Genomic DNA, 57251 nt, shown 5'->3' on the forward strand with positions numbered 1-57251 from the left:
GTGGATGAATCAACTTGGGCTCAACCATCGCTACAGTGCAATCCAGTGGCTGTCGTCGTGGATAGCGGTGATCGTGCGAAGCGTACGGTGAATTACGCCGCTTGACCTGTCACGGCGCTCGCTGACCCAAGGTGCGCACCGCCCGCAGCTTCGTCGAAACGGCCAGCAACTCACGGAACCACCGTTTTCTTCGTTTTGGCCGTCCTGGGGGAAAGGCCCAAGACTGGGGTTGGCTGCGGCGCAGCAGCTGAACATGGTCCTAAAGCTTCACGCCTTGCACCTTGTCCTTCATCCAGCAAGGTTGTAACCGAAACGCTAGAAATTTTATGCTGTTACATGGTAAATGCTTGCGACTATACTTGGCCAGATAAGCTCCCCCTAGCAGGCGTAGCAGTCTTAACTATAAATTCACTTCGTTCAAAAAGTTCGTCAAATGTAATGATATCTATATCGGATATGCCGTTTCGATATCATTCAAATGATCGAAACTTCTCTTGATTAACACCTTCGTCAGTTTTGAACTGCCCCAACGACCCTATCACAATAAAAGCTTTGGGGCGAAAATTGAACGCTTCTTCACCAGTGGGCGCGCCATCTTTGCCATTTGGCCTGAATAGGCCATATAGATTGCGCAAAGCTGCATCTACGGTACCCTGTACTTGAGCAACTGCACCCACCATTTCAGCTGATGGGGCCCAGCAACCCGAACGGTACGAACGTCCCAAAAGATCTGTCTCGTGGGTCTTAATCTCTACAAAGCAAATTGTATTTATAATTCCTCGAGTTTGCATAAATGCATCGGCACGCTTCCCATAATTGACTAGGTCGTAACCCTCTACAAGTTGCTCAAGTTTACGCCCGTCAAAACCTGTTACAAAAACATAGCTTAAGCCATAGCCAAATATCCACTGGTTTCGTTCGAAGAACGCCTGCCAAAGAGCTTCATTTCCATTCAATTTCTTTATTTTCAACAAAGCATCAAAATAATCTTTTTGGGATAGCAACCTTTCGAATATATCAAGTTGCTTCTTGCGATATCCTAGTGCAACGATGTCTTCTTTTGTTATCCCGGACTGCATTGCCTCGGAGAATACATCTTGGTTTTCTTTAACCAGGTGAGCCGCTTGCTCCCTCGATAAAATCAACTTACTAAGCTCAGAGTCCGCAATGTTGACCTTACCACTATCGGCAGGCTCGATGGCGGCGACATTCCCAAAGAATGTCAGCAACTTTGAGATTTCAGCACCCACAAATGAGAAGTGTGTTTTTTGCGGCACACCACTGTTTCCGTTGAACGCTTGCAAGGTAACCACGGTGAGCTGATGGCTGTCCTCAAGATACTTCGCTACGATTTCCGTGCGCCCAGTTGGAGTCCGTCGAAGCACTACCTCATCTTTAACTGTCGCAAAGTGTAGCCCCTCGGAATCAATGACCTTGGAAGCAATTCGTAAAGGCCCTTGCGGTGTATCTATTTGCGGACTTATGTAGGTTTTACCCGGGATTTTATTCCTGTGAATCTCAGCTTCATCTTGCATGACTTACTCCAAATCATTTGTGCGAGGCTTTAGAACAAGAAAACCGCCCAAGCGTCGATTGCCTATTTTCGCCGTAGAGGGCACAAGCCGACCTTTGACCAGGAGTCATCTTCACCAGAAGAGCTGCGGCTTAATAACACCCAGCACAGATTGCCACCACGGAGGGAGTTTATAATAACCTCCAACAGCTAGCTCGGCTTATCCACGATAGCAATTCGATTTAAGAATACATCAAAAATGCCTGCCTACATTTCTGCGTCGTATACTTCTCGACCCAGCGCAAGAGTTAGCTTCGCACAGAGCACGCTTACCCAACCAACCCAGAGTTCATCCTCAACGTCGCCGCTGAAAACGAGGCCACCAGGATCAGCCGATACGGCAATATGGCGAAAATCTCCTTCTTGCCCATACCACATGGGCCAATGCTCACAAGAGAGCCAACCGTCTAGCTCAGTATAAACCCTGGCGATCGTTCGCCAATCGTCATCAGAGGACTCCATTTTGATATTCAATGTTATAGATTTCCGCATCATCATATCGCCAGGCACTCACCACTCGCACTCAAACCTCATCCCTCACAAACGCTAGCGACAAGCCCAACTCTCCCGCCCTACGCCGCAAAGAATCCAGTTCAAAATCATAAAACACACCAAGATTCCAGATTGGCGCCTCACCTACATACTGACTTTCAAGCCGTGCGAGTTGAAAGTGTGGGCTTGAGGCCAACAACCTCTTAAGCAGGATGAATGCTTTTGCGGGAGTGGGCTCACGGGTTACGATGTAACAACCCACGAAAAGCGTGGCTCGTTGCATGTCAGGAAAATCGTGGGCGTAGTGCACAAGGGCATCAAAGGTATGCCCGCATGCCAGGCAACGGTAGCTTTCGATGGTGACGAGCACGTTAGGCTCACGCACTATCTGCTCAGCTCCACACTGTATGCAACGGTCAGTCACACATCCCCCAAACAAGCCGCAACGCTACATCCAGCAACCACCCAAAGCAACCCTTGCTCTTGCGCCTCAGACTGTATAGCTGGCTTTCCAACCACCGAGAAAATCACCAGGCAGGAAGCAAAGCGCCGAACAGGCTAGAACAACGCCAGCCCACCCCCCAATAACAGAAAACCCGCATCGCCAACGGCCATGCGGGTTTTCTGGACTACAGCAGGCCTGCGGGCAGGCCAGCCAGTTTACAGCGAGTAATACATATCGAATTCCACCGGGTGGGTGGTCATGCGGAACTTGGTGACTTCTTCCATCTTCAGTTCGATGTAGGAATCGATCCAATCATTGGAGAAGACACCGCCGCGGGTCAGGAACTCGCGGTCCTTGTCCAGGGCTTCCAGGGCTTGCTCGAGGCTGTGGCAAACCTTGGGTACCAGCTTGTCTTCTTCCGGCGGCAGGTCGTACAGGTTCTTGTCAGCCGGGTCGCCAGGGTGGATCTTGTTCTGCACGCCGTCCAGGCCGGCCATCATCAGGGCGGTGAAGGCCAGGTAGGGGTTGGCGAGTGGATCGGGGAAACGGGCTTCGATACGGCGTGCCTTGTCGCTGGCGACGTAAGGAATACGGATGGAAGCCGAGCGGTTCTTGGCGGAGTAGGCCAGCATCACCGGTGCTTCGTAGCCGGGCACCAGACGCTTGTAGGAGTTGGTACCGGGGTTGGTGATGGCGTTCAGTGCCTTGGCGTGCTTGATGATGCCGCCGATGTAGTACAAGGCGAATTCCGACAGGCCAGCGTAGCCGTTACCTGCAAACAGGTTCTTGCCGTCCTTCCAGATCGACTGGTGCACGTGCATGCCGCTGCCGTTGTCACCAACGATGGGCTTGGGCATGAAAGTGGCGGTCTTGCCGTACTGGTGGGCCACGTTGTGGACCACATACTTCAGGCGCTGGGTCCAGTCGGCACGTTGCACCAGGGTGCTGAACTTGGTGCCGATTTCGTTCTGGCCGGCGGTGGCCACTTCATGGTGATGCACTTCAACCGGGATGCCCAGTTCTTCCAGCGCCAGGCACATTGCCGAGCGAATGTCCTGGAAGCTGTCGACCGGTGCCACGGGGAAATAACCACCCTTGACGCCAGGACGATGGCCGGTGTTGCCGGCCTCATAGGCCTCGCTGGAGGACCAGGCTGCTTCTTCGGAGCGGATCTTGACGTGGGTGCCCGACATGTCGGTGCCCCAGGTAACGCTGTCGAAGATGAAGAATTCAGGTTCCGGGCCGAAGAAGGCGGTATCGCCCAGGCCGGATGCCTTCAGGTAAGCCTCGCCACGCTTGGCGATGGAACGCGGGTCGCGGTCATAGCCCTTGCCATCGGTCGGGTCGATCACGTCGCAGGTGATGAACAGGGTCGGTTCGTCATAGAACGGGTCGATGGCGGCAGAGGACGGATCCGGGATCAGCAGCATGTCCGAAGCCTGGATGCCCTTCCAGCCGGCAATCGAGGAGCCATCAAAAGCATGGCCGCGCTCGAACCACTCTTCATCGACCACATGCGACGGCACGGAAACATGCTGTTCCTTACCCTTGGTGTCGGTGAAGCGCAGATCGACGAAACGGATATCGTTTTCTTGGATTTGCTTGAGTACGTCGGCGACCGCCATTTGCATAACTCCTGATGAGAAACTGGGAAACCGGCGCGCAGGCCGGCAGGGAATCCGATTGTAGAGCCTTGTCGCTCGCCTTGCCTCATGGTGGCGCGCGTCCGGCGACTATTTAGCAGGAAGCATGCCACAGGCTGCAAACCCCTGCCATGCGCCATTCAGGGGCGTGCTGATACCACTTCACGCACCATATTAATGCAGCACAAACACAATCGCACTGAATTGGTGCGCTCACCTTGTGTACCCTGTCCGTGCTACTCTCCTGTGCGCCCCATACACGCGGCACCCCTGTCTGAACATGGCTACCAAGACTGGTAGCCAGGCCCACGCACAGACACCCCAACCGCAGCGGAGTTCACGGCGTGACAGCTGCCCCCTGCTGGCCACCGTGCAGCAGATAGGCAGAGGGTATGCCCGGCCATTCCACGCGGCCTGAATCGCCCCCATGAACGCAGCACAGCGCCTGCTGGCTCAAGCTGCACTGACAACCCGTACCCGGCGTTCGCTCAGGCGTCACCGACCATCAATGACTTGGGTCCATAGCTGGCGCTTAGCTGCCATAATTGAACTCTGAATCATTCACGCATAGCCATCGGCGGAGCACACCATGAGCCTGACCAATGAAATTCTGCAGCGTGCCCATAGCCGTGCAGAGGAAATGAAGCTGCCCTACTCCGGCGCACTGACACCGGAAGAGGCCCATACGCTGCTGAGCACCATGCCAGCCTGCAAGCTGGTGGATGTGCGCACCAGCGCAGAATGGCAGTTTGTCGGTACACCGCTGCATGCGGTAAAGATAGAGTGGAAGAGCTGGCCGGGCATGGCGGCCAATCCCAACTTCATGGAGCAGCTGAAAAACCAGGTGGATACCGAGGATGCCCTGCTGTTCCTGTGCCGTACCGGTGGCCGCTCGCACGAGGCCGCCGCCCTGGCCGCCGCCCATGGCTATAGCGAGTGCTACAACGTGCTGGAAGGCTTTGAGGGCGACCGCAACGATGCCGGCCAGCGTGGTCAGATAAACGGCTGGAAGGCACGCGGCCTGCCCTGGTCGCAGGGCTGATACCTGCGCCTGGTAGCACCTGACACCAATAAGTGCCCACACGCTTCCACCGATACAAGCACCTTCCCGACTATTCTCCGCTCCGCCAGGCCAGCCTCGCGGTGGCGGGGATCGTCCCGCTTACCCTCACGCCCGACTACTAACATGACTGACCGCTACGCCGTCATCGGCAACCCTGTTGCCCATAGCAAATCGCCCTTGATCCACGCTGCTTTCGCCCGCCAGACCGGCCAGAAGCTGGTGTACGAGCGGCTGGAGGCGCCGCTGGATGGTTTTGTTGATACAGCAGCGCAGTTTCTGGCCATGGGAGGCAGCGGCTGCAATGTCACGGTGCCGTTCAAGGAAGAAGCTTTCCGCTTTGCCAACCTGCTGAGCGACCGGGCCGAGCTGGCCGGCGCAGTCAATACCCTATGGCTGGATGATGAGGGCGTAGTAGGCGACAACACCGACGGTGCCGGGCTGGTGGCCGACCTGTTGTTGCACACACCATTGGCCGGCAAGCGCATTCTGCTGCTAGGGGCCGGCGGTGCGGCACGGGGGGTAATTGCGCCACTGCTGGACGAGGAACCGGCCAGCCTGTGTATCGCCAACCGCAGCGCCGACAAGGCCGTGGCGCTGGCAGGGCATTTTGCCGAGCTGGGCGAGGTCGCTGGCATGGGGCTGGCGGGTTTGGATGGTCAGTCATTCGACCTGGTCATCAACGCCACCTCCGCCAGCCTAGCCGGCGCCAGCCTGCCCTTGCCCGCCAGCCTGTGGCAAACCGGGCCGGTGGTTTACGACATGATGTACGGTGCGCAGGAAACCCCATTTCTGGCACAGGCCCGCGCCGCAGGGGTACAGCAACGACTGGATGGACTCGGCATGCTGGTGGCGCAGGCAGCCGAGGCGTTCTATCTATGGCGCGGCGTCAGGCCAGACACCGCCCCGGTGCTGGCAGAACTGCGTGGCCAACTCTAAGAGCCTGTTCAAAGTCTATGGCTTCTGCGCGTGACGGGCGCCATGTACCCGCCAAACAGAACGCCACCGGCTAAGGTGGCGTTCTGTTTGGCGGTGGCAGGCCAGGTTTACCAGTTGGGCAGTTCGCTGCCGAAGGCAGTACGGTAGTCTGCCGACAGGCTGCTACGGCTGAACGTGTGGTTCTGTGCACCGCGCGAGGCGATCTTGATGGCGCCCAGCAAGGACGCCAGGCGACCGGTGGTTTCCCAGTCCCAGCCCCGTTCGATACCAAACAGTAGGCCTGCGCGATAGGCGTCGCCACAGCCGGTCGGATCCTGCAACGATGCGGCAGGTGCCGCCGGGATGATGATTTCACGGCCATCGGCGTAGATGGTGGAGCCTTCGCCGCCACGGGTCACGATCAATGCCTTGACCATGCCGGCAAGCTCGGCAATGGATTTGCCGGTTTTTTCTTCCAGCATGGCGGCTTCGTAATCGTTCAGGGTGACGTAGTCGGCCGCCAGCGAGCAGGCCAGCAACTCCTCGCCCGACAGCAGGGGCAGACCCTGGCCCGGATCGAAGATAAAGGGAATGCCGGCAGCCTTGAGCTCACGCGCGTGGGCCAGCATGCCGTCGCGGCCATCGGGGCCGATGATGGCAAGGCGAATACCGTCCACATGATCGAAGCGGTTGTTATGCGATTCGCTCATGGCGCCTGGGTGGAAGGCGGTGATCTGGTTATCGTCCAGGTCGGTGGTGATAAAGCACTGGGGCGTGAACTGGTCGGGGATCACCCGCACGCAATCCTGCCGCAGGCCCAGCGATTTGAGGCGGTCAGCATAGGGCGCAAAGTCCTGCCCAACGGTGGCCATGATGATGGGTTCGCCGCCCAACAGGTGCAGGTTATAGGCGATATTGCCGGCACAGCCGCCAAACTCGCGGCGCATCTCGGGCACCAAAAAGGACACCGACAGCATGTGCACCTTGTCCGGCAGGATGTGGTGCTTGAAGCGGTCGGGGAAGACCATAATGGTGTCGTAAGCGACGGAGCCGCAGATCAACGTGGGCATGAATATATCTCGAGCGTGCAAAAAAAACGCGATTCTACGCCCACTGACCCTGTAACGCGCATGGCGGTACGAAGAATGCTGCACCGTTGATCGCCTCGATCCAGTGCACCCATGGATCGCCCGTGCCATCTCCACGCGTCAACATGTCGTCCAACCAGCGATTTCAGGTAGGGACGGTAGGCGAGTAAGGGATGGCTACCCACCCTCCACACTACCGTAGGGCATAGGCAGGCGCACGGTTTGCAGCGCGATATGGCTCTCCCCCATCATCCCCCAGGTGAAGGGATGTTGTCGGGTTTGCTGGCGTCGCCCATCTCGATATCGCCCCATTGGCAGCGGCTACTGATGCGCTCCTGGGCTGTTGCCGGGAGGTGTTGCCATTTCACCATTCTGTGCACAAAACGCCGCATATGCAGATAACGGCCCCCGGCATAAGGCTAGCCCTTGCAGGTAGCGCAGGGTTTATCAAACCCGCCATGCCGGATAATCTATGGGTTGCTACCCGACAGGCCGATAGACATGACCACACCCACCTTGCTCGCGACCGAAGTATTCCCCATGCGCTGGGGCGACATGGATGCCCTGGGCCACCTGAACAACACGCTGTATTTCCGGTTTTGCGAGGAAGCAAGGGTGCGCTGGCTCGATCAACGGGGCTGGGGCGTCAGGCTGGACGCAGGCGATGGCCCCATCCTGGCGGCCACCAGCTGCCAGTTCAAGGTGCCGCTGGTCTATCCATGCAATATCCGGCTGGAGATCTACCTGAAAAAACTGGGCAACAGCAGCTTTACCCTGGGTCACCGCATCATGCGCGATGACGCGCCTGAACAGATCGCGGCGGAAGCCGAGGCAGTGATCGTCTGGTGCGACTACGCCGCCGGCACAGCCAAACCCCTGCCCGATGCACTGCGCCAGCAACTGGAAGGAGCGGTGGCATGAAGCAGGTTTTCAGCGTACGCGATGCCCAGCCAGGCGATGCCCCGGCCCTGTACGAATTGGTACGGGAGCTGGCCGCTTATGAGAAGCTCACCCATCAATGCACCGGCACACCAGAACAGTTGCACCAGCACCTGTGGGGGCCGCGCCCTTATATAGAAGCCTTGATCGCCGAAGTACAGCGCAACGGCAAACAGCACCCGGTAGGGTTTGCCTTGTACTTCCACAACTATTCCACCTTCCTGGCCAAGCCTGGGCTGTACCTGGAAGACCTGTTCGTGTTGCCCGAGTATCGGCGCAACGGCATAGGCGAAGCCTTGTTCCGCGAAGTGGCCCAGCGTGCTGTGGCTCGTGACTGCGGCCGATTCGAGTGGGCCGTGCTGGACTGGAACACCCCGGCACTGGATTTCTATCGTGCCCTGGGGGCCACAGTCATGCCGGAGTGGCGCATCTGCCGCGCCACCGGCAGTACCTTGCGCGCCATGGCGGAGCCCGGCTGAACAAGGCTGCCCCGCCCTCGCAGGCACTCGCTATCCTGTTGAATGCCTTACAGCTTTTCAGCGACTTAGGTTCCAGACAGGCGCCGAGGCGGCGCGCTGCAGTTCATCCTCGATTTTTCGTATTTCGTCACCTAAAAGCATCCCACTGCGGCCGAACGCAGTAGGATCGCTCCCCGGCTACCAACTGCACCAAGAACCGGTTCTGGCCAAACCTACAAAGGAGCAAGCATGCGTTTCACCCCCTTGAGTCTCGCCCTCGCCCTGTCGCTGGGTTTTGCCCTGCCGACCGCGGCCGCAGATGCACCTGCTGCCGCCCCTGCGGGCGCCCCTGCAGGCGCCCCCGCAGGCACGCCCGCACCGCAGGCGCAGGTCGCCGCCCCCACCAAGCTCAGCTCGGTCGAGGGTATTACCGAATACCGCCTAGCCAATGGCCTGCGCGTGCTGCTGGCGCCCGATGCCTCCAAGCCCACCACCACGGTCAACATCACCTATCTGGTCGGTAGCCGGCACGAGAACTACGGTGAAACCGGCATGGCCCACCTGCTGGAGCATCTGGTGTTCAAGGGCACCCCCAGCCTGCCGGGCAAGAGCATCGTCGAGAACTTTGCCAAGCGCGGCATGCGCTACAACGGCACCACCTGGTATGACCGCACCAACTATTACGAAACCTTCGCTGCCAGCGAAGACAACCTGGACTGGGCGCTCAAGATGGAAGCCGACCGCATGGTCAACAGCTTCATCGCCCGCAGCGATCTGGAATCAGAGTTCTCGGTTGTACGCAACGAGATGGAAAGCGGCGAGAACAACCCCACCCGCATCCTGATGCAACAGATGGCTGCCAGTGCCTACCAATGGCACAACTACGGCAAGAGCACCATCGGTGCCCGCACCGACGTGGAAAACGTCAAGATCGAAAATCTGCAGGCCTTCTATCGCAACTACTATCAGCCGGATAACGCCACCCTGACGGTGACCGGCAAGTTCGACGAAGCCAAGACCCTGGCCAAGATCGCCCAGCACTTTGGCGGTATTGCCAAGCCTGCCCGCAAGCTGCAGGACACCTACACGCTGGACCCACAACAGGATGGCGCCCGCGAGCTGACCATCACCCGCGTGGGTGATACCCAGATCGTGGCTGCGCTCTACCACATGGCACCCGGCGCCCACCCCGATGCCGCCGCCATGGGCCTGCTGGCGCAGATCATGGGCGACACTCCGACCGGCCGCCTGCACAAGGCCCTGGTCGAGAAGAAAAAAGCCGCTGGCGTCTGGGCCTACCCCTTCTCGCTGAAGGAACCCGGCTACACCCTGTTCGTAGCCGATCTGAACAAGACCCAATCGCGCGACGAAGCCCGCAAGGCCATCCTGGCCGAGCTGGAGAACGTGGCCAAGCAGCCTATCACCGAGGCCGAGCTCAAGCGTGCCAAGACCGCCCTGCTCAATGGCTATGAAAAGGCGATGTCCGATCCGGTCGCCTTTGGCGTGGCGCTGTCCGAAGAAATAGCCAAGGGCGACTGGCGCCTGTTCTTCCTGCAACGCGATCAGATCGAAGCCGCCACCGTGGCCGATGTGCAGCGCGTGGCCGAGAACTATCTGCGTGAATCGAACCGCACCCTGGGCCAATTCGTGCCTACCGACAAGCCGCAGCGCGCCGCCATCCCCGGCGCCCCTGATGTGCAAAAGCTGGTGGAAGGCTACAAGGGCAAGGCCGCCATGGCCGAGGGCGAAAGCTTCGACCCCAGCCCGGCCAATATCGAGAGCCGCACCACCCGCCTCGCGCTGGCTAACGGCATGCAGGTAGCCCTGCTGCCCAAGAAGACCCGTGGCAATACGGTGAATGGCAGCATTACCCTGCGCATGGGTGACGAGAAGAGTCTGTTTGGCCAGAGCACCAATGCCGAACTGGCTGGCGCCATGCTGCAACGCGGTGCTGGCAAGCTGAGCCGCCAGGAACTGGCCGACAAGCTGGAAGAACTGAAAGCCAAGCTGAGCATCTCGGCCAGCGCCACCCAGGTGCGTGTGGGCTTTGAAACCCGCCGCGACAAGCTGCCCGAACTGCTGACCGTAATCCGTGACGTGCTACGCAGCCCCACCTTCCCGGCCGCCGAGTTCGAAAGCCTGCGTACCGAGTCCATCACCGGGCTGGAAGAGCAGATGCGCCAACCCGATGCAGTGGCACAGAAGGCCGTGGAAAAGCATGGCAACAACTACCCCAAGGGTGATGTGCGTGCCAGCATGAGCTTCGATGAAGCCATCGCCAGCTACAAGACCGCCAAGCTGGCTGATGCCAAGGCTTTCTATAGCCGCTTCTATGGTGCGCAGAACGGCCAGCTGGCCCTGGTTGGCGACTTTGACAAGGCCGAAGCAGAAGCCCAGTTGAAGCAGCTGTTTGGCGACTGGAAGGCGAAGGCCGCCTACCAGCGCGTGGAAATGCCGTTTGTAGTCACCAAGCCGGCCGCACTGACGCTGGAAACCCCGGACAAGGCCAATGCCGCCTATATCGCCAGCCTGCCGCTGAAGCTGGCCGATACCTCGCCTGATCTGCAACCCCTGCAACTGGCAACCCGCGTACTGGGTGGCGGTGCACTGAAGAACCGGCTGATGGACAGGCTGCGGCAGAAGGAAGGCATCAGCTACGGTGCCGGCAGCTGGCTGAGCGTACCTAGCCTGGATGACGATGCCTCGCTGGGCATGTATGCCATCTATGCACCGCAGAACCTCGACAAGCTGAAGAATGGCGTAGCCGAGGAGATCGCCAAGCTGGTGAAGGAAGGTGTGACCGAGCAGGAATTGAGCGACGCCAAGAGCGGTCTGCTGCAGGAAGCCACCATCGGCCGTACCCAGGATGCACGCCTGGCCGGCGCACTGGCAAGCCAGCTCTACCTGAAGCGCACCATGGCCTTTACCGCCGATGCCGAGGCCAAGCTCAAGGCCACCACGCTGGAACAGGTAAACGCCGCCATCAAGCGCTATGTTGACCCTGAAAAGCTGGTACAGGCCTGGGCTGGTGACTTTGCCAATGCTGCCAAGAAAGCCGCTGAAGCCAAGAAGGCCGAAGATCAGAAGAAGACCGCCTCAGCGCAGTAAGCTACCGACCCTCACCCAACGCCCGGTTCGCCGGGCGTTTTTTATGGCTGCGCTGCAGGCGGGTCTATGCCTGCATAGGCCAGCACCTCGGGCAGCATGGCCTGCCAGTGCTGGAAGCCATGGTCGCCGCCGTCGAACACGGTCTGGCGGGCACCGGCGTAGTAATCCACGGCCTGGCGGTAATCGAGGGTTTCGTCACCGGTCTCCACCAACAGCCAGTAGCGCGATGGGGTCAGACGGGCGGGCAGCAGCGTCACCAGCTCGGCCATATGGTCGGTAGTCAGCAGGTATTCCTCGCCGGTGTAGAGATTGCGCTGTGGCCCCAGCAATCCATCCAGCAAGGTATGCGGGCGCACTGCCGGGTTGATCAACACCGCTCTGCAACCATAGCGCTCAGCCACCCAGGTGGCGTAAAAACCACCGAGCGAGCTACCCACGCAAGTCACGTCCGCCGGGTTGCGGTCGGCCAGCCAGCTGGCAATCTGGCTGGCTGCTCTGGCTGGTGAATAGTGCAGTGCCGGGCAATGGAAATGCTGGCCCAGATTGCGCTCGCCCAGCCAGGCCGCCGTCTGTTGCGCCTTGATGGAGGCGGGGCTGCTGTTGAAACCGTGCAGATAGAGTAGGGTTTTCATGATGGGATAGGTGAAAACAGACATGGCCCGCGCACGCAAGCGCGGGCGACAGGCCAGGTGGGGCAGACAAGCTGGTGGCATGCCCCAGGGCTGGGCGTGCCCAGGTTGGTTCAGTCCAACTCGAACAGGCGTCCGAAATTGGCGACGTCCAGTACGGCGCGTACCGTGCCACGGGTATTGGTCAGGCGTATCGGGCTTTGTCCCAGCCGCTCCCGCAGCAGCAGTAGCATGCCCAGCGCCGCACTATCCATGTAGTCGACGCCATCGAAGTCGATTTCCAGCGAGGCAATATCCAGGTTGGCCATGACCTGCTGGCTGGCATCCTTGAAGGGCCGGTGCGCCTCGAAGGTAAAGTCGCCGGACAAGGCTATGCGGGCGTGGCCGCCGTTGAGGCTGACAATGGCTTCCATGGTGGGTGCTTTCTGACTTGGGTTGGTACTCAATCAGTCTAGTGCCTGCGGCGACTGATTGCTGGGCGAGTGCAAGGCGTCGATACGGGGCCGCAACCACCACAGCAACAGCAGGCCGGGTAGCGCTGCCAGCACGGTATAGACAAAGAAGGTGCTCCAGCCGAGCTGATCCACCAACACCCCCGATGCCGGGCCGACATAGACCCGGCCAAAGGCAGCCAGCGCCGACAGCAGGGCAAACTGGGTGGCCGTGTAGCGAGCGTTGCAAAGCGTCATCAGCAGGGCAACAAACGCCGCCGTACCCATGCCGCCACAGAGGTTCTCCACGCCTACGGCCGCCACCATGATCTGGAACACATAGGGATGCTGGCCCGAGATCGATAGCCACCAATACATCAGGTTGGAGACCGCCTGCAGGGCGCCGAACAGCATAAGGGCGCGCCATAGGCCCAGCTTGACCATCCACAAGCCGCCCAGCACGGCGCCAACCAGGGTGGCCAGCAGGCCAAAGACCTTGTTGACCTCGCCCACGGCAGTCTGGCTGAAACCCATGCCACGCAGCAGAAAGGCCGTAGTCAGGCTGCCAGCAAAGGCGTCGCCCAACTTGTAGAAAATGATCAGCGCCAGAATGGCCCAGGCGCCCTTGCGCGAGATGAACTCATCCAGCGGCCCCAGCAGTGCCGGAAAGCCCATCTGCCGTGCCAGCCACAAGGCCAGCACCCCACCGGCGGTGACCTCTGCCACCAGGTAGAGCAGCGCCCAGCCCTTGCTGTCGGTCGGCACGCCCAGCAGGGCCAGCCCGCGCGAGGCCAGCCAATAGCCGAGCAAGGCGCCGGCCAGCATGGCCAGGAAGCCTTTCAGCTCCTGCCCGGCGGGGCTCCTGGGGCCATCCGGCAACGCCAGCCTGGGGCCGAACAAGGTCACCAGCGCCATGCCGCCCATCAAGGCCGCCATCAGCTTGTAGGTGTTGTTCCAGCCCAGGAACTTCTCGGCAATGATCAGCGCCAGGGCGCCCGAGGTCAGCATGGCCAGGCGATAGCCCAGGGTGGTCACGGCCGCCCCTGCGCCGCGCTCATCCTCTTGCAGCAGCTCGGTGCGGTAGGCATCGAACACCACGTCCTGGCTGGCCGACAGAAACGCCACGATCACACCGAAGACCGCCAGCCAGCCAGCCGAGGCCACCGGATCCAGCAGCGACATGGCGAAAATGGCGGCCGCCAGCGCCAACTGGGTCAGCACCAGCCAGCCACGCCGCCGCCCCAGCCAGGTGGGCTCAAAGCGATCAAGCAGGGGTGACCAGAGAAACTTGAAGGTATAGGGCAGGCCCACCAGGGTGAACCAGCCTATGGTGGTGATATCCACCCCCGATACCGTCAGCCACGCCTGCAGGCTGGCTGCAGTGAGCGCCAGCGGCAACCCCGAGGCAAAGCCCAGCAGCAGGACGATGGCAACCCGGCGGTTGCCGAAAACCGACAGATAGTTGGAGAGCGTCATCGCTTACAGCTCGCCCGCGTAGTCCATGATCAGGGGCGCATGATCGGAGAATTTGATCTCCTTGTAGATGCTGGCGCTGAGCGCACGCTGCGCCAGGCCCGGCGTGGTGATCTGGTAGTCGATGCGCCAGCCCACATCCTTGGCGTAGGCCTGGCCACGGTTGCTCCACCAGGTATAGCCCGGCGCCTCCGGGTAGAGGGTGCGCCACACATCCACCCAACCCAGGCCCAGCAGCTCGGTCAGCCAGGCGCGCTCTTCAGGCAGGAAGCCGGAATTCTTCAGGTTGCCTTTCCAGTTCTTCAGATCGATGGGCTGGTGGGCGATGTTCCAGTCGCCGCACACCACAATCTCCCGCCCTTCTGCCAGCATCTGCCGCATATGGGGCAGGAAGCGCTCCAGGAAGGCGAACTTGATGGTCTGGCGCTCCTCGCCGCTGGAACCCGATGGCAGATAAAGCGAGATAACCGACAGCGGGCCGAAATCGGCACGCAGGTAGCGCCCCTCCATATCGATATCAGGTATGCCCAGGCCCTCGATGACGGCATCGGGCCGCTTGCGGCTGTAGATGCCCACGCCGCTGTAACCTTTTTTCTCGGCCGGATGGAAAAAACCGTGGTAGCCGGCCGGGGCCAGCATGGCCTCGCTCATATCAGGCAATTGCGCCTTGAGTTCCTGCAGACACACCACGTCCGCCCCGGTCTGGGGCAGCCAATCGAAGAAGCCTTTGTTGGCGGCGGAGCGGATGCCATTGAGGTTGGCGGAAATTATTCGCATGGATGATGACCGGCAGGGCAGATAAGGAAACGGAATGATATGCTATAAATCCTTGAACCCCGCATAGCCACTTGTTTTCATGAGCATGTCACGCACCGATTTCATTGCCTTCGCCGTCCAGCAGAATGTGCTGCGCTTCGGCGAGTTCCAAACCAAGGCCGGCCGACTGTCGCCCTACTTCTTCAACGCAGGGCTGTTTCACGACGGCGCCAGCATCGGCCGCCTGGCTGATTTCTACGCCGACGCGGCCATCGCCTCGGGCGTGAGCTTCGACATGCTGTTCGGTCCGGCCTACAAGGGCATCTCCCTGGCCGCCACTACGGCAGTCGCACTTGCCGAAAAAGGTCGGAATGTGCCGTTTTGTTTCAATCGCAAGGAAGCCAAAGACCACGGTGAAGGCGGCACCCTGATCGGTGCGCCGCTCAAGGGCCGGGTCATGATCATCGACGATGTGATCTCGGCCGGCACCTCGGTGCGGGAGTCGGTGGAATTGATCCGTGCACAGGGCGCAGAGCCTGCTGGCGTGCTGATTGCGCTGGATAGGCAGGAGCGCGGACAAGGTACGCAATCGGCGGTACAGGAGGTCACGGCACGCTACGGCATACCCGTGGTGGCCATCGCCAATCTGACCGACCTGATCGCGTTTTTGAACGGTCAACCAGAGCTGGAACGCAATTTGCAAGCGGTTGAGCGTTATCGCGCCGAATTTGGCGTGGCTTGAGGAAAACCGTCATGTCTCACCACCGTCTGCTCATACTGCCCCTGATCGCCATGGCGCTCACCGCCCATGCTGGCGAAACGCTATACAAATGGGTGGATGAAAACGGCAAGGTGCAGTACAGCGACAAGCCCCCCATGCAGCAGAACAAGCGGGGCATGACCGAGCTGAACAAGCAGGGCATGCCCATACGCCAGACTGAGGGCATACTGACACCCGAGCAGCAGGCCGCCCGCAATGCCGAGCTGGCCAAGCTGCGGGAAGAAGAGCGCAAGGCACTGGAAGCACGCCGCCGCGACAACGCCCTGGTCAACAGCTTCAGCAAGACCAGCGAAATCGACGCCATACGTGACCGCAATCTGGAACAACTGCAGGCCAATATACAGTCCGACCGCCTGCGGCTGGAGGCGGCCACCAAGCGCGTCAACAGCTTCCAGACACAGATCGACAAGCTGACCAAGGCCAAGAAGAAGATCCCCAACGATCTGATGACAGATTTGACGGAACGCCAGGCCGAGGTGGCCAAGATCAATGCCAGCATTGCCGCACGCAATCTGGAGATTGAAGAGGTGAAGAACCGTGCCGAAGCTGACAAAAAGCGGCTGGTGGAGCTGCGCGGCGAGAGCGTACGGCGCTAGCCCATGCGGTTGGCTTCTGTCTGCAGCGCCAACACCAGACCACGGAAGCTGTCGGATGCGGGCAGCCTGACCTCACGGCTACGCAGGGCGTGGTCGGCGTCCCAGACATCGAGCGGGCCCAGGCCATCCACCACCCGGTAGTACCAGGACTGCACCACCCTGAAGGGATTCGGGCCCTCCGTCGCCAACAGCAAGCTGGTGGCGCGTACCGACGTCACTTCGCTGAGAGGCGGATCATCGTCCTGGCTCTGCATCCACAAGGCCCCCATGGCGGCAGAGAGCGCATGCTCATCAAGGGCGCTGACTTCACCGGGGCCAGCCACCACCCTGCCGGTGAGCAGCTCACCGTCGGGACACAGTTCAACCACCGACAAGCCCCCCTCGGCAGAGCGCGAGACTTCGAGCGAGAAATTGCTGACCTTGCCCTGATGGAACACGCTGACATTGCTACGCAAGGTCAGCGGCACAGACATCAATAGGCGCAAGGTGCTTTGCAGGGCTTGTTCGGATTGCATGGAATGAGAAATAAGGAAGCCGGGACGAATGACGTTATTGATAACCGGTATGGCAAATAAATGCAGTGTTTTTACTACCAATCCCGCTGCGGAATCATACGCAAAAACAGCATGCCAATCACATATTATAAGTGATAGCACCAGCCGGCACCGTCGCCACAAACCCCGCCAAACGGCGGCAGGGCTTGCTTCCACCGCCTGCTGTGCTAGGCTCCGACGACCATGCGCGTAGCTCCCTGTCCTTCTTGCGGTGCTCAAGTTGAGTTCCATTCTGCAGCCTCCATCATGGCGGTCTGCGGCTTTTGCCGCAGCACCCTGGTGCGCCACGATGCCGACCTGGAAAACCTGGGCAAGATGGCCGAACTGGCCGAGGATCGCAGCCCTTTCAAATTACGGTTTCGCGGCAAATACCGCACAGTCGGCTTCGAACTGATAGGCCGCTTGCAGCTCAAGTATGAGCACGGCTACTGGAATGAATGGTACGCCCGCTTTGATGACGGCCGCCTGGGCTGGATCTCCGAGGGCTCCGGTCTTTGCTATGTGACGTTTGAGCAAACGATCAAGACCCTGCTGCCCGAGTGGGCCGCTTTCAAGCCAGGCATGACAGCCAAGCTGGGAGGCAAAGCCTATACCGTCAGCAATATCGAGCTGGCCCACTGTGTGGCTGCCGAGGGTGAGCTGCCATTCCAGGCGACACCGGGCTATGAAGCCCCAGCCGTGGATCTGCGCTCGGAGACCGGCTTTGCCAGCCTCGATTACAGCGAATCCCCACCCAAGGTCTACCTGGGCCAAGCGGCGACGCTGGACGAATTGATCGATCCGGCCGCCCCGACCGACACGCCCAAACCCACCCGCACCCAGGCCCGTGCCTTCAAATGCAGCAGTTGCGGTGCGCCGCTGTCGGCCAGTGGGCCGGACATCCGTGCCGTCGGCTGTGGCCATTGTGGCGCGGTGGTCGATCCTAAAGATGCCAATCTGGCCATCATCAGCAAAAGCCATCCGTTCACACAACAGCCCAAGCTGGCCATGGGCACACAGGGCAAGCTGCGAGGCCGCCGCTATACCGTCATCGGCTATCTGCGCCGCAGCACCCGTATCGATGGCCTCAGCTACTACTGGGACGAATACCTGCTGCACTCGACCGAAGTCGGTTATGTCTGGCTGACGGAGTCTGACGGCCATTGGAACCTGGCCAAGCCGGTGACACGCCAACCCGCGCTCAAACCGGGCACCCAGCCTGTCGCCCGCTTTCTGGACCGCGACTACAAGCACTTTCAGCGCTGCCAGACCGAGGTCGTCCAGGTGCTGGGTGAGTTCACCTGGAAGGTGCGGGTAGGCGAAACCAGTTCGGTGGATGACTACATCAGCCCACCCTACCTGCTCTCGGCCGAATGGACCAAGCAGGAACTCAGCTGGACGATGTCCGAATACCTGCCGGTGGCAGAAGTCACCGCCGCCTTCAAGCCAACAAGGGCCTTGCCGGAACCGGTAGGGATAGCGGCCAACCAGCCCGCCCCCAGCAGCGGCAGTGGTCGCTATTGGGCAGGCTTCGCCGGCTTTGCTGTACTGGCGCTGCTATTGCAGTTTGTCTTTGTCACCCGCGCCTGGGAGAAACCCGTCTGGCAAGGGCAGTTGGACATGCCGCTGGGCGAGGCCAAGGCCAGCCTCACCACGCCGCCCATACGCATTGAAGGCGAGCGCAATCTGGTGATACGGCAGGATGCCAACCTCGATAACCGCTGGCTGTACTCGGATATCTCCCTGGTCAACAGCAAGACCGGCGAGACTTTCCGGCTGGGCCGCGAGGTCAGCTACTACCATGGCAGCGACTCGGACGGCAGCTGGAGCGAAGGCAGCAGCGACGACGAGGCCTTGATCAGCGATGTGCCGGCTGGCGACTATGTACTGGAAGTGGAAGCCGAAACCGAGCCGGGCAAACCCGAGCTGAGCAACCGTATCCAGCTGGTGCGCGATGTCCCCATCTGGAGCAACTTCTGGATACTGTTGTTGCTGCTCTTGGTGGCGCCCCTGCTTGCCTGGTTCCGCAGCCATAGCTTTGAATCCCAGCGCTGGGCGCAGAGTGACTACGCGTCGGGGGAGGAGGACGATGATTAACCGGCTCTCTAGACACGGTCTAACGTTCCGATCACGACTGGAACGCCAGCCCGGCAACTCGACTGGTGGAAGGTGTCACCACCTGGCGCGGTTGCTGGTTCATGCGCCTCGCCCTGTGGGCGACGCCATGGGCCTACTTAAGACGCAGGGATAGATACCACCCTTACTTCTGATCCGCTCGCACAGGAAGGCATCATGTTTCGCATGTATCTGGTGGCCGCCAGCCTGGCCACCGCATTATTCGGTTACGGGCAGTACAAAGGACAGCCGCTGTTCGGTGACGACACCGAGACGCGCGAACGCAGCGGGTCGGTCTCATCCGGCGGCCGGCTTTATCATAAATAAGTGGAGTCACACCCATGGATATACTCAAGCTCGATTACGTACTGGCCTCCCTGGTCTATTCCCTGCTCGGCGTGGCCGTGTTTTGGGTGGCCTTTATCATCATCGACAAGATTACCCCCTACGACCTCTGGAAGAACCTGGTGGAAGAGCGCAACCAGGCCCTGGCCACCGTGGTGGGCGCCATGTGCCTGGGCATTGCCATCATTGTTGCCTCTGCCATCCATTAAGCGCTGCCAACCAACACTGCTGGTGCAGTGTCGCCAGCGGTGCCCAGGTGCAGCCCCTTGCGCGCCAGGCCGCCCGGGGTAGTAGGCTCCCCCGCCATCAAGCGACGGGCAGGTAGGCGCCACGGCCGCAAGCCAGGCAGTGACCCTGCCCTGACGCGTCATTGCCAGGAGTTAAACGCCGTCACCTTCCGACGATAGCGCACGCCCGGCCGTCGTATGCCACACCGCAGCCTTCCTACGCCTATACCCCTAAGCCATGCCCTACGCCCTGCTGTTCTCCGTTTTTGTCGTCGCCGCCTGCGGGCTGGCCTACGAGCTGGTCGCGGCTGCGCTATCCAGTTATCTGGTCGGCGATTCAGTCACCCAGTTCTCCACCGTCATCGGTGTCTACCTGTCGGCCATGGGTGTGGGCTCCTGGCTGTCGCGCTATTTCCAGCGCGATCTGATCGGCAGTTTTATCCGCATCGAGCTGGCCGTAGGCTTGCTGGGCGGCTTCTCGGCGGCCGCCCTGTTTTTTGCCTTCACCTGGCTGAGCGGCCCCTTCCTGCTGCTGCTCTACCTGCTGGTCTTTGTCATCGGCATGCTGGTGGGGCTGGAGATTCCCTTGGTGATGCGCCTGCTGGAGCATCGCCTGAAGTTCAAGGATCTGGTCTCGCGGGTGTTGAGCATAGACTACCTGGGTGCGTTGGCCGTCTCCCTGCTGTTCCCGCTATGGCTAGCCCCCAAGCTGGGCATGGTACGCACAGCCCTGCTGTTTGGCCTGCTCAATGTGCTGGTGGCACTGTGGACCACCTGGCTGTTCCGGCATGAGCTGGTCAGCCGCCGGGCGCTCTGGCTGCAGGGCGGATCTGCCCTGGTACTGATCGTGGCAGGCTTTGCCGCCGCCGACAGGCTGAGCAGCATTGCCGAAACGGCCTTGTATGAAGACCGTATCGTGCTGGCCGAAAGCACGCCTTACCAGCGTATCGTACTGACCCGCTGGCGCGACGACGTACGCCTGTTCCTCAACAACAATCTGCAGTTCAGTGCCCGCGACGAATATCGCTACCACGAGGCGCTGATCCACCCTGGCCTGGCCAGCCTGCCCTGGGCCAAGCGGGTACTGGTACTGGGCGGTGGAGATGGCCTGGCCATACGCGAGATCCTGCGCTATCCGCAGGTGGAATCCGTCACCCTGGTGGAGCTGGACCCCGCCATGCCCGCCCTGTTCAAGCAACATCCAGCGCTGCGGGAGTTGAATGGCGATGCGCTCAACTCGCCCCGGGTACGCATCATCAACACCGATGCCTTCCGCTGGCTGGAAAGCCAGGCCGATGCCTACGACTTTATCGTGGTGGATTTCCCTGACCCGACCAACTTCGCCGTCGGCAAACTCTACACCAATACCTTTTATCGCATGGCGGAGCGCGCATTGAGTGCACGCGGCCGCATGGTGGTGCAATCCACATCGCCCCTGTATGCGCGGCAAAGCTACTGGACCGTGGTGCAAACGATAGAAAGCGTGGGCCTGCAGACCCGCCCCTACCACGCCCTAGTCCCCAGCTTTGGCGAGTGGGGTTTCATCCTGGCTGGCCGCGAGCCCTACGCCCCACCCCAACGGCTACCCAGCGGCCTGCGCTTTATCAATGCCGATACCGTACCTGGCCTGTTCAACTTTCCTCCCGATATGGCCCGCACCCCGGCCGAGGTCAACCGCCTGAACAACCAGCTGCTGGTGCGTACCTTCGAGCAGGAGTGGAAGCAGGTGCAGCGATGAAGCGGCGGGATTTCCTGCGGCTTGGCTCCCTGGCAGCTGGCAGCCTGGGGCTGGCTGGCTGCAGCCGCACGCCCCCACCCGGCCTGCCGCCTGGGCAGTTGCTGGGGCCATCGCAGGCGCTGGGGCACAGGCTGCGCGACGGCACAGGCTTTCCGGCCGCCAGCGAAACCCGCAAGGTGGAAGCCCTGGTCATAGGCGGTGGCATGGCCGGCCTCAGTTGCGGCTGGTGGCTCAAACGTCAGGGCCATGCCAGTTTCGCCGTGCTGGAGCTGGAGAACGAGGCCGGCGGCAATGCCCGAAGTGGCAGCAACTCCATATCGGCTTACCCCTGGGGCGCCCACTACCTACCATTGCCGGGGCCAGAGGCACCCGAGCTGCGCTTGATGCTGGCCGAATTTGGTGCGCTCAAGGGCGACCCGCATGCCTTGCGGCCGGAGTACGAGGAGCGCTATCTGTGTTTCGCCCCGCAAGAGCGCCTGCATATCCACGGCACCTGGCAGGAGGGCCTGCTGCCGCAGTTCGGTATTGCCCAGGCCGAGCGCCAGCAGCAACAGCGTTTCATCGAGCAGATAGCCAAGCTGAAGTCCTCCCTGGACGGCCAGGGGCGTCCTGCATTTGCCACGCCCAGCGCACGAGGTGGCTCGCCTACGGCTGCGCTGGCCGGCATCAGTATGGCCGACTGGCTGCAACAGCAAGGCTACGATGCGCCCAGCCTGCACTGGTGGGTGAACTACGGTTGCCGTGACGACTACGGTACCGATTACCGCCAAACCTCAGCCTGGGCCGGCCTGCACTACCACGCCGGCCGACACGGTCAGGCCAGCAATGCCGACAGCGACGACGTACTGACCTGGCCGGAGGGCAATAGCTGGCTGACACGACGTATGGCCCAGGGCCTGGGTGATGCGCTACAGCCCAATGCCATGGCCTGGCAAATCGAACAGACGGCGCAGGGCTGCAGCGTACTGGTCTATCTGGTGCAGGAAAATCGCAGTGTGCGCTACCTGGCCGACAAGCTGGTGTGGGCCGCACCGGTCGGCTTTCTGGCCCATGTCATGCCCAGCCTGCCACAGCCTTGGCAAACCGCCATGGCGCAACTGAGCTATGCGCCCTGGCTGGTCGCCAACCTGAGCTTGCGTGCCCCACCCGCCGAGCGGGTGCAACAGCCGCTATGCTGGGACAATGTCCTGTATGGCGCCGCCGGCCTGGGCTATGTGGTGGCCAACCATCAATCCCTGCAACTGCATGACCAGGGCTGTGTCCTGAGCTACTACCGACCGCTCACCGAGGCCACACCTGCCGCCGGCCGCAAGCTGCTGCAGACCGCCCCACACGCATACTGGGCGCGCAGCATCCTGGCCGAACTGGGGCGTGTGCACCCCGACCTGCCGGGCCTGACCGAGCAACTCGATGTCTGGCGCTGGGGCCACGCCATGCTACGCCCCACCCCCAGCCTGTTCAGCAGCGACGCCCTGCCGCGCCTGCGGCAACCGCAAGGCCGTATCATGCTGGCACACAGCGATCTCAGCGGTTTTTCGCTGGCCGAGGAAGCGCACTACTGGGGCGTGCGCGCAGCGCGCTGGTTGCTGGACCACAAGGATGAATTCGCATGAATGGCCTGCATCTCACCGCCGACCTGTATGACTGCCAGCAACCGTCACTGCTGATCGACGAAGCTGCGCTGCAGCAGCTATGCCTGAGCCAGGTCGAGTTGGTGGGTCTCAAGGCGGTGTCGGCCTGCTGGCATCAATTCCCCGCCAGCGCGGCTGGCCCCGGTGGCATCACCGGCGTGGTGCTGCTGGCAGAGTCACACCTGGCCCTGCATACCTGGCCGGAACGTGGCGGCGTGACGCTGGACGTGTATGTCTGCAACTTCGGCGCCGACAACAGCGACAAGGCCCAAGCCTTGCTGGCAGCCTTGCTGGCGGCCTTTGCGCCACGCTGGCAGCAATTGGGCCACCTGCAGCGCGGCGAGCTGGATTGATGCAATAGAAAAGGGCACCGCTCGTGCCCCTTTCTTACTTCCCTGCCACCGCTCAGGCCGACTTACTCCGGCCAAGAAATTTACCCAAACCCGCGACCAGGGCAATCCCCGCGACCATGATGACCTTGAAGAATTTGGCGAAGAACACCCCTATCATGGCAAAGATCCCCAGCTTCTTGGCAGCCAGGCCACCCACCAGCGCAGCGAGACCATATTCAGCCACCTTGTCGGTGCTGGCATTGAAATCCTGGTAACGTTTGCCTTCGTTGAAATCCAGCGCCGACAACAAGATGTTGGCGGCGGGTTTGTCGGACGCGATGGTACTGCTGTCTGTCACCAGATTCAGCGAGATATAGCCTTCCCGGCCCAGCGCATAGGTATTGTAGTTGATGGTGGCCGCTTCATTGGCAGGGGCGCCCTTGATACGAGCCAAGGCAGACCATACCAGCCTATGGCTGGCTGCATCGTAGCGCGGCACCTCAGCCCAGCCGGTCACTTCCAGCTCACTCTGCTTGGCGGCGCGGCGCTCCTCATTGGCGGCTTCAGTACCGTCTTTCAGGTTCTGCAGCAATGCGTCCGCATCCCACTCCTTGGCATCGTCGTCCTTGATATAGCCAGCAGCTTCGTACTCAGCCAGCACAAACCATTGCGCGTTCTGTGCCTTGGGGAACACCAGTCCCATGAAGCGCTCGTCAGTCCGATTCCCCATCCGTTGCATCACTTCAATGCCGGGCTCTTTGGGCAGGAAGACAAACCCATCAGGCAGATTCATGACGGCCTGGTCACGCAGGGGAATCTGGGCAGGGCCATGGACAGCCTGGGCGAAGGGATCTGCCGCTTCATTGGCGAATACGGGCAGGCACAGCAAAGCCAGCGAGGCCAGCAGCGCACGCAAAATGTTTGAACGCATAGACACACTTTCGGTAGATAGATGAATTAACAGGCTTTTCAGCCGGCGCGCATTATCCACCAGAGTGCCTGATATCCGCCATGCCACCTGGCGGCTTGCCGCCATTGCTTGCACAGCAAAACGGCCACCCGGAGGTGGCCGCTATCAGTTAGCAGTGACTACCGTGATTACTGCTGGGCCCGATAGGTCACCTTCAGATTGAAGGTCGATGCCGCATAGCCATTCACCATGACATAGACGTCACCATTGGCCGTGACCGCCACACTGCAGCTCTCGGCCGAACCGGACTTGTAGGGCCGGCAGTCATAGCTGCTGGTGGTGGGCGCCGCGCCCTTGCGCACATACAGGTCGGCATCACCGGTGCCGGTGATATCGGCCTTGAAGGTCGTACCGCCGGCCACCTTGAACGGACCATAGTTGGCCTTCTGGCCCCTGGCCAGGGTGCCGGAGAAGTTCTCCACGGTATCGCCAGGAACCGGGTCGGACGGGCCATCGCTACCCAGTTCCACCGCAAAGGCGGCAGCCAGCCTGGCGAACTTGAGCGCATGTTGCGCCTGGTTGCCCATGTTGGCATAGGTATCGTTAGCCGTGTGGATGCGCGGATTGGACTGACTGAAGGTCGCCTCGAACGGCAAGGAAGCGGCGAAACCCTGGCCTGTCCAGGAGGCGTGGTCCGAACAACCATAGCCGCACTTGTCGTAGCCCAGTTTCAGCGTGGGCAGATAGGTGGTCACCAGGTTGCCGATAAAGGTGTTCTGCTGGCTATCGGTGTAGTCGGTATAGATATAGATATCGTTGACCGAGCCCTTGTAGTTGGTCATATCCAGCTGCATGACACCCACCACATTGACATTGTCGGTCTTGAACTTCCTGGCGATATCCTGCGAGCCGCGCAGGCCGACCTCTTCTGCCGCATAGCCCATGAACTTGATGGTACGGCGTGGCTTGTAGCCGCTGCTGATCATCACACGGGCGGCTTCGGTAAGGCTGGCAATGCCGGATGCGTCGTCGTCGGCGCCGGGTGCCCGGGTGTTTTCACCGGTGCTGCCCACGGTGGAATCAAGGTGACCGCCCAGTACCACGACTTCGCTGGCGTTGTCGGTCCCCCGGATGGTCAGGATCACCGACTTTTGCGGCCAGCTGGCATGGCTGAACTGTTCCACCGTCACATCGCTACGGCCAGCCGCCAGTTGCTGCCAGCGTTGCAGCAGCCAGTTGGAGGCCGCCACGCCATGGCTGGTGGTGTAGTAGCGGTTGGTAAATGCCGCCAGGTCATTGATGGTGCCCGCGATATTGCTGTCCTGCAGTTGCGGCAGCAGCGGGTTGACCGCAGTCTGGTTGTCGATCACATAGCTGGGGCGGCTGGCCATGGCCACGGCCGGGGGCGGCTGCAGTGCGGCAATGGCGGCGGCGCGGCTGGGGTGGGCCATATAACCACCGCAACGGCGCAGCTCATGGTGTACGGCTTCGCTCAATCCACCCAGCAGGCCTTCGTCCACCTCAACGGCATAGGCGCGCTCCAGCCCCACTGCCCGGCCCAGGCCGGCACTGGCCGGCTGCACGCGGCTCTCGCCGGCCACCACCTGTGGCGCCAGCTTCTTCAGCTGTACATAGGCCGCATCACCCACGGTAATCCAAACTTTCTTGCCGCTGGGGGCGCTATCGGCCCAGGCCGTCAGGCACAGGCCCGCCAACAGCAAGGGCATGATCTTCTTTTGCATGGTGTTACTCCTTCGTCCATCTGGCAGATGGCTCTGGCTGTTCGGTCACTCATGGAAAAACCCCGCACCTTGCGGTGCGGGGTTCAGTAACGGCTTACTGGTGGTTGGCAACCAGCGAGACACCGCTGAAGGCCGAGTAGCCGTTGATCATGACGTAGTAGGTACCGGTCTTAGGCGTGGCGATGTTCACCGTCTCGTTGTTACCGCTCCGGTATGGGCGGAAGTCATACGAGGTGGTGGTCGGGGCCGAACCGAACTTGATGTAGATGTCGGCATCACCCGTACCACCCGACATGACGAAGGACAGGTTCCTGGCGCCGGCCGGTATCACCATGGTGTAGTTGAGCTTGGCGCCACGTGCACCAGACAACCCTGTTACCGGTACACCCTTCTGCAGCACGGTGCCAGTCGGTGGCTGGGTGCCACCGCTGCAGGACACGCCGACGGACGAGAAGGCCGAAGTCACATCAGCCTTGGAATAGCCGCGCGACTCTGCCGCCTTTTCCACACCGCAAGCGCCCTGATCCCAGGTGCTGTTCGCGGTCCAGTGCAGACGGTTGGCATCCACCATCACCTCGAAGGCCTTGCGGGTGTTCCAGCCCGGCTTGGTGGCCAGCAGGTAGAAGGCCTTGTTGTAGACGCCGCTGGAGTAGTGCACGTCCATACCGCTGGTGTAGTCATTGGCGTGGCCAATGGAACGGCCATCCTGCGGCGGATTGTCCATATAGCGCAATGCGCCGCTGGCCTTGAAGATTTCCGCGCCGACCTTCCAGTCGTTGGTGCCCTTCATGAAGTACTCGGCAGCCTCGCCAGCCATGTCGGAGAAGGCTTCGTTCATGCCGCCCGAGCGACCCGAATACACCAGCCCGGAGTTCTGCTCGGTAAAGCCATGGCTGACTTCGTGAGCCGACACATCCAGCGACACCAGCGGGTAGAAGGTGCTGCCACCGTCGCCGAAGGTCATGGCAGTGCCATCCCAGAAGGCATTCTGGTAGTTGTTGCTGTAATGCACACGCATCTGCAGGGTCTGGCTGATAGGGCGCAGGTTGAACCAGGCCTGGTACATGTTGAACACCACGTTGCCGAAGTAGTGGGCATCGTTCAGTGGCGAGTAGGCGCCATTGATCTGCTTCACCGTATTGCGGGGGCAGGTGAACTGGTAGGGGGTGCTGCCACTGGTGCCATGGTTGAGGTTGACCGTGATGACGTTGCCGCTATTCATCTTGCAGTCGTCAGTCACTACCAGGGGGCCGAAGTTGGTGCCGTATTCATACTGGCCGGTCTTGGTGTTGCCGCCAGGGCCGGTTGCATCACGGTGGGCCAGACCTTCCCAGCGCTCCACCACGGCGCCCGTATTGGCGTCGATCAGGAAGTGGGGACGGCTGGGCTTCTTGGCGTCGTGGACCATGAACGACACCAGGTAGACCAGGCGTGCCACATTGTTCTTGTCCATCTTCACAAACAGGGTGGACTGGTCATTCTCGGTCGGGCCATAGATGCGGGCTGCATTCTTGGCTTGCGAGATCACCTGGTTGCCACTGAACACCGGCTTGGCGCTGGGCAGATCGTTGGCCAGGCTCTTGAGCATGGCGCCCGACAGCCGAGGCGCAGCCTCGCCGGCCTTGCGCTGTTCGACCACGGCCTCACCCCAGACGGGCACGCCCTGGTGGAATTGCTGGTAGCGGGTTACCACATTGCCATTGGCATAGCTTTGGCTGCGTTGCACCCGCAACTCGCTGTCACTGAGGCCCAGCATGCTATGTATGGTCTTGTCACTGCCAGTACTGGCAGTAGCGGACATACGCTCGGATGTGAAACCCTCCAGTTCCACACGCTCAGCAGCCATGGCGCTGAGGGCACCGGCAACCAGCATGGACAGGAGAACGGGACGGGCTACTGCGTTAAACGCTTGCTCCATTATTTTTGTTTCCTCTACTCAGTTTCCATGGGGACCATTCCCCAAAAACTGACCTGTTGGCCGCCGATAGTCGGCTAACAGGTCCCCCGTGCACCTTGCCGATAGGTAAGGCGCTACGTTGCTGGCAACCATCCCTTGGGAGGATGGCTGTACCGTCCTGGTGCCTGCCCGGCACGCGGGCAAGCGGAATCTACTGGGCCGTGCTGCACACATCAGGGCAGCCGGTTCAGGTGCAAACTGCAATCAGCAGGGGAGAGATGTGGCCGGGTGTGTACGCACCGGTCACCGGGCATCTGCCACCCCCTGGTAACAGGTGGTATGACAGCACCCTCGGCATCCCGGTGGAGCGCATCCCCAGGCGGCCTTTTTTCTTGTAGACCTACTGGGTAGTAGTAGATGGAATGGGCGGAATCAAAATGCCATCGTCATCAAGCCGACGAACGGTAGGCCATGACTTGTCTACGCAACACGGATGTAAGCGATTTTTAATCACAACGTCTTGTACACGACACAATTCCATGACCCTGGTTCAGCGCGCCAGATATAGACTTACCCTAGCTGGGTAAGGCTTAAATGGGGTATTGAACCCCACAAGTCATGTACAAGACAAAATTTCAGCGGCGGTAAAAAAACAACACCGTATAGATACCGAAAGCGGTCATGAAAAATGAGCCGAACAGGTGGCTGGCCGCTGTGGATAGCGCCCAAGCGAACTGCCCTCGCAGCATCATGTCGACCACTTCGGCGGAGTAGGAAGAGAAGGTGGTCAGGCCACCCAGAAAGCCGGTGATGACAAACAGGCGCCACTCCGGTGCAAGGCCGGGGTGCTGGGCAAAGTAGCTGACGGCAAGGCCGACCAGATAGCCCCCGATCAGATTGGAGGCCAGCGTACCCACAGACAGGTTGTTCGACAGGGCACTGAGCCAGTTGGTCAGCCCCCAGCGCGCCAACGCGCCAACGGCGGCGCCCAAGGCAACCGCCAGGACGGGAAGTAGCATGATGGCAGCCTCAAGGCCCGTTATGCAGCCCAGTCATTGAAAACCCGGAGCCCATTTGATTGACGACCAGCACCGGCAAGCCCCTAGTGGCACGGTAAGCGGCGGACAGCCCAGGGTAGCGCCTACTGTATCAGGCGGCGCTGACAGCCAGCCCCAGTAGCCCCCTGACGCCTACCTCGGTCTGTCACCACTCAGCCATGGCTTGATTTCATACCAGGCTCTCCGGTAGGGTGGATGCACACACCCACCCACCCGAACTCAGGGACGCGGGCGCTTGATCACCTGCACGCCCAGTTGCTTGAGCTTGCGGTACAGGTGAGTACGTTCCAGCCCCACCTTGTCGGCCACCCGGCTCATATTGCCGCCTTCCAGGCCGATATGGTGGTCGAAATAGGCGCGCTCGAACTCGTCGCGCGCCTCGCGCAGCGGCTGGTCGAAATTGAACTGCGGGCCGCTCATGGCCACCGACTGTGCACGCGGCGGCGAGAACTGCGACAGCACCCGGTTAACCGGCGTGGCATCGATGTCCACCTCGGCCGAGGTCAGCGCCAGACTCTTGACGATGTTGTGCAGCTGCTCGTGGTTGCCCGGCCAGTCATGCTGGCGCAGGGCATTGAGCGCCGAGGAGGCAAACCGACGCGGGCCGGTCTTGTTCGACTCCACCACGCTGGCCAGGATATGCTCGGCCAGCTCAGGGATATCATCCCTATGCTCACGCAGCGCTGGCAACGGCACCACGATCTGCGACAGATAGGTGAACAACGCCGGGTCGAAGCGGTCTATCAGCTCCGGCAGGCTGCGACTGGTTGCGCAGATCAGCCTGACATTGTGCTTGTCCAGCTTGGGCAGCAAGGCCACCAGCGCGCCCTGTGCCTTGCGCTCGTAATGGCCGATATCGCGCAGGAACAGCGTACCGTTGGCCGCCCTGGCCACCAGATCCGCCCCCGACTCCACCAGGGCATCCTGGCTATCGGGCGCCACAAAGGGCGCCGTGGCCACACTGAGATAGCGGGCACAGGCGACAAAGCCGCTGCCGGGCTCACCCGTCAGCAGCAAGGGATAGGAAAGGTTCTGCGCCTGGTCCAGCTGCTTCTTCAGGATCAGGATCAGCGGACTCTTGCCCAATGCCGCCAGCGAGTTCTCAGCCACCTTGGGCTGCACTTCACCGTGCTTGAGCGCACGCTTCACCGTTGCCAGCAGCTTTTGCAGGCCTATGGGCTTTTCCAGGAAGTCGAAAGCCCCGATACGGGTGGCTTCGACTGCGGTATCGATGGTGGCATGGCCAGACATCATCACCACCGGCATGGTCAACTGACCATTGCTGCCCCACTCCTTGAGCAGCGTCACCCCATCGGTGTCCGGCATCCAGATATCCAGCAGCACCAGCGCCGGCCGGCCCTGGTTGCGCAGTTGCCGAGCCTGGGCTGCATTCTCCGCGACCACCACCCGGTAGCCCTCGTCCTGCAGGATCTCCGACAGCAATTCCCGGATACCGATCTCGTCATCGACGATCAGAATATCGTTACTACCCACTCGTTTTCTCCCCTTGCTCTGCCGGGCCGGCTTGGTTCCGGCCCACCTGCATTTGATCCGCAATCGGTAAATCTATCCTGACGCAGGCGCCATGTGGCTCCACGTTATAGGCCACGATCTGGCCGTGATGCTCATCGATGATTTTTTTCACCACAGCGAGCCCCAGCCCGGTTCCCTTGAGCTTGGTTGTCGCATATGGCTCGAATATGCGTTGTAGAATAGCATCACTGAAGCCCGAACCGTTGTCTTCTACCGACAATCGTACCGCTTTCTCGCGTCTTTCGGTGCGCAGCTTGATGCAGCCGAGCATATCGCCCGCTACAGCCTCCTGTGCATTCTTCAGAAGATTGTGCACAACCTGGCGCAACTGGGTGATGTCGGCCACCACCCACAATGCCCCTTCACCCACCTGGCTACGCTCTATCGGCGCCGTTTCATACAGCACCAGCACCTCATCGAGCAGCTTGGCAAGGTCTACCGGTGCCAGTTCGGCCGAAGGCTGCCGGGCATATTCGCGGAACTCGTCCACCATGCGCTTGAGCGCCCCCACCTGCGCCACAATGGTGGTGGTGGAGCGGGTCAGCACATCACGACTGGCGTCATCAAGCTTGTCGGCCAGCTTATGCTCCAGCCGTTCGGCAGCAAGCTGTATGGGGGTCAGCGGATTGCGTATTTCATGCGCCAGGCGCTTGGCCACCTCGCCCCAGGCGGCATCGCGCTGGGCGCGCAGCAAATCGGTGACATCGTCGAACACCACCACCGCCCCACCCTGGTCAACCTCGCCATGCAGGCGGGCGCCGTGCACCAGCAGCATACGGGTACTGCCATCAAAGCCGACCTCCAACTGGCGGTGCCAATCCTGCTGCGTAGCATTGAAGGCCTGTATCACCCCCTCGGCAAAGCTGCCCAGATGGGGGTAATCCTCCAGCCAGTCCGTCAGCTTGAGTACGTCCAGCCGGTCGATATCGGCATGCAGTATCTGGCCCGCGCTGACATTGGCGGCGCGCAGGCGCCACTTTTCATCGAAGGTCAGCACCCCTGCCGTCAGGCTGCCCAGCACGGTTTCCAGGTAGGCCTTGGCCGAGGCGGTCTCCTGCTGCTTCTGCTCCACCTGATCGCGTGCCTCCGACAACTGCCGGGTCATGCGGTTGAAACTATGGGTCAGCGTGCCTAATTCGTCCTGGCTGACCACGGGCTGCACCTGCGAATAATCCCCCTGTGCGACTGCCCGAGTGCCTGCCGCCAGCACCGTCAATGGCGCCGCCAGTTTCTCCGACAGATACATGCCCAGCACCACGGCACTGAGCAAGGCCAGCAACAGGGCCAGGGTCAGGGTCAGGCCGAAGCTCTGCTTCAGCGCAGTACGGGAGAGCGCCAGCAGCTTGTAGGCATTGCGCATCTCCTCCACCTTCTCGGCATCACTGGCCAGTTGCTTGGGCACGGGCTGTATCAGCTGCAGGGCGCGGGTTTCGGTGCCAAAGCCGCTCTGGCTGGCATAGTTGGGATTGACGGGCACGATGACCCGCAGGCTGAGGCCGTAATCGGGCGTGGTCTCCAGCGCCCGGTACGGCAGCTGCGCCTGCACCTGCTTGAGCATATTGCGGTCAGGCACCAGCGGCACCGGGTTGGCATACTCATCACCCACATGGGCGATCACCTTGCCGCGACCATCAAACAGGCTGGCTTCCTGCACATTGGTGGTTTCGCGCAAGCGCGTCAGCATCCCCATTGCCTCGGCGTCGTACTCATCGGACAACTGCCCCGCCATCACCTCGGCCTTTTTCATCAGGTCGTCCAGCGAATAGTTGAGCACCTGGTTGCCCAGGTTGAGGCCGCTATCCAGCGCGGTATCCACATTGACGTCGAACCAGGTCTCGATGGACTTGGTGAGGAACTGTACCGACAGCATATAGACCAGGGCGCCGGGCAGCACCGCCACCATGGCAAACATCAGGGTCAATCGCCAGGCCAGGCGGGAGCCGAACTGGCGCGCCCTCACCTGCTTGCGCAACCGCATCAGGCGGGTGCCCACCAAGGCCACCAGGCCCGCCACCATCAGGATATTCAGCGCCAGCAGCGGCTCGTAGTAGCGGCCGAACACGGTGGAGTTGCCGATGGACGTGGCCAGCATGAACAGCAGAATCACTGCCAAGGAACCCAGCAGAATGAGGGTATTACGCATGGGCATGGCTATTGGGCCTCTTCGAACTCGACTGTAGTCTGCTCGGAGTTCAGCTTCCATTCGGCATCGCCCAGCAAACCCAGTTGCAGGGGCTTGGGCAGCTTGTCGGTATCCAGCCGCATGGTCAGGTGGCCGGCAAAGCGGCTGTCGAGCTTCTTGGTCACCGACCCGCGCTCGGCCACCATCCAGTCGCGCACCACGCCCAGGCTGCGCAAGGCGCCATCCAGGGTATCGTAGCTGCGGTAGAGCGTGCCCACACCCACCCGGTAGCTGCGGGTGAGGCCGTGGTAGGACAGACGGTACTCAATGCGCGCGGTAGGATCAAACCAATCGGCCACCCGCCGCCAGGCCCAGTACCAGCGGGGCTTGGTAAGCGTGAACTCGACTGCGAAGGTGAGTGGCACCCCGGATAGCAAAGCATTTTCATGCATGGCATCAAGGCTGACCAGGAAGCGGGCATCAATGCTGAGCCGCCCCTCCTGCTCCACGCCATGATAGGACTCCAACGCTATGCCGCCGGCCCATAACGGCAGGCAACACAACAGGGCACAAAGCTGCAGCAGCAGGCGCTGTGTGTTAGTCCTTGGCAAGCAGGGTGTAGAAAAAGCCATCGTGGCGTTCGTTAGGCAGCAGTTGCCCGCTTTCCGGCATGCCTGGTAGCAGGGACAGCCGCCGTGCGTCGGGGTGGCGCGTCAGGAAATCAGCGACATGTTGTTCGTTTTCCTGCGGAAACACCGAGCAGGTTACGTAAAGCAGTTTACCACCCGGTTTGAGACATCCCCATAAAGCTTCCAGCATGGCGGCCTGCTGCGTGGCGAATTGCGCAAAATCGTCGGGCCGACGCAGCCATTTGATATCGGCATGGCGCCTAGCCACCCCCGAGGCCGAACACGGCACATCGGCCAGGATGCGGTCAAACTGCTGGCCGTCCCACCAGCCGGCAGGCTGGGCCGCATCGCCCACCACCAGCCTGGCCTTGAGCCCCAGCCGGTCGAGGTTGGACTGCACCCGCTTGAGCCTGGCCTCATCGACATCCAACCCTGTCAGTTCCAGCGCAGCCAGTTCCAGCAAATGGCCGGTCTTGCCCCCCGGGGCACAACAGGCATCCAGCACCCGCATGCCATCGGCCACATCCAGCAGGGGCGCAGCCCACTGCGCGCCGATATCCTGCACCGAACACACACCTTCGAAGAAACCGGGCAGCTTGTCGACCGGCACCGGCTCCTGCAGACGTATGCCCACCTCGCCATCTGCCTCTGCAGCCATGCCTGCAGCCCGCAGGCTGGCCAGATAGGTATCTCGCTGCTGCTGCCGGCGATTGACCCGCAAGCTCATAGGCGGATGCAGGTTGTTGGCCGTCAGCACCGCCTGCCAATCCTGCGGATAGGCCTTGCGCATGGCCGCCACCCACCATGCCGGATGGTTCCAGCGGGCCTTGTCGTCCTGGCCGGCGGCGGCCAGCAAGGCGTCTTTCTGCCGCAGGAAATTGCGCAGCACGGCATTGACCATGCCCTTGGCGTAACCCCCGTTGAGCTGGGTTGCCACCTTGACGGCATGATCCACCACCGCGTGGGGGGCGCTACGGCCCCAGGCCAGTTGGCTGATACCGGTCGCCAGCAGGGCACGGATGGCAGGGTCGGTATCCGGCCGCTTGAGCAAGCGCCCCAGCACAAAATCCACCTCGCCGTAATGGCGCAGTGTGGTGTAGGCGATATCCTGGATGGCCGCACGCTGGCGCGGCTCCAGCTCGGGGCTGCGCTGGCGCTGGCGGGCCAGCACATCGGTCAGGTTGCGGCCGGCCAGGACGGCGGCAACCGCCTCGCTGGCCAGGCGTTGGGTCAGGAACATGGCAAGGCTTCTATGAGTAAGGTGATGCAATAGAGATCAAACGGCGAAGCGCGGGCATCAGCCCAGCACATCGCCGACGGCCAGCTTGCCCGCCGCCAGAAAATCCCGCACCGGCAGACGCTTGCCACCAGGACGCTGCAGTTCAGTCAGGCACAACACGCCCTGGCCAGTGGCGACCCGCACACCGTCGGCGCCTACCTGTAGCACCGTACCAGGCACACCGCTCCCCGCTTCTGCCTGGGCAGCCCAGCACTTGATCAGCTCCTCGCTGTGGCGGGCCGTGGTGCCGGGGAAGGGATCGAAGGCCCGCACACGGCGGGCCAGCAATTCGGCCGGCTGCTGCCAATCCAGCGCAGCTTCCTCCTTGCGTATCTTCTCGGCATAGGTCACGCCTTCTACCGGCTGCGGGACCACCGCCGCCTGCAGCGCGGGCAGGTCGACCAGGGCCGCGACGATGGCCTCGGCACCGCAAGCGGCCAGTTTGTCATGCAGGCTACGGGTGGTATCGGCGGGCGTGATCGCAACCGGGTGGCAACTGAGCATGCCACCGGTGTCGAGGCCGGCATCCATCTGCATGATGGTGATGCCGGTAAGCGGATCCCCCGCTTCGATGGCCCGCTGTATGGGGGCGGCGCCGCGCCAGCGCGGCAGCAACGAACCATGGATATTGAGGCAACCCAGCCTGGGCATATCCAGCACTACCTGCGGCAGGATGATGCCGTAGGCGGCGACCACCATGACATCGGCCGCCATCGCCGCCACTGGCGCCTGCTGCTCTTCAGTACGCAGCCTCTCCGGTTGGTAGACCGGCAAGCCATGGCGCTCGGCCAACTGCTTGACCGGCGAAGCCAGCAATTTCATACCTCTTCCAGCCGGTCTGTCAGGCTGGGTCAATACCAGCACGATCTCATGGCCGGCATCGATCAGGGCCTGCATGGCGGTAGCGGCAAATTCAGGTGTGCCGGCAAAAATCAGCTTCATCGGTTCTACTCTATCTGCAGGCGCAGATGACAAGGTGCCAGGGCAAGGTGGCGCGCAACGCTCGGCGCCCCGGCCAGGAGAGAAAATGCCCATATCGGCCAGCACGACCCTAGGCCAAGCCACCGCAGGGCAGCACAAATACCACACCACCAAAACCGGCAAGGGCGCCTAATACCGCGCTTGCCAGATCGCTTTAGAGTGTCTTGCGCTGGTTCTTTTTCAGGCGCGACAAAATGCGGGTTTGCTTCAGGCGGGAGAGTTTTTCCACAAAAACCCTACCCTCCAGATGATCCATTTCATGCTGTATGCAGATAGCCAACAGGCCCTCTGCCTCCAGCTTGAAGGGCTTGCCATCGCGGTCCAGTGCCTCGACCACCACATGCTCGGCCCGCTCCACCTCTTCATAGATGCCGGGCACCGACAGGCAGCCTTCTTCAAAAACCGTGTAGCCATCGGCACTGACTATGCGCGGGTTGATCAAAGCCAGCAAACCGCTTTTATCCTCACTCACATCAATGACCACCACCCGTTTATGCACGTCCACCTGGGTGGCCGCCAGGCCGATGCCGGGGGCTTCGTACATGGTCTCGGCCATGTCATCGATTAATCGACGAATATCGTCGTCGACTTTTTCAACCGGCGTTGCAACCTTATGCAAACGCGCGTCCGGATAATGCAGGATATTCAGGATCGCCATATTTTCTTGCTAGCCTATCTATTTGGATGCAGAATTTGAGCAATTGGTTTTAAATGACCTTAGCATATACTTAGTGGCATTATGCCACGTTGCCATCAGCGTCCAGGCCCCGACCAAACAAGGAAGCCAGTCATGCGCCCGTCCAGTATCCGCGCCAAACTCATTTCCCATATCGCTCCAGCCGTCATTATAACGCTGGCAGCGATCTTGCCGGCTGCGGCCGATGAGCTGACCCTGCAGGAAAATGCCCCAGACCGCTATGTCGTGGTCAAGGGCGATACCCTCTGGGACATCTCTGGGAAGTTTCTCAAACACCCTTGGAAGTGGCCAGAAATCTGGAACATGAACAAGGATGAAATCAAGGATCCGCACTGGATTTACCCCGGTGACGTGATCGTGCTCGACATGAGCAGCGGCAACCCGCGCCTGCGCCTGCTGGGCAACGACGCCAATGATGCGCGCCGCAGCCGCGACAAGCTGAACCCCAAGGTGCGCGTCACCCAGTTCGACAATATGTCGTCGCCCCCCATCCCTACCAGCGCCATCGTGCCCTTCCTGACCCAGCCGCTGGTGGTCGAGGAAAGCGAGTTCCTGCAGGCGCCCCGCATTGCCCAGAACGCCGACGACCGGGTTACCCTGACCATGGGTGACACGGCCTATGCCGTTGGCGTTACCGGCAACCCCGGCGACCAGTGGCAGGTATTCAACGGCGGCAAGCTGTTGCGCGACCCCGACACCAAGGAAGTACTGGGCTACGAAGTGCTGTATGTGGGCGATGCCGTGACACGCCAGGTGGCAGACGTCAGCACCATCAGCATCACCAAGGTAGCCAGGGAACTGGCGCTTGGCGATCGCCTGATCCCCAAGCCCCGCATGGCCTACCCCAACTACGTGCCGCATATCCCCACCCGCGATGTGGAGGGCAAGATCATCTCCACCGTCGGCGGCGTGAATGATGCCGGCCCGTACACCACGGTGGTGATCAACCGTGGCGAACGCGACGGCCTGGAGCTGGGCCACGTACTCAACGCCTACAAGGCACCACGCCCGATCAAGGCCGCCAGCAAGGCCGAGAAGGGCATGATGACCCCGGCGGAACGCAATGGTTATGTCTTTATCTATCGCGTTTTCCCCAAGGTATCGTACGGCCTGGCCCTGAACGGCACCCGTCCGCTCAACCTGCTGGATGTGGTGCGCAAGCCCTGATCCCGTAGTTTTGCGGCAAAGCCGGACAACATGGCGCGACCTAACCGGTCGCGCTGTTGTTTGTGGCTAAGAGCCTGTTCAAAGCCTTTTCGCCACGCTGCGATATCAATGCAATACGACGGCACGAGACAGTGCCGCGACGCCGGGGAGGCGACCATGCGGGACACCGATAGCGAAGACTGGTTACGGCTGAGCCTGACGCCCGGCATGGGCCCGGCGCATACCTGCCGGCTGCTGGCCGCCTTTGGTACGCCAGCCCAGGTGTTGGCCGCCAGCCAGGCCAGCCTGGCGCGGCATGTGCCCGACAAGCTGGCACAGGCACTGAAGCAGGGGCCGGACCCTGAGAAACTGGCCCGCTCACTGGCCTGGCTCGACATCCCTGAAAACCGCCTGCTGACCCTGGCCGACAGCGACTACCCGGCCAGCCTGCTGGAAATCAGCGATCCGCCCCCGGTGCTGTATGCCAAGGGCCAGGTCGGGCTGCTGGGCGGCGCCAGCCTGGGCGTGGTGGGCAGCCGCAATGCCACCCCCCAGGGCGTGCAGAACGCCGAGGCCTTCAGCCGTGACCTGTCGCAACGCGGCTGGTGCATCGTCTCTGGCCTGGCCTTGGGCATAGACACCGCCGCCCATCGCGGTGGGCTCAGCGGCCCCGGCAGCACCATTGCGGTCGTCGGCACCGGGCTGGATATCGTCTACCCTGCCCGCAACCATGCACTGGCACACCAGATCGCGGCAGAGGGCCTCATCATCTCTGAGTTCGCCCTGGGCACGCCTGGCCGTGCAGGCAACTTCCCCCGCCGCAACCGCATCATCTCCGGCCTGGCCCGTGGGGTGCTGGTGGTGGAGGCGGCCTTGCAGAGCGGCTCTTTGATTACCGCCCGCGAAGCCGCCGAACAGGGGCGCGAGGTGTTCGCCATTCCCGGCTCCATCCATTCGACCTTGTCCAAGGGCTGCCACCAGTTGATCAAGCACGGCGCCAAGCTGGTGGAAACCGCTGCCGACATCCTGGAAGAGCTGGGGGCTGCACCGGCACCCGCTGTTTTACGACCAACGGCAAAAAACCCGGCAGCACCGGCCGACGCGGCAGAAGCCAGCTTGCTGGCGGCTTTGGGCCATGATCCCCTCGATATTGACAGCCTGGTCACGCGCGCCAACTTGACGCCCGACCGGGTCTACGCGATGCTGTTGACGCTGGAGTTGACAGGACAGGTCGCCAAACTACCCGGAGGCCGCTATCAACGCTTGGCCTGAATGTAACCGTTACCCGCAATACCAGAGGTCTCCCGTGTTCGACGTACTCGCCTTTCTCTTCGAACAATATTTCTCGCTGGACAACTGCCCGGACCGCAGCACCTTGGCCAAACAGTTGTCGGCTGCGGGCTTTGACGACGAGGAAATTGGTGAGGCACTGGACTGGCTGAGCGAGTTCGATGAGCTCGACAATGCCCCCTATGCCTTGCTTGATGAACGCAGCATCGCCATGGCACGCGTGCTGCACCCCAGGGAAGAAAGCCGCCTGACCGTAGAGGCGCAGGCGTTTTTTCACTACCTGTCGAGTTCGGGTGCCCTCAGTGCGGGCAAACGCGAACAGCTGATAGACCGGCTGATGCAGAGCAACGCTCAGTCCATCGATGCCGAAGCGGTCAAGCGCGTGGCACTGATGGTGCTCTGGCGGCAGGGCGATGATCTCGCCAATCTGCTGATTGAAGAGCTGCTGTTCGCCGAGTCTGACGGTCAGATGCATTAGTCCAATGCGCTGGCAGGATTGGCTTTTCCTGCTGCCGCACCTACATTACCCCTAGATATCGCGTTGCAGCCCGCTTGCCAAGCCGGGCTGTACGCACTCCAACTCACCGCCTCTTGCGGAGCCCGCATGGCTGATAATCTGTTGATCGTCGAATCGCCCTCCAAGGCGAAAACGCTGAAGAAGTACCTCGGTAGCGATTTTGAAATCCTGGCGTCGTACGGCCATGTCCGCGGCCTGGTGCGCAAGGATGGCTCGGTCGATGTGGACCATGGCTTTGCCATGAAGTACCAGGTCATCGCCAAGAACGCCAAGCACGTGGACGCCATCGTCACCGCAGCCAAAGCCGCCAAGAACGTCTATCTGGCAACTGACCCGGACCGCGAAGGCGAAGCGATCTCCTGGCACCTGCTGGAGATACTCAACGGCAAGAAGGCACTGGACAAGAAACTGGTGAAGCGCGTGGTGTTCCACGAAATCACCGAAACCGCCGTCAAGGCCGCCGTGGCCAACCCGCGTGATGTGGACAGCCACCTGGTGAATGCCCAGCAGGCACGTAGCGCGCTGGACTATCTGGTGGGCTTCAACCTCTCGCCGTTGTTGTGGCGCAAGGTACGTTCCGGCCTCTCGGCCGGCCGCGTGCAGAGCCCGGCACTGCGCCTGATCTGCGAGCGCGAGAACGAGATACGGGCGTTCACAGCCCAGGAATACTGGTCAGTCCATCTGGACAGCCACAAGGGCAAGACCAAATTCGGTGCCCGCCTGCACGAATGGCGCGGCAAGAAGCTGGAACAGTTCGATGTGCCGGACGAGGCCACCCAGGCCGAGATACTGGCCGCCCTGGCAGGCAAGCCGGCCAGCGTCAGCAATGTGGAAAAGAAGCGCAAGAGCCGCAACCCCACAGCACCCTTCACCACCTCCACCATGCAGCAGGAGGCGGTGCGCAAACTGGGCATGACTACCGACCGCACCATGCGCACGGCCCAGCAGTTGTACGAAGGTATTGCCCTGGGTGACGGCACTGCCGGTCTGATTACCTATATGCGTACCGACTCGGTAGCCCTGGCCAACGAAGCGGTGGCCGAAATACGCGAGTACATCGGCAGCCAGTTCGATGCGGAGTCGCTACCAGCCAGCCCGGTGGTCTACAAGAACAAGTCCAAGAATGCCCAGGAGGCGCACGAAGCCATACGGCCGACCTCCATCCTGCGCACGCCTGCCTCGGTCAAGGCCTATCTGTCAGCCGAGCAGTTCAAGCTGTATGAAATGATCTGGAAGCGCACCCTGGCGAGCCAGATGTCGCCCGCCAAGTTCGATACCACCAGCGTGGATATCGCCATGGGCGAGGCCATCTTCCGCGCCAGCGGCCAGGTGCTGGTGTTTGCCGGCTTCCTTGCCGTCTACGAGGAAGACGTGGATGACGCCGAGGATGAGGACAATGCCAAGCTGCCGGTACTGGAAGCCGGTGAAGACCTGCCGGTAGACAAGCTCTACGGCGAGCAGCACTTTACCCAGCCACCGCCCCGCTACTCGGAAGCCTCGCTGGTGAAGGCACTGGAAGAGTTCGGCATAGGCCGCCCCTCCACCTACGCCTCCATCATCAAGACCCTGAAGGATCGCGAATACGTCAACCTGGACAAGAAACGCTTCCTGCCGACCGATACCGGCGAGGTGGTGAACAAGTTCCTGACTGACCATTTCGGTCAGTACGTCGATTACCAGTTCACCTCCAAGCTCGAAGACAAGCTTGATGAGATCTCCAACGGCGAGCGTGACTGGATACCGGTGATGGAGGAGTTCTGGACCGGCTTCTCGCAGCAGGTAGAAGAAAAGAAGTCGCTCAAGCGCAGCGAAGTCACGCATGAAGCGCTGGATGAAGCCTGCCCCAAGTGCGGCAAGCAACTCACGGTGCGGCTGGGCAAGCGTGGGCGCTTTGTCGGCTGCACCGGCTACCCCGAGTGCGACTACACCCGCGACATGAACGAGACTGCCGAGCAGAAGGCCGAGGAGCAGGTGCAGGTCATCGAAGACCGCGTCTGCCCCGATGACGGTGGTCAGCTGATCGTCAAGTCCGGCCGCTACGGCAAATTTATCGGCTGTGCCAACTACCCCAAGTGCAAGCATATCGAGCCGCTGGAAAAGCCCAAGGACACCGGCGTCACCTGCCCTGTCTGCAACACCGGCATGCTGATCGAACGCAAGTCGCGCTATGGCAAGCTGTTCTATAGTTGCAATACCTATCCCAAGTGCACCTACGCCACCTGGAATCCGCCCATCGCCGAGACCTGCCCCAAGTGCCAGTGGCCGGTATTGACGCTGAAGACCACCAAGCGGCGCGGCCTGGAAAAAGTCTGTCCGCAGAAGGAGTGCGGCCATGCCGAGACGGTGATGACACCGGAGCAGCTGGCGGCGCAGGCGGAGAGCAGCGAGTAAGCGCCTGATCAGGCCAAGGAGGCCCGCCTGCAGGCGGGCTTTTTTGCGCTCAGGCGGCGTACGCCCTTGGCGCCGGTGGCGACTGGGGTGGGCGTGACAGATTTAGTCAATGTGGGTAAGGCATGTTGCTTGCCAACAGGGGCCGCATCCGTGCCGACGGCCTGGGCCAGCACGGCCACCCGTGCAGGCCAAAACAGGAATAACCAATAAAATCATGGCCTTGGTTTTTTTGATGACACCCATGCCCATCGCCAACGACGGGGATAGGCAGCGAACAAGGCAGGCGGCAAAATAACCGTGTGCGCCAGCTGACATGTTGACGTCATTTCGGGAGTAAGATGGCTGTTCGCCCCGCAGAGGGCAGGAGATACCCCATGAATGCCCGTCGCGATCTCGACGACGCTACGCCCGCGCAAGGCAATACCACCCGTGACTACCTCGAGGCACTGGATGCTGCCGGACAGTTGATCAACGATGCCAGTCCTGATGCCCTGGAGCGCGCCCTGGCGGCCATTGCCCGGGCCGCCGATGCCGACGCCGCTGCGTTGTACCGGCATGGTGCAGGCAGCATGCGGGCCGACAATGTGGGCGCCTGGCGTGGCAAGATCGTGCTGCCGCGTGCCGTGGCCGAATCACTGAACCGGCTCGATTACCGCCTCTATCGCGATCTGCATGAGACCCTCTCCGCCGGCCTGATGCTGGAGCGCCGCGCCAGTGAGTTGCTGCCGGCTACCCAAGTCATGCTGGGGCCGGCCGGCGTGCAATACCTGCTATGCGTGCCGCTGCTGGATGCCGGCGAGCTGATCGGCTTTCTGGCCCTGGCCTACCTGGAACAACCCCGCCGCCGCGTATCGGGCGAGCCGCGTTTTCTGGCCACCCTGGCCAACTACCTGGCCCTGGCCCTGGTCCGGCAGCAGGCTGAACAGCGCATGGGCGTCAACGCGCTGCGGCTGGCCACCCTGGTGGGTGCCACTGAAGACATGGTGTTCGAGCTCAGTGCCGATGGCATCGTGGTGAATGTCTGGTCACACCACCCGGCCCTACCCAGCGCCAGTCTGATCGGCCTGCCGCTGGACATGGCCTTTCCGCAGGACATGGCCTGGGCCCTGGGCCAAGCCCTGCCGCGAGCACTGGCCAGCGAAGCCCGCGAGCAATTCGAGTTCACCCTGCCCAGGCTGGAGGGTGTGATCTACTGCATCGGCCGGCTGCAGGCCGTGCCCAGCGAAGATGGCGGCCGCCGCAATGCGGTGGCGCTGATACGCGACGTGACCGAGCTGATGCGTGAGGAGGCACGTCGCCGCGCCATGATAGACACGCTGGACCAGCTGGAAGAGGCTGTGATCGAGCTGACCCAGGAAGGCCGGCTGACCCGCCTCTCTGCCGCCTGGAGCACCCTGCGCGGCCGCAACAATGCCAGCCGCGAAGACCTGGAGCAGATGCTGACCGACTATGTGGACGGCAGCGACCACCCTCCCCTGCTGCACGCCTACAACCAGGTGCTCAGCCAGGGAGAACCGTTGTCAGTGCGCTTCCGCTTGTTGCGCGACGGCGCCGAGCCGCTGTGGCTGGAGGCGCGGTTGCTGCCAAACTGGGGCGCCGATGGTCAGAGCCATGGCCTGCGTGGCGTGCTGCGCGACGTGACCGCCGCCCATCTGAGCGAGGAACATATCCGCCAGCTGGCGCTGTATGACGGCCTGACCGGCCTGCCCAACCGGGTACTGCTGGACGACCTGCTGCACCAGGCCCTGGCCCGCGCCAAGCGCAGCGGCGGCCGGGTGGCGCTGGGCTTCATCGACCTGGATCATTTCAAGCAGATCAACGACGCCTTCGGCCACCAGGCCGGCGACCAGGTGCTGGCCACACTGGCCAGGCAGATACGCTCGGTGCTGCGCGAGGAAGATGTGCTGGCCCGCTGGGGCGGCGATGAGTTCATCGTCATGCTGCCCGACCTGCCCGACCTGGCCACCCTTAGCCAGGTGGCAGAGCGCCTGCGCGAGATTGCCCGCCAGGGCATCGTGCTGGAAGGCATAGAGACCCGTCCTACCATCTCCATCGGCATGGCGGTCTACCCCGACAACGCAGAAAGCGCCGAGGCCCTGCTGCGGGTAGCCGACAGCACCATGTACCACGCCAAGTCCATGGGGCGTAACAATGTGCAGTTCTATGGCGACATCGTGCACCTGAAGAGCATAGGCCGCGAGCACATGGCCATCCAGACCCGCCTAAACCACGCGGTGCTGGGCAATGAGCTGCAGGTGTTCTACCAGCCCATCGTCAATGCACGCACCGGCCAGGTCAGCTCCATCGAGGCGCTGGCGCGCTGGCACGATGACAGCGTGGGCTGGATCACGCCACAGTTGTTCATCCCCATGGCCGAGAAGCTGGGCCTGATCAGCGAGTTGTCGGAGCAGATCACCGTGCAGGCGCTAACCAAGCTGCGCGGCTGGCGTGACCGGGGCTTTATGCAGCCCCTGGCACTCAACGTCTCGCGCAACCTGCTGTTCTCGCCGCGCTTTGTCCGCAACCTCATCAAGACGGTCGAGGAATTCAAGCTGCGGCCGGCCGATGTCATCGTCGAGATTACCGAAAGCCTCGCCCTGACCGACCAGGCCCGGCAATCACGCCATCTCAAGCAACTGCATGAATCGGGCTTCAAGATCGCCATTGACGACTTCGGCACCGGCTATTCCTCGCTGTCGCAGCTGCACGACATGCCCATCGACATACTCAAGGTGGATCTGAGCTTTACCGCCCGGCTCAACAATGAATCGGGGCGCCGCATCATGCAGGCCATCGTGCAGATGTCGCACGCCCTGGGGCTGGACGTTGTGGTGGAAGGAGTGGAGACCCTGGAGGCGGCCCGCTTCCTGCAAGGCTTGGGGGTGGAGCTGATGCAGGGCTTCCATTTCAGCGAGCCGGTACCGGCTGGCGTATGTGAGCTGTATCTGCAGCTGGGGCTGGACGGCAAGATTTGAGGGCCTGCTTGCACGGCTCAGCCCACCGCCGTCTGGCGGCTGTGATAGTGAACAGCTGTTCATTGAGCGCAGAAAGCCGCAGAATGCCGTCCGGTTCCACCACGAGTTGCCGCAATGCGTTTCATCAAGGCGATCTATAGCGTTTATGTTGGCCTGCTGTTCCTGATCGGCGTCGCTGCCGTCATCCCTTTTTACCTGCCGGCCTTGCTGCTGGATGAACACCGTCGGCTGGCTGTCATGTACGCCGCCAATCGCATCTCCATGCGCTGCTGGTCGTGGCTGACCGGCATACGGCTGCAGATTGAGGGCCAGGCCGCCTGGCAGCCTGCGCCCGTCATCATCGGCAACCATTGCAATATGCTGGACATGCCCATCTGCGCGATGGCCTGCGCCCGTGCGGTGAAGGTGCTAGCCAAGCAGGAGTTTGCCCGTATTCCGCTGCTGGGCTTCCTGTTCAAGAGCTTTGCCGTACTGGTGGCCCGCGATTCGGCCGAGAGCCGACAGCGCAGCGTGGCCGCGCTGAGCAAGGCACTAGGCCAGGGCTGGCCGGTATTCATCTTCCCCGAAGGCACCCGTAACCGTGGCAATACCCCCTTGCAGAACTTCCGCGACGGCCCTTTCCGCTTTGCCATCGGCGCCCAGGCGCCTATCCAGCCCTTTGTGCAACTGAATATGCGCAGCGTGCAGCAGCTCAACACCCTGCTGTTTCAGCCGGGCAAGGTGATCTTTCGCTGGCTGCCGCCCATCCCCACAACCGGCATGACAGAGGCAGACGTGCCCGCCCTGCGCGACCGCGTCTACGCCCTGATAGAGGCCGAGCTGCGGCGAGACGACCCCGCCTTCAAACTCGCAGCTTAGAGCCTGTTCAGGATCTTAGCCGGCCTGCGTAGGCTGCGCCGCCGCAATGACCGGCGCGTCCTTGGGCGCGATAAAGAAACGCTGTGGCGATCGCAGGAAGCGTTGCAGCAGCTTCAGCACCAGGGTGCTGCCATCCACGAAGCGGATGCGCCGCGAGCGCAGGGCCACAAACAGTGCCAGGCTGAAACTCACCGCCAGATTGGTAAAGCCGATCAAGGCAATGCCGATGATGGACATGGCCCATAGCTGCCAGCCCAGCTGGAAATCCAGCGCTACCGCCGCATAGGCCAGGTAGGCCGACGAGAAGGTGATGTGACGGATATCGAGTGGCAGGCCCAGCAGGAAGCCCACGGTGCCCATGGAGCCCAGCATGATGCCGAAAAAGAAATTACCAGCCAGTGCGCCGAGGTTGTTCTCGATATAGGTGCAGATGCGCTGCCAGCGGGGGAAGCCGAACAGCCGGCGTGGCCAGCGCAGTTGCAGCAAACGCTCGGGAATGCGGTTGTAGACCGCCATGTTGTCGTAGTAGCCCGAGATCAAACCCGACAGGAACAGACAACAGCCAGCGATGGCCGCATGCGGCAGCGCCAGGCTGCGTATGGGGTCGAGCTCATGCAGCAGGTGCAGGGCTTTCTCCGGCGTGACCCACACCTCGCCCAGGCCATACTTGACCGCCAGGGCAATGGCAAAGGCCGTGGGTATGGCCACCCCTACATTCCCCAGGATGGCCACGAACTGGGTACGCGCCACCGCCTCGATCAAATCCACCAAGGCGTCCAGCCGGTCCTTGCCGCCCACGCCATGCTGCTCGATGGTGGCGGCAATGCGGGCGGCCGTCATGGCAGGTTGCTTGGTGGCAATGGTGAAATGCAGCACATGCACCAGCATGAAACCCAGCGAGTAGTTCATGCTGAAGGCGAAGGCCTCAATCAACGGCGCCAGTTTGAGTTTGGCCGTCAGTATCTTGAGCAGGGCCATGAAACCGACGATCAGGCCGGCGCCCATGGCTGACTTGGCCATGGCCTTCCATTCGCTGCGGTTGCTGGCGATGTAATGCTCGCCTGTACGGCCGGCATGCTCGGTAATCTGCAGGGCCAGCAAATCGGTATTGGTGGCAAACAGGTCACGCAGGCTGGTCTTGCGGTTATCTGCCTCCACCAGCACCTTGAAAAAACGCACGGCCCGCTCGGGCAGCTGTTGCGCCTGTTCGGGCGCCAGCAAATCCAGCACCAGCCGCAGACGGGCCAGATGCTGCTGCAGCCGTACCATCAGATAGGTGAGGCTGACACTGACACCCTCCTGAGCCGCCGTCTTGCGCAGCTTACCGATAATCTCCTCGCACTGGCCGAGCAGGATGCGTACATGGCTGTCATCCTCGTGCGCCAATGCAGGGTCTACCAGGCAGGCCTTGTAGCGCTCCAGATAATCGCGCAGCGCCACATTCTGGGTCAGGAAAGGCGACTCGAACTGCTCGATGGCCGGGTGATTGCGCACGAGTTCCGGCTCCAGCCCGATCGCCGAGATGCGGTAGGACAGCACCTGGGCCGCCTCCAGCAGCTCCAGCCGGGTATTGCGGGCATCGCGCTCATGCTGGCCCTCGCCAAACTGCATGGCCTGCCACACTTCCAGCCAGACTGTATCGGGCACGGCACTGACCCACAGGTAGTCGTCCTTGCGGGCGAACACCTGGCCAAATACATCTTTCAGGTAGCCGTCGCGGTATTCACCAGGCAGCAGCTTCTCGCCCAGGCGACGGCGAAAGGCACTCCACACCCCCTCGTTGGAGAGAATGCCGGTATCGGTATACAGGTGCAGCTGACGGCGGGTGCCGATCAGCCTCATCAAATAGTCACGCAAGCCACGCCGGAATTCCGGCCGCTGCGACAGCAGGAAAGCCAGGGAACGAAGGATATTGACGGCATATTCGCCATCGTCGGCCCGTCTGGGGCGTATGGCGGCAATCAGGTCTGCCATGGCATCTGGCGTGGCATCCTGAGTGGCGGCAATGCGCTGCAGGGCGGATTCGAGCGAGGCGTTCTGGGTCATAGGCAAGGCTCCATGCGAGTCGCTGTCAGGGTGGTTCCCCCGGGGTGGCTCCGCCACAGGGCGGGACGTACCGAAATCACTATTGAGGCCAAGACTAACGCAAAAGTTCTGCGCGGCGCAGCCCGGTGTGTACAGCCAGCTTCCCTGAGCCTGGCCGGATTGACTATAGTGCCTGCTGCTCTGCAACAGGAATCCCCGCCATGCCAGCCCCCCGCATCGAGATCCATTACTGCACCCAATGCCGCTGGCTATTGCGGGCCGCCTGGCTGGCCCAGGAGCTGCTGTCGACGTTTGAGCAGGAACTGGGCGAAGTGGCCCTGCAGCCGGGCACCGGCGGGGTGTTCGAGATCCGCGCCAACGGCCTCACCGTGTGGGAGCGCAAGGCAGATGGCGGCTTCCCCGAAGCCGCCGAATTGAAGCAAAGGGTGAGGGACATCATCGCCCCAGACAAGCCGCTGGGGCATAGCGAGCGCAAAGCCGACCCGGCCTGATGGCTGTGGTGGGGTCGGCTGGACGGCTGCAGTCCATACCCGACTCCCTGCCGCCAACATACCCATATCTTGCCTGTGCCTGCGTTACGCTTGACCAACTCGCATGCACTGATGACCAGCAGAGACTTGGCAGAGTAGCGAGCCGGCCTAAGGCAGTGTTGGAAGCGCAATCCGCGCGGGAGTCCACACTGCGCACCGGCCACGTCTAATATTATTGCTCTGCGACAGTGTTCTGGCCTTGTAGCCCACCGCTATGCTGTACTTGGAGTATTGCTTGAACTAGGTGGTAGCTTTATCGAGGAATCCCGCCCATTAAAATCAGCAAATTTTTAGCGTAAAAGGTGCAGACATGAGCCAAATCGAAGTAGAGAGCGAAGGAAAGATTTACCGAGCGGATTATGTTCTGAGTGAGAACGTAGTTACAGTTTTCGGAGAGGGCGGCACAAGCTCAACTCAGCTCGGTGGCGTATCGGAGCGAACAATTGCGAAAATGCTTCTACGCAATTTGATTCGTGAAGGAAAAGTCCAACCAGAGTAACAAATCTATTTCTAACGTTCGATCACCTACACGGCGACAAAACAAAGCGCCTAATCCGCCACCGGCAAGGTAAAGTAGAAACACGCCCCCTCGCCCTCGGCCGACTCTGCCCATATCCGCCCGCCGTGCAGGTGGATGATGCGCTGCGCCATAGCGAGGCCTATGCCGGTGCCGTTGAACTCGCGGTCGGTGTGATAACGCTGAAAGGGGCTGAACAGCTTGTCGGCCCTGCTGCTGTCAAAACCCACGCCATTGTCGCGCACATAGAACACCTCATCGCCATGGGCGCTGGGTTGCACGCCTACTTCGATCACAGCGCCAGGGCTGCGGCTGGTGTACTTCCAGGCATTGCCCAGCAGGTGCTCCAGCGCAATCATCAACAGTCCGTGGTCGGCGCTGACGGTCAGGTTGGGCGCGATACTGACGGCAGCAGTGCGGCGGCCATCGTGCTGGCGTAAGCGGCCCATCACACCGCCGGCCATCAGGCTCAGATTCACCGTGCTGCGGCGCATCGGTTGGCTCGACAACAGGAACAGCTTGTGCAGATCATCGATCTGATCGTTCATGCGGGCGGCTTCGGCGCAGATGCGCAACAGGTAATGCCGGCCATCGGGCGACAGGGATTGCAGGTGGTCTTCCAGCAGGATATTGCCAAAACCGTTGATGGCACGCAGCGGCGCGCGCAGATCATGGGAGAGCGAATAGGAGAAGGCCTCCAGCTCGTGGTTGACCGCCCTGAGCTGGTCTGCCCGGGTATTCAGCCTTTGCTGCAGGCTGTCATAGCTGCTGACATTCTCCAGTGCCAGCGCCACGCTGTCCGCCAGGTCTTGCAACAAGGCCAGCTCGTCGTGGCTGGGCAGGCAGGGTTGCGCCCAATAGGTGCCTATGGCGGCGATGGGGTCGGTTTGGCGCACCGGCGTCATCACCATGCTTTTGACAAAGGTGGGGCGATAAGCGGCATGGGGCACCCGGTCATCCAGATAGATATCGGGTATCACCACCTGCTGTTTGTGCTGCATGGCCCAGCCACTGACACAGGCCGATATGGGAAAACGCCTGCCCTGCCATAGCGGGCTGATGGCGTCCTCGGCCAGGTAGTAGCACTGGTCGCCCTCGCGCAGTACAAAGGTGGCGCCATCGGCCAGCACCAGCTCGCGGGTGACGGTACGCACCACATGGGCAATGTCATCCAGGCAGCGGGCACGTCCCAGCTGCTTCACCGCCAGTATCAGCTGGGCCTGGCGGCGGCTGTAGTCATGCAGCAGGGCGGTGTCGCTATTGCTGTCCGGACGCTCCAGCAGCATGCGCGCCGTGTGCTTGAGCCGCCACAGGTCGCGCTTGTCGATAAAATCCTTGGCGCCTGCATCCAGGCCGGCCTCGGCCGCCAGTTGATCGGCATGGCCGCTGAAATAGAGAAACGGCACGCCGGGCTGTATCTGCTGTGCCAGCCAGAGTGACTCATGCCCCTCGCAGCCGGGTACGCCGCTGTCGGAGATCACCAGGTCGTAGGCTTCGCGCGCCAAGGCTCCGCGATAGTCATCCGCCGTCTCTACCACATGGAGATCCACCATCACACCCAGGCGCTGCAGGGCATTGCCTGCCATCTGGGCATCGAGCGGGTTGTCTTCCAGATAAAGCACTTTCCGGGCAGCCATGGTTTCCTTCCTCATCCGTGGCATCTCTACCGCTGCAGGGCATGGCTCATCACGACTGATGGGTCAGCGAATGCGGGTGCGTTTTTTTACCAACTTATCCGCTAATTTATAAGCCAATGCTAACGCTTTTTCCATACCCTTTGGTCTGCCGGTCCCCCGCCTTGTTCCTCTCAGAGCCTGGTCAGCAGCATAAAGAATTCGCGATTGCCATCGCCGCCCGCTATGGGGCTGTCCAGCCAGGCATCCAGCCTCAGGCCTTGATCCTGCGCCGACTGGGTGACCTTGAGCCTGACCCCCTCATACAAGGACGCATCACGGACAATACCGCCCTTGGCAATGCCCTCGCGGCCGACCTCGAACTGCGGCTTGACCAGCCAGAGCAGGCGGCCGCCCGGCCGCACCAGCGGCGCCACGGCAGGCAGTACCAGGGTCAGCGAGATAAAGGACAGATCCGCCACCGCCAGGTCGTACGCCTGTCCGCCATTGGCTGCCAATAGCTCGGCAGCATCCAGCGCACGGGCGTTGATCCCCTCGAACAGGCTGACACGCGGGTCTGCCTCCAGTGTCGGGTGCAGCTGCCCATGACCCACATCCACCCCGACCACGGCGGCAGCGCCTGCCTGCAGCAGGCAGTCACAGAATCCGCCGGTTGAGATGCCCACATCAAGGCAGCGCCAGCCCGTCACGTCCAGCCCGGTCTCGGCCAGCGCGCCGGCCAGTTTGAGGCCGCCGCGCGAGACATAGCGGTCGGCCGGGTCGGCTGCCACCTCCAGCTGGGCATCGGCCAGCAACTTCTGGCTAGGCTTGCTCACCAAGGTGCGGCGCCCGGCCTCCAGCAGGTGTACCCGTCCCCCGGCGATATAGCTTTGGGCAGCGGTACGGGATGGGGCGAGGCCCAGTTCGGTGAGCAGTATGTCGGCGCGTATCAGTTCAGTCATGGGGGGATTTTAAGCCAGGGAGGCGGCAGGATAGGTGCCCACACCAAACAATTTCAGGGGCAACGACGCTATGGCACGGCGACCACCGCATATTGCTGCCGACAATTCGTTTGGCATAAGCGACAATTAGGCAAAAGCCGGCTTGAATGCCGGAACAACCGCGAGATTACTGCCCATGAAAAAGTTCTTTCCCGTGCGTGGCCATGGCGACCACCGCCTGTCCATCAAGGCCTTGGTCGATACCTTGACGGAAGAGGGGCATATTCCTGCCGGTACGGCGGCGGCGTTTCTGATACCGGCCCGCACCTCGGCCCACGGCAAGACCCATCCCTTCAATGCCATTGCACCGCAGGGCTGGCGCAGCCAGATCAACGACGAGCTGATCGACGTGGAATGGCTGGGACACTGGCTGGGTGCCAAGGTGGGGCTGGCCTGGTTCCATATCGATCCGCTGAAGATCGACGTGGCCAGCGTCTCGGGCGTACTGAGCCACGGCTATGCCAGCCGCTACGGCATCCTGCCTATTGCAGTGGATGCCACCTCTGCCACCCTGGCCACGGCTGAGCCCTTTGTGCGGGACTGGGAAGACGAACTGAGCCGCATACTCAAGCGCGAGATCAAGCGGGTAATGGCCAACCCAGAGGATATCGCCCGCTTTCTGCCCGAGTTCTACAACCTGTCGCGCTTCGTCAAGCAGGCGGTGGCGCAGTCGGGCACGCAGAACAACCTGGCCAACTTCGAGCAGTTGGTACAGCTGGGCCGCACCGGCAATGTCGATGCCAACGACCACCATATCGTGGCGCTGGTGGACTGGCTGTTCCAGTATGCCTTTACCCAGCGCGCCTCGGATATCCACCTGGAACCCCGCCGCGAGGCCGGCCATGTGCGCTTCCGCATCGATGGCCTGCTGCATGCCGTCTACCAGGTGCCGCCCACGGTGATGAACGCACTGATCTCGCGCATCAAGGTATTGGGCCGGATGGACCTGGCGGAAAAACGCCGGCCGCAGGATGGCCGGGTCAAGACCAAGACCCCCGACGGCCGCGAGATCGAGCTGCGGCTATCCACCATGCCCACGGCCTTTGGAGAGAAGCTGGTGATGCGTATCTTCGACCCGGCCATCCTGGTGCGCGACTTCGCCGCCCTCGGCTTTGGCCCGGACGAGCAGCAACGCTGGCAGGGCTATGTGCGCCAGCCGCACGGCATTGTGCTGGTGACCGGCCCTACCGGCTCGGGCAAGACCACCACGCTCTACACCACGCTCAAGCAACTGGCGACCGAAGAAGTCAATGTCTGCACGGTGGAAGACCCCATCGAAATGATAGAGGCCAGCTTCAACCAGATGCAGGTGCAGCCGATGATAGACCTGACCTTTGCCGAGGGCGTGCGCACCCTGTTGCGGCAGGACCCGGACATCATCATGGTTGGTGAAATCCGCGACCGGGAGACCGCCGACATGGCCATACAGGCCGCCCTGACCGGCCATCTGGTGCTCTCCACCCTGCACACCAACGATGCCCCCAGCGCCGTGACCCGTCTGCTGGAACTGGGTGTGCCGCCCTATCTCGTCAGCTCCACCCTGGTGGGCGTGATGGCCCAGCGCCTGGTGCGCACGCTCTGTCCCCATTGCAAGCAGCCCGGCACACCGTTGGAAGCCGAGTGGAATGCGCTGGTGGCACCCTGGAAAGCCGCCCTGCCCAAGACCGCCTACAAGGCCGTAGGCTGCCTGGAATGCCGCAATACCGGCTTCCTGGGCCGGATAGGCCTGTACGAGATGCTGAGCATCAGCAATGAGCTGCGCCGCCTGGTGGCATCGGTCGCGCATCCGGGGCTGATCAAGGAACAAGCCATCAAGGATGGGCTCAAACCGCTCAAACTGGCGGGTGCACAAAAGATTGCCGCTGGTCTGACCACGCTGGAAGAAGTCATGAAGGTCGTGCCATCCGACTTTGACTGACTTACTATCGCGCCTTCAACCCGTCTCACTCTCCCGGTATCTCATGCAACGCCGCTCATTGCTGCTCGCCCTGCCCCTGCTCCTGGCTGCCTGTACCACCACGCCCGACACCCCGCCGGCCGTGGCGGCGCCCGTGCCCCCCAAGCCACTCAAGCTGCCGCGCATCGGCATTGCGCTCGGCGGCGGTGCCGCCAAGGGCTTTGCCCATATCGGCGTGATCAAGACACTGGAAGGGCAAGGCCTGACACCGGCCGTGGTATCCGGCACCAGCGCCGGTAGCGTGGTGGGGGCACTCTACGCCAGCGGCATGAATGGTTTCAGCCTGCAGGAGCAATCCTTTGCCCTGGACGAAGCCCGCGTGCGTGACCTGACGCTGGGCTCCGGCGGCCTGGTCAAGGGCGAGAAGCTGCAGGAGTATGTCAACGAACTGGTAAAGAACCGCACCCTGGACAAGATGGTCAAGCCCTTTGCGGCAGTCGCCACCGAGCTCGATACCGGCCGCCGCGTCGCCTTCAAGCGCGGCAATACCGGCCAGGCAGTGCGGGCCTCGTGCAGCATCCCAGGGGTGTTCCAGCCTACGCTGGTCAACGGCAAGCGCTTTGTGGACGGCGGTCTGGTGAGCCCGGTGCCGGTGGATACCGCCCGCGAGCTGGGGGCGGACATCGTCATTGCAGTGGATATCTCCACCAAGGCAGATTACGGCAAGACCAATGAAGGCATGTTCGCCATCCTCAACCAGACCATCATCATCATGGGGCAGAAGCTGGGCGAACAAGAGCTGGCCCGGGCCGATGTGGTGATACGGCCCAGGGTAGGCAGCATAGGCTCGGCCGATTTCGAGCAGAAGCACAATGCCATACTGGAAGGCGAGCGGGCAGCCCAGGCCGCACTGCCCGCCATTAGGGCGGCCATTGCCCGCTGGCAGGCGGCACAGAAATGATCACCCAGCTGGAAAAAATGCTGGACGGCCCCCGCGATGGCGCCCTGCTGCGCTTTTCGCTGGGCAACGAATACCTCAAGGCAGGGCAAGCAGCACAGGCAGCCAGCTACTACCGCGACGCCTTGGCGCGCGACCCGGCCTACTCCGCCGCCTACAAGGGCCTGGGCAAGGCACTGGAGCAGGCCGGCCAGCCCCAGGAGGCGCTGGCGACCTATGAACAGGGCATAGCAACGGCCACCACCCGCGGCGATATGCAGGCCGCCCGCGAGATGACCGTCTTTGCCAAACGATTGCGCAAGGCGCAACAAGGACCACAACCATGAACCAGCACACCGTCGAGCTCAAGGGCGAGTACATCGAACTGCATAACCTGCTCAAATTCCTGGCCATTGCCGATTCGGGCGGGCAGGCCAAGATGATCGTGGCCGAAGGCCTGGTCGAAGTGGATGGCGAGATCGAGTTCCGCAAGACCCGCAAGGTCTATGCCGGCAGCGTGGTCAAGGTGTTCGATGAAGAGATACAGGTTGTGGCCAATCCCAATCAAGCCGGTTGACATGACACAAGCCCAGGTTGTTGGCCACGACCTCGTGGCAAAGCGGGTACGCAATCGCCAGATGGACTGCCTCGAGTTGTGGTGTGGCTACCCTAGCCACCAGTCCGGCTTTGATATCAACGGCCTGGTCAATATCTGGGACGACTGGGTCGACGAAACTATCTGGCAGAACGCAGGCGACAGCTCTTGCTATACGCCCGAAGAATGGGCTCTGCTCCAACAAACCCACATGGCAATCGAGGATTTCTGCAAGGTCACCCCACGCAATAATATCAACCAGCCAGCAGCAACAGCACAGCCTGAATGGGCAAGGCTGATTGCCAGCGCTCAAGCTGCTTTGCAGGCATTCCAAAAACGCGGTTACCTGACCGAGGACTAATCGTCGCCATTTGCCATAGTCTGGCTACGGCGTGCCGCCCACCAGCGAAACAGCCAACTCTGCGGCTGCACCACCCCGGTACGGACGTAATCAATCAGCCGGTACTGGTTGATCACCGCCTCCTGCGCACGATGGGCCTCGCTCCGGCCTATGAACAGGATGCGGGCGTCGAACATCAGCGGGGTCTCGGGCGGCGGCAGCAGGACTTCCTCGCCGCCCTGTATCAGCAACAGGGGCAGGCAGGGCAGTTGCAAGGTGTGTTCCTGCGGGTCCAGCAGCAGATGCCGCAACACCAGCCTGGGCTGCGGGTTAAGCAGCAGCGCGTAGCAGGCTGCCTGGTTCTGCCCGTTCAAGGTCAGCACCCAGCTCTCTGGCACCCGATCACCGCACAACGCCTCCATCTCGCGTAGCACAGCACCCGCCCAGACTTCGCTACGGGTCTGGATCAGCTCAAGAAAGCGCGCCAGGGTGGGCGACACCATGGCGCGCAGGCATTCCTGCGCCACCACTTCGCTGCGCACCGCCGTGGCATCGGGCTTGAATGCCTCGAACAACACCCTGTTGGATGAAGCATTCTGGCGCGCCACCACAAACAGCGAGGGACGTATCTGCCTGGCGGTGGCGACCGCAGACAGGTTGTTGGCATCGTGATCGGTGCAGGCCACCACGCCCACCGCCTGCTCCAGCCCTGCCAGGGTCAGGGTATGGGCATCCACGCCCAGGCCCACCACATACTGCCCCGCCTGCAGATCGGCCGGGATGCTCAGATCGATCACGGTAACGCTGGACCCCTCGGCCAGCAAGGCGGCACGGATGGCATGGCCCATGCGGCCGTAGCCCACCACCACCCAATGACCACGCGGTGGTTGGCTCAGCGGCGGCAGGGGGTCGCCAGCAAAGGCCGACAGCACGCTCCACAGGCGGCTGGCCTGGGGTGCATGCAGCGCCATGCGAAAGCGCCGGCCCACCGCCTCGAACATATTGACCACGTGGTTGGCACCAAAGCTGGCCATGTTCTCGGCCACCGCCTGGCTCTTGGCCCGGCATACCGACAATAGCTGTGGCCTGAGCACATAGGCGGCAATGGCAATGGCCAGGTTGACCTCCTCGTCTCCCGTCAGTGCCAGCACACCCTTGCAGTGCGGGTTCAGTATGCCGGCCGTCTGCAGCATCTGCGGGTTGCCGGCATCACCTGAGTAGGCAGGCACGTCAAAGCGATAGTCGGCAAGCATCACATCGGTCACCCGCTCTTCGCGCGGTTCCAGCACCACGAAACGGATACCGCGCTCTTCCAGCACCTGGCACAGCCGCCGGCCGGTCTGGCCGTAGCCGCAAACGATATAGAAGGGCTCGCCCAGCCGCCGCACAGCGCCGCTGAATCGCGCCAGCAGCACCGCCTGCTGGAAGCGCTTGTCCTGCAGGATGGAAAACAAAGTCCCCAGGCCATAGGCCCAGCCGATCACGCTCAGGTAGATGCAGACCACTACCCACATGCGCTGCAGGTAGGTAAAGGGAAAGGGCACCTCGCCAAAGCCGATGGTGGTGGCGGTATAGCTGATGAAATAAAAGGCATGGAAGAAATCCATGCTGTAAGGCTGGCCATTGCCATCCTCGCCTGGTATCAGCACCAGGCCCAATACCGAAATCGCGTAGATCAGGATCAGGGTAATCAGCGGCGCCCGCATGCGCCGCAATACCAGAAAGAAGATATTCGGCATGCCGCTAGCGCCGTAGCTGCAAGGTTTCGCCTATCAGCAACACCACCGACACCAGGTTGGCCATCAGCGCACCACCCGAGAAGGAAACCACGCTGGACATGACCCCTGGCGTCATGCCATGGCCGGAAACATACACGGCGTAACCCCAGATGCAGGCGGCGGCGATCAACTGCAAGTCGGCCACCAGGCTGGTGGCCAGGTGGACTGCCCCTACCTGGGTACGGTCGCCGAACTTGAGCACGGTGGCGATCAGGTTGACCACAATGGCGGCAAACAGCTCGAATACATCATGCTGGTGCGGGACATCGATTTCGCCCACAAAAAAACCGAAGTTCAGGGTAAAGGCAAAAACGATGAAGAAACCGAAGATGACTTTTTCCAGATTCATGGGGATGGCACTCGCGTCACGATGTCGATCTGGATTGTAGAGCCTGCCCCGGCCGACCGCGCGAAATCTGCAGCGGCGCCCGGCCTTTGCGCTAATACGACTGAATCAAGGCCAGGCCGTCAGCATCCAGCTCACACCACTCACCCTCGGCTAGCTGTTGCAAGGGCGGCGCGTCCAGCCGCAATCCCCCCATGGCCACACGGTGCAGGGCCACCACCCGGTTGCCGGCAGCCGCCACCATGCGCTTGACCTGATGGTATTTGCCCTGGTCCAGGGTCAGCAGCAGCTGGTGTTCATCCAGCAGGCTGCAGG

Annotated in this window: 50 protein-coding genes and 1 pseudogene (1 of these 51 running past the window's edge); 26 read left to right on the plus strand and 25 right to left on the minus strand. The window is 61.5% G+C overall.

Annotated elements, in window-relative coordinates; translation table 11 throughout:
• Positions 1–470 precede the first annotated feature (470 nt).
• Positions 471–1535, minus strand: coding sequence for a Shedu immune nuclease family protein (locus V7714_RS07585; protein ID WP_335709175.1), 1065 nt, complete (start codon positions 1533–1535; stop codon positions 471–473).
• A gap of 1190 nt (positions 1536–2725) precedes the next feature.
• Positions 2726–4135, minus strand: coding sequence for a glutamate--ammonia ligase (gene glnA / locus V7714_RS07590; protein ID WP_308446978.1), 1410 nt, complete (start codon positions 4133–4135; stop codon positions 2726–2728).
• Positions 4136–4742: 607 nt separating this feature from the next.
• Between glnA and V7714_RS07595 the strand changes: the two genes are divergently transcribed.
• Entirely contained in the window at positions 4743–5195 is a 453-nt protein-coding gene (locus tag V7714_RS07595) for a rhodanese-like domain-containing protein (protein WP_335709176.1), read from the plus strand.
• A gap of 144 nt (positions 5196–5339) precedes the next feature.
• Positions 5340–6152, plus strand: a complete 813-nt coding sequence (gene aroE / locus V7714_RS07600; protein WP_335709177.1) for a shikimate dehydrogenase — start codon at positions 5340–5342, stop codon at positions 6150–6152.
• Positions 6153–6259: 107 nt separating this feature from the next.
• Here aroE and V7714_RS07605 read toward each other — a convergent pair whose 3' ends face one another.
• Entirely contained in the window at positions 6260–7201 is a 942-nt protein-coding gene (locus V7714_RS07605) for a carbohydrate kinase family protein (RefSeq protein ID WP_284195109.1), read from the minus strand.
• Positions 7202–7467: 266 nt separating this feature from the next.
• A pseudogene (locus tag V7714_RS20610) lies at positions 7468–7620 on the minus strand (hypothetical protein); the annotation flags it as partial.
• Between the two features lie 100 nt (positions 7621–7720).
• Here V7714_RS20610 and V7714_RS07610 point away from each other — a divergent pair.
• The 3 genes from V7714_RS07610 to V7714_RS07620 all read left to right on the plus strand — a co-directional run bounded on the left by V7714_RS07610 (position 7721) and on the right by V7714_RS07620 (position 11724).
• Complete coding sequence (locus V7714_RS07610) at positions 7721–8140, plus strand: acyl-CoA thioesterase (protein WP_335709178.1); 420 nt, start codon at positions 7721–7723, stop codon at positions 8138–8140.
• Positions 8137–8637: a GNAT family N-acetyltransferase gene (locus tag V7714_RS07615; protein WP_284195111.1), complete on the plus strand. Its 501-nt coding sequence runs from the start codon at positions 8137–8139 to the stop codon at positions 8635–8637. Before V7714_RS07610 ends, V7714_RS07615 begins: the two co-directional genes overlap by 4 nt.
• 228 nt (positions 8638–8865) lie before the next feature.
• Positions 8866–11724 carry a M16 family metallopeptidase gene (locus tag V7714_RS07620; RefSeq protein ID WP_335709179.1) on the plus strand — a complete coding sequence of 953 codons (2859 nt, stop codon included), beginning with the start codon at positions 8866–8868 and terminating at the stop codon, positions 11722–11724.
• 41 nt (positions 11725–11765) lie between these two features.
• On the opposite strand, the gene V7714_RS07625 is transcribed toward V7714_RS07620, so the two are convergent.
• From V7714_RS07625 to V7714_RS07640, 4 genes are all read right to left on the minus strand, one after another.
• Complete coding sequence (locus tag V7714_RS07625; protein WP_335709180.1) at positions 11766–12356, minus strand: YqiA/YcfP family alpha/beta fold hydrolase; 591 nt, start codon at positions 12354–12356, stop codon at positions 11766–11768.
• Between the two features lie 110 nt (positions 12357–12466).
• Positions 12467–12766 carry an STAS domain-containing protein gene (locus V7714_RS07630; protein WP_284195114.1) on the minus strand — a complete coding sequence of 100 codons (300 nt, stop codon included), beginning with the start codon at positions 12764–12766 and terminating at the stop codon, positions 12467–12469.
• A 33-nt stretch (positions 12767–12799) separates the two neighbouring features.
• Positions 12800–14260, minus strand: coding sequence for an AmpG family muropeptide MFS transporter (locus V7714_RS07635; protein ID WP_335709181.1), 1461 nt, complete (start codon positions 14258–14260; stop codon positions 12800–12802).
• Positions 14261–14263: 3 nt separating this feature from the next.
• Entirely contained in the window at positions 14264–15034 is a 771-nt protein-coding gene (locus V7714_RS07640) for an exodeoxyribonuclease III (RefSeq protein ID WP_335709182.1), read from the minus strand.
• 79 nt (positions 15035–15113) lie between these two features.
• On the opposite strand from V7714_RS07640, the gene pyrE reads away from it, so the two are divergent.
• Both pyrE and V7714_RS07650 read left to right on the plus strand, forming a co-directional pair.
• Entirely contained in the window at positions 15114–15755 is a 642-nt protein-coding gene (gene pyrE, locus V7714_RS07645; protein WP_284195117.1) for an orotate phosphoribosyltransferase, read from the plus strand.
• A gap of 11 nt (positions 15756–15766) precedes the next feature.
• On the plus strand, positions 15767–16390 hold the full coding sequence (locus tag V7714_RS07650; RefSeq protein ID WP_335709183.1) for a DUF4124 domain-containing protein: 624 nt from the start codon (positions 15767–15769) through the stop codon (positions 16388–16390).
• On the opposite strand, the gene V7714_RS07655 is transcribed toward V7714_RS07650, so the two are convergent.
• Positions 16387–16905 carry a hypothetical protein gene (locus V7714_RS07655; protein ID WP_335709184.1) on the minus strand — a complete coding sequence of 173 codons (519 nt, stop codon included), beginning with the start codon at positions 16903–16905 and terminating at the stop codon, positions 16387–16389. The genes V7714_RS07650 and V7714_RS07655 overlap by 4 nt on opposite strands.
• A 285-nt stretch (positions 16906–17190) precedes the next feature.
• On the opposite strand from V7714_RS07655, the gene V7714_RS07660 reads away from it, so the two are divergent.
• The 6 genes from V7714_RS07660 to speD all read left to right on the plus strand — a co-directional run bounded on the left by V7714_RS07660 (position 17191) and on the right by speD (position 23332).
• Positions 17191–19020, plus strand: coding sequence for a DUF4178 domain-containing protein (locus tag V7714_RS07660; RefSeq protein ID WP_335709185.1), 1830 nt, complete (start codon positions 17191–17193; stop codon positions 19018–19020).
• Between the two features lie 195 nt (positions 19021–19215).
• Positions 19216–19365 (plus strand): hypothetical protein, encoded by a 150-nt coding sequence (locus V7714_RS07665; RefSeq protein ID WP_284195121.1) that lies wholly within the window; start codon positions 19216–19218, stop codon positions 19363–19365.
• A 14-nt stretch (positions 19366–19379) separates the two neighbouring features.
• The gene (locus tag V7714_RS07670) at positions 19380–19592 is read left to right on the plus strand and encodes a DUF350 domain-containing protein (RefSeq protein WP_335709186.1); all 213 of its coding nucleotides are present in this window, start codon (positions 19380–19382) and stop codon (positions 19590–19592) included.
• Between the two features lie 256 nt (positions 19593–19848).
• On the plus strand, positions 19849–21348 hold the full coding sequence (locus V7714_RS07675) for a polyamine aminopropyltransferase (RefSeq protein ID WP_335709187.1): 1500 nt from the start codon (positions 19849–19851) through the stop codon (positions 21346–21348).
• Positions 21345–22961, plus strand: coding sequence for an NAD(P)-binding protein (locus V7714_RS07680; protein ID WP_335709188.1), 1617 nt, complete (start codon positions 21345–21347; stop codon positions 22959–22961). Before V7714_RS07675 ends, V7714_RS07680 begins: the two co-directional genes overlap by 4 nt.
• Positions 22958–23332, plus strand: a complete 375-nt coding sequence (gene speD, locus V7714_RS07685; protein ID WP_335709189.1) for an adenosylmethionine decarboxylase — start codon at positions 22958–22960, stop codon at positions 23330–23332. Before V7714_RS07680 ends, speD begins: the two co-directional genes overlap by 4 nt.
• A 52-nt stretch (positions 23333–23384) precedes the next feature.
• Here the strand turns inward: speD and V7714_RS07690 are convergent, their stop codons facing one another.
• The 10 genes from V7714_RS07690 to def form a co-directional block, all read right to left on the minus strand.
• Complete coding sequence (locus V7714_RS07690; RefSeq protein WP_335709190.1) at positions 23385–24242, minus strand: DUF2167 domain-containing protein; 858 nt, start codon at positions 24240–24242, stop codon at positions 23385–23387.
• Positions 24243–24409: 167 nt separating this feature from the next.
• On the minus strand, positions 24410–25963 hold the full coding sequence (locus V7714_RS07695) for a M28 family metallopeptidase (protein ID WP_335709191.1): 1554 nt from the start codon (positions 25961–25963) through the stop codon (positions 24410–24412).
• A gap of 94 nt (positions 25964–26057) precedes the next feature.
• Positions 26058–27881, minus strand: coding sequence for a M4 family metallopeptidase (locus tag V7714_RS07700; RefSeq protein ID WP_335709192.1), 1824 nt, complete (start codon positions 27879–27881; stop codon positions 26058–26060).
• Positions 27882–28495: 614 nt separating this feature from the next.
• On the minus strand, positions 28496–28879 hold the full coding sequence (crcB, locus tag V7714_RS07705) for a fluoride efflux transporter CrcB (RefSeq protein ID WP_335709193.1): 384 nt from the start codon (positions 28877–28879) through the stop codon (positions 28496–28498).
• A 258-nt stretch (positions 28880–29137) separates the two neighbouring features.
• Positions 29138–30412 (minus strand): sigma-54-dependent transcriptional regulator, encoded by a 1275-nt coding sequence (locus tag V7714_RS07710; protein ID WP_335709194.1) that lies wholly within the window; start codon positions 30410–30412, stop codon positions 29138–29140.
• Entirely contained in the window at positions 30405–32594 is a 2190-nt protein-coding gene (locus tag V7714_RS07715) for a sensor histidine kinase (RefSeq protein WP_335709195.1), read from the minus strand. The genes V7714_RS07710 and V7714_RS07715 overlap by 8 nt, the downstream gene beginning before the upstream one ends.
• 8 nt (positions 32595–32602) lie before the next feature.
• Positions 32603–33100, minus strand: coding sequence for a DUF4390 domain-containing protein (locus tag V7714_RS07720; protein WP_335709196.1), 498 nt, complete (start codon positions 33098–33100; stop codon positions 32603–32605).
• A 70-nt stretch (positions 33101–33170) separates the two neighbouring features.
• Positions 33171–34442, minus strand: coding sequence for a 16S rRNA (cytosine(967)-C(5))-methyltransferase RsmB (gene rsmB, locus V7714_RS07725; protein ID WP_335709197.1), 1272 nt, complete (start codon positions 34440–34442; stop codon positions 33171–33173).
• A 57-nt stretch (positions 34443–34499) separates the two neighbouring features.
• A complete protein-coding gene (gene fmt / locus V7714_RS07730; protein WP_335709198.1) occupies positions 34500–35423 on the minus strand; it encodes a methionyl-tRNA formyltransferase in 924 nt (307 codons plus the stop codon).
• A 193-nt stretch (positions 35424–35616) separates the two neighbouring features.
• The gene (gene def, locus V7714_RS07735; RefSeq protein WP_284195133.1) at positions 35617–36120 is read right to left on the minus strand and encodes a peptide deformylase; all 504 of its coding nucleotides are present in this window, start codon (positions 36118–36120) and stop codon (positions 35617–35619) included.
• Between the two features lie 132 nt (positions 36121–36252).
• Between def and V7714_RS07740 the strand changes: the two genes are divergently transcribed.
• From V7714_RS07740 to V7714_RS07765, 6 genes are all read left to right on the plus strand, one after another.
• Positions 36253–37326: a LysM peptidoglycan-binding domain-containing protein gene (locus tag V7714_RS07740; protein WP_335709199.1), complete on the plus strand. Its 1074-nt coding sequence runs from the start codon at positions 36253–36255 to the stop codon at positions 37324–37326.
• A 156-nt stretch (positions 37327–37482) separates the two neighbouring features.
• A complete protein-coding gene (dprA, locus tag V7714_RS07745; protein ID WP_335709200.1) occupies positions 37483–38577 on the plus strand; it encodes a DNA-processing protein DprA in 1095 nt (364 codons plus the stop codon).
• 34 nt (positions 38578–38611) lie between these two features.
• Positions 38612–39073, plus strand: coding sequence for a DUF494 family protein (locus V7714_RS07750; RefSeq protein WP_284195136.1), 462 nt, complete (start codon positions 38612–38614; stop codon positions 39071–39073).
• Between the two features lie 126 nt (positions 39074–39199).
• The gene (gene topA / locus V7714_RS07755; RefSeq protein WP_335709201.1) at positions 39200–41503 is read left to right on the plus strand and encodes a type I DNA topoisomerase; all 2304 of its coding nucleotides are present in this window, start codon (positions 39200–39202) and stop codon (positions 41501–41503) included.
• A 374-nt stretch (positions 41504–41877) separates the two neighbouring features.
• Positions 41878–44478, plus strand: a complete 2601-nt coding sequence (locus V7714_RS07760; RefSeq protein WP_335709202.1) for a bifunctional diguanylate cyclase/phosphodiesterase — start codon at positions 41878–41880, stop codon at positions 44476–44478.
• Positions 44479–44592: 114 nt separating this feature from the next.
• Complete coding sequence (locus V7714_RS07765; RefSeq protein WP_335709203.1) at positions 44593–45336, plus strand: lysophospholipid acyltransferase family protein; 744 nt, start codon at positions 44593–44595, stop codon at positions 45334–45336.
• Positions 45337–45351: 15 nt separating this feature from the next.
• On the opposite strand, the gene V7714_RS07770 is transcribed toward V7714_RS07765, so the two are convergent.
• Positions 45352–47382, minus strand: a complete 2031-nt coding sequence (locus tag V7714_RS07770) for a site-specific recombinase (protein WP_335709204.1) — start codon at positions 47380–47382, stop codon at positions 45352–45354.
• A 200-nt stretch (positions 47383–47582) separates the two neighbouring features.
• On the opposite strand from V7714_RS07770, the gene V7714_RS07775 reads away from it, so the two are divergent.
• On the plus strand, positions 47583–47873 hold the full coding sequence (locus V7714_RS07775) for a SelT/SelW/SelH family protein (protein ID WP_335709205.1): 291 nt from the start codon (positions 47583–47585) through the stop codon (positions 47871–47873).
• 349 nt (positions 47874–48222) lie between these two features.
• Positions 48223–48411 (plus strand): hypothetical protein, encoded by a 189-nt coding sequence (locus tag V7714_RS07780; RefSeq protein ID WP_335709206.1) that lies wholly within the window; start codon positions 48223–48225, stop codon positions 48409–48411.
• A gap of 50 nt (positions 48412–48461) precedes the next feature.
• Here the strand turns inward: V7714_RS07780 and V7714_RS07785 are convergent, their stop codons facing one another.
• The gene (locus tag V7714_RS07785; RefSeq protein ID WP_335709207.1) at positions 48462–50066 is read right to left on the minus strand and encodes an ATP-binding protein; all 1605 of its coding nucleotides are present in this window, start codon (positions 50064–50066) and stop codon (positions 48462–48464) included.
• Positions 50067–50236: 170 nt separating this feature from the next.
• The gene (locus tag V7714_RS07790; RefSeq protein ID WP_335709208.1) at positions 50237–51004 is read right to left on the minus strand and encodes a TlyA family RNA methyltransferase; all 768 of its coding nucleotides are present in this window, start codon (positions 51002–51004) and stop codon (positions 50237–50239) included.
• 175 nt (positions 51005–51179) lie between these two features.
• Between V7714_RS07790 and V7714_RS07795 the strand changes: the two genes are divergently transcribed.
• Genes V7714_RS07795 through V7714_RS07815 form a run of 5 tightly spaced genes read left to right on the plus strand, consistent with a single transcriptional unit; the run spans position 51180 to position 54833 of the window.
• Positions 51180–52961 (plus strand): GspE/PulE family protein, encoded by a 1782-nt coding sequence (locus tag V7714_RS07795; protein ID WP_335709209.1) that lies wholly within the window; start codon positions 51180–51182, stop codon positions 52959–52961.
• Positions 52962–53004: 43 nt separating this feature from the next.
• Positions 53005–53901, plus strand: coding sequence for a patatin-like phospholipase family protein (locus V7714_RS07800; RefSeq protein ID WP_335709210.1), 897 nt, complete (start codon positions 53005–53007; stop codon positions 53899–53901).
• Positions 53898–54224: a tetratricopeptide repeat protein gene (locus V7714_RS07805; RefSeq protein WP_335709211.1), complete on the plus strand. Its 327-nt coding sequence runs from the start codon at positions 53898–53900 to the stop codon at positions 54222–54224. The genes V7714_RS07800 and V7714_RS07805 overlap by 4 nt, the downstream gene beginning before the upstream one ends.
• Positions 54221–54454 carry an RNA-binding S4 domain-containing protein gene (locus tag V7714_RS07810; RefSeq protein ID WP_290333507.1) on the plus strand — a complete coding sequence of 78 codons (234 nt, stop codon included), beginning with the start codon at positions 54221–54223 and terminating at the stop codon, positions 54452–54454. The genes V7714_RS07805 and V7714_RS07810 overlap by 4 nt, the downstream gene beginning before the upstream one ends.
• 1 nt (position 54455) lies before the next feature.
• On the plus strand, positions 54456–54833 hold the full coding sequence (locus V7714_RS07815) for a hypothetical protein (protein ID WP_335709212.1): 378 nt from the start codon (positions 54456–54458) through the stop codon (positions 54831–54833).
• Here the strand turns inward: V7714_RS07815 and V7714_RS07820 are convergent.
• The 3 genes from V7714_RS07820 to V7714_RS07830 all read right to left on the minus strand — a co-directional run.
• The gene (locus V7714_RS07820; protein ID WP_335709213.1) at positions 54830–56551 is read right to left on the minus strand and encodes a potassium channel family protein; all 1722 of its coding nucleotides are present in this window, start codon (positions 56549–56551) and stop codon (positions 54830–54832) included. The genes V7714_RS07815 and V7714_RS07820 overlap by 4 nt on opposite strands.
• A gap of 4 nt (positions 56552–56555) precedes the next feature.
• Complete coding sequence (locus tag V7714_RS07825) at positions 56556–56939, minus strand: DUF6394 family protein (RefSeq protein WP_290333510.1); 384 nt, start codon at positions 56937–56939, stop codon at positions 56556–56558.
• Positions 56940–57030: 91 nt separating this feature from the next.
• A protein-coding gene (locus V7714_RS07830) for a pseudouridine synthase (protein WP_335709214.1) crosses the window boundary here: on the minus strand, positions 57031–57251 show its end. It continues 517 nt past the right edge of the window; only the last 221 of its 738 coding nucleotides appear in the window; the start codon falls outside the window, past its right edge; its stop codon occupies positions 57031–57033.

Origin of the sequence: Chitinimonas sp. JJ19, from assembly GCF_036961565.1 — a bacterium.
GTDB lineage: Bacteria > Pseudomonadota > Gammaproteobacteria > Burkholderiales > Chitinimonadaceae > Chitinimonas.

Excerpts from the sequence above, each read along its gene's own strand:
- V7714_RS07795 (WP_335709209.1), top strand. The coding sequence starts at position 51,180 with ATGAAAAAGTTCTTTCCCGTGCGTGGCCATGGCGACCACCGCCTGTCC.
- fmt (WP_335709198.1), bottom strand. The coding sequence starts at position 35,423 with ATGAAGCTGATTTTTGCCGGCACACCTGAATTTGCCGCTACCGCCATG.
- V7714_RS07800 (WP_335709210.1), top strand. The coding sequence starts at position 53,005 with ATGCAACGCCGCTCATTGCTGCTCGCCCTGCCCCTGCTCCTGGCTGCC.
- V7714_RS07775 (WP_335709205.1), top strand. The coding sequence starts at position 47,583 with ATGCCAGCCCCCCGCATCGAGATCCATTACTGCACCCAATGCCGCTGG.
- V7714_RS07650 (WP_335709183.1), top strand. The coding sequence starts at position 15,767 with ATGTCTCACCACCGTCTGCTCATACTGCCCCTGATCGCCATGGCGCTC.
- V7714_RS07815 (WP_335709212.1), top strand. The coding sequence starts at position 54,456 with ATGACACAAGCCCAGGTTGTTGGCCACGACCTCGTGGCAAAGCGGGTA.
- V7714_RS07790 (WP_335709208.1), bottom strand. The coding sequence starts at position 51,004 with ATGACTGAACTGATACGCGCCGACATACTGCTCACCGAACTGGGCCTC.
- V7714_RS07625 (WP_335709180.1), bottom strand. The coding sequence starts at position 12,356 with ATGAAAACCCTACTCTATCTGCACGGTTTCAACAGCAGCCCCGCCTCC.
- V7714_RS07825 (WP_290333510.1), bottom strand. The coding sequence starts at position 56,939 with ATGAATCTGGAAAAAGTCATCTTCGGTTTCTTCATCGTTTTTGCCTTT.
- V7714_RS07675 (WP_335709187.1), top strand. The coding sequence starts at position 19,849 with ATGCCCTACGCCCTGCTGTTCTCCGTTTTTGTCGTCGCCGCCTGCGGG.
- V7714_RS07765 (WP_335709203.1), top strand. The coding sequence starts at position 44,593 with ATGCGTTTCATCAAGGCGATCTATAGCGTTTATGTTGGCCTGCTGTTC.
- V7714_RS07715 (WP_335709195.1), bottom strand. The coding sequence starts at position 32,594 with ATGCGTAATACCCTCATTCTGCTGGGTTCCTTGGCAGTGATTCTGCTG.
- pyrE (WP_284195117.1), top strand. The coding sequence starts at position 15,114 with ATGAGCATGTCACGCACCGATTTCATTGCCTTCGCCGTCCAGCAGAAT.
- V7714_RS07680 (WP_335709188.1), top strand. The coding sequence starts at position 21,345 with ATGAAGCGGCGGGATTTCCTGCGGCTTGGCTCCCTGGCAGCTGGCAGC.
- V7714_RS07620 (WP_335709179.1), top strand. The coding sequence starts at position 8,866 with ATGCGTTTCACCCCCTTGAGTCTCGCCCTCGCCCTGTCGCTGGGTTTT.
- aroE (WP_335709177.1), top strand. The coding sequence starts at position 5,340 with ATGACTGACCGCTACGCCGTCATCGGCAACCCTGTTGCCCATAGCAAA.
- V7714_RS07820 (WP_335709213.1), bottom strand. The coding sequence starts at position 56,551 with ATGCCGAATATCTTCTTTCTGGTATTGCGGCGCATGCGGGCGCCGCTG.
- crcB (WP_335709193.1), bottom strand. The coding sequence starts at position 28,879 with ATGCTACTTCCCGTCCTGGCGGTTGCCTTGGGCGCCGCCGTTGGCGCG.
- speD (WP_335709189.1), top strand. The coding sequence starts at position 22,958 with ATGAATGGCCTGCATCTCACCGCCGACCTGTATGACTGCCAGCAACCG.
- V7714_RS07670 (WP_335709186.1), top strand. The coding sequence starts at position 19,380 with ATGGATATACTCAAGCTCGATTACGTACTGGCCTCCCTGGTCTATTCC.
- dprA (WP_335709200.1), top strand. The coding sequence starts at position 37,483 with ATGCGGGACACCGATAGCGAAGACTGGTTACGGCTGAGCCTGACGCCC.
- V7714_RS07785 (WP_335709207.1), bottom strand. The coding sequence starts at position 50,066 with ATGGCTGCCCGGAAAGTGCTTTATCTGGAAGACAACCCGCTCGATGCC.
- V7714_RS07595 (WP_335709176.1), top strand. The coding sequence starts at position 4,743 with ATGAGCCTGACCAATGAAATTCTGCAGCGTGCCCATAGCCGTGCAGAG.
- topA (WP_335709201.1), top strand. The coding sequence starts at position 39,200 with ATGGCTGATAATCTGTTGATCGTCGAATCGCCCTCCAAGGCGAAAACG.
- V7714_RS07810 (WP_290333507.1), top strand. The coding sequence starts at position 54,221 with ATGAACCAGCACACCGTCGAGCTCAAGGGCGAGTACATCGAACTGCAT.
- V7714_RS07615 (WP_284195111.1), top strand. The coding sequence starts at position 8,137 with ATGAAGCAGGTTTTCAGCGTACGCGATGCCCAGCCAGGCGATGCCCCG.
- V7714_RS07740 (WP_335709199.1), top strand. The coding sequence starts at position 36,253 with ATGCGCCCGTCCAGTATCCGCGCCAAACTCATTTCCCATATCGCTCCA.
- V7714_RS07770 (WP_335709204.1), bottom strand. The coding sequence starts at position 47,382 with ATGACCCAGAACGCCTCGCTCGAATCCGCCCTGCAGCGCATTGCCGCC.
- glnA (WP_308446978.1), bottom strand. The coding sequence starts at position 4,135 with ATGGCGGTCGCCGACGTACTCAAGCAAATCCAAGAAAACGATATCCGT.
- V7714_RS07695 (WP_335709191.1), bottom strand. The coding sequence starts at position 25,963 with ATGCAAAAGAAGATCATGCCCTTGCTGTTGGCGGGCCTGTGCCTGACG.
- V7714_RS07640 (WP_335709182.1), bottom strand. The coding sequence starts at position 15,034 with ATGCGAATAATTTCCGCCAACCTCAATGGCATCCGCTCCGCCGCCAAC.
- V7714_RS07655 (WP_335709184.1), bottom strand. The coding sequence starts at position 16,905 with ATGCAATCCGAACAAGCCCTGCAAAGCACCTTGCGCCTATTGATGTCT.
- def (WP_284195133.1), bottom strand. The coding sequence starts at position 36,120 with ATGGCGATCCTGAATATCCTGCATTATCCGGACGCGCGTTTGCATAAG.
- V7714_RS07780 (WP_335709206.1), top strand. The coding sequence starts at position 48,223 with ATGAGCCAAATCGAAGTAGAGAGCGAAGGAAAGATTTACCGAGCGGAT.
- V7714_RS07630 (WP_284195114.1), bottom strand. The coding sequence starts at position 12,766 with ATGGAAGCCATTGTCAGCCTCAACGGCGGCCACGCCCGCATAGCCTTG.
- V7714_RS07690 (WP_335709190.1), bottom strand. The coding sequence starts at position 24,242 with ATGCGTTCAAACATTTTGCGTGCGCTGCTGGCCTCGCTGGCTTTGCTG.
- V7714_RS07610 (WP_335709178.1), top strand. The coding sequence starts at position 7,721 with ATGACCACACCCACCTTGCTCGCGACCGAAGTATTCCCCATGCGCTGG.
- V7714_RS07805 (WP_335709211.1), top strand. The coding sequence starts at position 53,898 with ATGATCACCCAGCTGGAAAAAATGCTGGACGGCCCCCGCGATGGCGCC.
- V7714_RS07635 (WP_335709181.1), bottom strand. The coding sequence starts at position 14,260 with ATGACGCTCTCCAACTATCTGTCGGTTTTCGGCAACCGCCGGGTTGCC.
- V7714_RS07605 (WP_284195109.1), bottom strand. The coding sequence starts at position 7,201 with ATGCCCACGTTGATCTGCGGCTCCGTCGCTTACGACACCATTATGGTC.
- V7714_RS07700 (WP_335709192.1), bottom strand. The coding sequence starts at position 27,881 with ATGGAGCAAGCGTTTAACGCAGTAGCCCGTCCCGTTCTCCTGTCCATG.
- V7714_RS07665 (WP_284195121.1), top strand. The coding sequence starts at position 19,216 with ATGTTTCGCATGTATCTGGTGGCCGCCAGCCTGGCCACCGCATTATTC.
- V7714_RS07660 (WP_335709185.1), top strand. The coding sequence starts at position 17,191 with ATGGCGGTCTGCGGCTTTTGCCGCAGCACCCTGGTGCGCCACGATGCC.
- V7714_RS07585 (WP_335709175.1), bottom strand. The coding sequence starts at position 1,535 with ATGCAAGATGAAGCTGAGATTCACAGGAATAAAATCCCGGGTAAAACC.
- rsmB (WP_335709197.1), bottom strand. The coding sequence starts at position 34,442 with ATGTTCCTGACCCAACGCCTGGCCAGCGAGGCGGTTGCCGCCGTCCTG.
- V7714_RS07760 (WP_335709202.1), top strand. The coding sequence starts at position 41,878 with ATGAATGCCCGTCGCGATCTCGACGACGCTACGCCCGCGCAAGGCAAT.